Source organism: Microbacterium esteraromaticum (genome assembly GCF_900163815.1).
Classification (GTDB): Bacteria; Actinomycetota; Actinomycetes; order Actinomycetales; family Microbacteriaceae; genus Microbacterium; species Microbacterium esteraromaticum_B.
In genome coordinates this window covers 115,343-172,478 of record NZ_FUKO01000012.1, presented here as the reverse complement: position 1 = coordinate 172,478, position 57,136 = coordinate 115,343, and the positions used below count along the sequence as shown (strand labels likewise).

Below are 57,136 nucleotides of genomic sequence, written 5' to 3'. Positions count from 1 at the left end.
CGCGCGAACCTTGGTGGGGTCGATGCCCTTCGGGATCGGCAGCGAGGAGAGCGACTGCGAGACCGACTCGACCCGGCGGATGACCGCCGCCATCGTGGCCTTGTCGATCGCCTTGGGAAGCTTCTTGATCGTTTTGGAAAGATCTGAGATCGCGACATCGTCATCGCCGTGACCGACGTAGATCACTGTCACCGGTACACCGTGTGCGACGCGCTGCGCCTTCTGGCGCTCCTCGTTGACCAGCCGGGTCAGTCGGCCCCGGCTGCCCTCGCCGACGACCGCGATGCCGCCACGACCGATGGTGCGGTACACGGCTTCCTGCGTCTTGGGGTTGATGCCGACGGGGGTGTCAGACGCCTGCCAGCTGCGCCCGAGGCTGGTGGAGAGCACATGCCCGACCGCGCCCGGAGTGCCGTCGATCTTCGCGTACATGGCCTTCGTCGACAGCCTGGTCATCAGGAACATCGCCCCGAGGATGCCGAACATGAGGCCGGTGAAACCCCAGAGGACGAGCGAGAGAGCATTGATTCCGCCGCCGATGACGAAACCCAGGATGAGTCCGATGAGCACACCGGCGATGAGGATCGCGATCTGCGCCCAGGGAAGCCAGCCGTAGACGTCCCGGGTGAAGCGGAACAGGGAACGGATCTGGGAGAAGAAGCCGGGACGCTTCTCAGTATCGGGAGCACGCTTTGCCATGCCTACCAGCCTACCGAGTGATCGGGCCTCGTTCGTTCTGCACATCTGCGCGATTGCTCTGACTTCTCCCCGATTCTCGGCCACAGCACGCTTCGCGCCCGCCCGGTGCGCTGTCATGGAGCCATGGACGACACCACAGCGCTGATTCCGGGAGCACATCGGGGGATCCGTCATCTGGATGGACGCGAGTCCGCGTTCGCAGGCGAGCTCGTCACCGACGGCGAGCAGATGCGCGTGCGCGTGGACGCTGCGGGCACGTCTGACACGCTGTGGACGCACGCCTCGGCCGAGCATGTGGCCGGCGTGCGTGACGTCGTGCGCCGCAGGGACGGGTTGGATGCGCTGCTGCCGTGGTGCGTGGAACCCGTCGAAGCCTTCCTCGGACGTCGAGCAACCGCACAGCGCCCGCTCAGTGCGGGAGAGACGGTCACTCTGGTCGGCAGCATGCTGCGTGGCGTCTTCGAAGTCGAGGACAGTGATGTGCGTGGGCGCTGGTGGCTCACTGACGAGTCCCGCCCTGTTTTCGTACCCGGTGAGGGCAGTTCGTGCGCTGCATCAACTGGTGAGATCGTCGGTCGTATTCGGGGCGCATGCACCGATCGTGCGCTGGAGCGACTGCTGGGAGAGATCGGCAGTGCGACCGCCGACCGGCGGGTGGTCCTTCGCTCGACGGATACCTGGGAGCGCGAGCTCACGGAGCTGGCTTCACCGCGTGCATTGGAGCGGGAGGTCTATCCGCCTGAGCGCGTCGCCGCGATTCCGCTGCACCGGGCGAGAATGCCTGAAGACACGCAGCTGCTCGCAGAGCGTCGCGGTCTTCGCCAGCTTGCGGTGGAACTCGGGGGCGAGCTTCTCGAGCGGGTGCGCGAGCGCATGCCGCGCCACAGGCCACCGCGCAACCACAGTGAGACAGCACGAAAGTCGAAGACCGATGCTGGGGCGGGCCGTACGGCACCGGAGAAGGCCGGACGTGGGCGGATGCTGCTGGTCGGCGCTGCGGCGGCCGCCGTGGTGCTCCTGGGCGGTCTGCTGTGGCCCGGGGGCGGTGAGGACTCTTCGGCGATGGAGGACACACGCAGCACCGATTCGGCGGCGCAGAGCGCTCAGACCGGCGCGGGGCTTGAACCGACGACGGAGCCGAAGAACGCGCCGCAGCAGACGCCGAAGAGCGAGGTTCCGGCGTCTGCACCGGAGACTCCCGCCGAGCGCGAGCCGGATCCGGCTCCACACGACGACGACGACCTCGTCGACGGCTCGGTGCAGCAGATAGTCACCGTGCTCCTGGCAGGGATAGCGGACTGCGCTGCGCACGAGGACATGCGGTGTGCGCAGGCAGTCGTCGATGGGGCGGGGGAGATCGTTCTGGAGCGCCTGGCGCGCAGCCCCGAGGGCCGCAAGATCATTCCGATCGAAGACTACGGTGACATCGCTGTCGTGCGGCTCGTCTCGACGGCGGAGCAGGGCGAGCAGATGCTCGTGCTCAGCCGCCAGAACGAGAAATGGCTGGTACGCGACGTGTATGACGTCGTGGACCAGCCACCGGCACAGGGCTGAACGGGGTCAGATGCCCAGCTGAGCCGCGAAGTTCGCGTTCTCGAGTCGATCCTTGATGGCACCGAGGAAGCGCGCAGCATCCGCACCGTCGATGATCCGGTGATCGTACGAGATCGCCAGGTAGACGTACGAACGCACCGCGATGGCGTCGACACCGTCGACTGTGACAACACCCGGGCGCTTGAAGACGACACCCGTCCCGAGGATCGCCGACTGCGGCAGGAACACCAGCGGCGTGTCGAACAGCGCACCACGTGAGCCGGTGTTGGTCACGGTGAACGTGCCCCCGGCCAGCTCGTCGGGCTTGAGCTTGTTATCGCGGGTACGAGCAGCCAGATCAGCGATCTCGTGAGCCAGCTCAGCGAGGTTCTTCGTCGCCGCGTCGCGCACGACCGGCGTGAGCAGACCTCGCTCGGTGTCCACCGCGATCGAGATGTTCTCGCTTGCCGGGTAGACGATCTTGTTGCCATCGACGGTCGCGTTGACGACCGGGAAGGCCTGCAGCGCCTCGGCAGCGGCGAGCGTGAAGAACGGCAGGAACGAGAGCTTGTCGCCGGTCTTCTGCTGGAACGCATCCTTGTTCGCGGTGCGGTACGCCGCAAGCTTGGTGACGTCGACCTCGACGAACGTGGTCAGCTGCGCCGTCTGCTGCATCGATGCGACGGCACGCTCGGAGACGACCTTGCGCAGGCGCGACATCGGCTGGGTGGTTCCGCGCAGCGGCGAGACCTCCAGCGGTGCCGGTGCCGGTGCGGATGTGGCGGCATCGGCCGGAGCCTGCGCCTTCGTCTCCGCAGCCTTCAGCACGTCTTCCTTGCGGATGCGGCCACCCACGCCAGTGCCCTTCACCGAAGCGAGGTCGATCCCCTGCTGGTTGGCCAGGCGGCGCACCAGGGGTGTCACGTACAGCGAGTCGGACTCGGGCTCTGCAGGCTTGTCGGTTGAAGCTGGTGCGCCCACGGCACGCGGTGCCGGGGCTTCGACAGCCGCAGCCTTCTCCGCAGGTGCGTCCTGGGCCGGAGCCTTCTCCGCAGGTGCTTCCTTGGCCGGAGCCTCGGCAGCGGGCTCTTCTTTCGCCGGTGCTTCCTCGGTGGCAGTCTCCTTCGCGGGAGCGTCCTTTGCGGGAGCAGCTCCGGAGCCGATCCGAGCGAGGACAGCGCCGACGGCGACGGTCTCGTCTTCGGCCGCGAGGATCTCCTGCAGTGTTCCCGCCACGGGCGAGGGGATCTCCGTGTCGACCTTGTCGGTCGAGATCTCCAGCAGAGCCTCGTCGACAGCGACATCGTCGCCGATCTCCTTCAGCCAGCGGGTGACGGTGCCCTCGGTGACGCTCTCGCCGAGTTCGGGGAGAACGACGTCGGTCGCGTCGCCGGAAGCGGCCGCGGGTGCTGCCTCTTCCTCAGCCGGTGCGGCCTCCGCTGCCGGAGCGGCTTCTGCCGCCGGTGATTCCTCGGCCGGGGCTTCCTCAGCGGCGGGCTCTTCTGCAGCGGGCGCGTCGTCTTCGGCCGGTGCGGCACTGCCATCGCCGATCCGGGCCAGCAGAGCGCCCACCTCGACGGTGTCGTCTTCGGCCACGAGGATCTCCTCGATGACGCCGCTGACCGGAGAGGGAATCTCGGTGTCGACCTTGTCGGTCGAGATCTCGAGCAGGCCCTCATCCGCCTGCACCGTGTCGCCGACCTGCTTCAGCCAGCGAGTGACCGTACCCTCGGTAACGCTCTCCCCGAGTGCGGGGAGGACCACGGGTGTGCTCATGACGGAGTCTCCTTCAGAAATCTGTGACGCCATCAAGCTTAGTGACCTGGGCGCCCGGTTGGTGCGGTTCAGAGTGCGTGGAGCGGTTTTCCGGCCAGTGCGAGGAAAACCTCGCCCAGTGCCTCGCTCTGTGTGGGGTGCGCGTGAATGAGCGGCGCGATGTCCTCGGGATGTGCTTCCCAGGCCACCGCGAGCTGTCCCTCGGTGATCAGCTCGCCCACCCGGTCGCCGAGCAGGTGCACGCCGACGACAGGGCCATCCTTCTGACGGACGACCTTCACCGTTCCGCCGGTGCCGATGATCTCGCTCTTGCCGTTGCCGGCGAGGTTGTAGTCGTACGCGACGACGGCGTCCGCACCGTATTCGGCGATGGCGGCTTCCTCCGTGATGCCGACGGATGCCACCTCCGGACTGCAGTAGGTCACGCGTGGAATCTGCGACTCCGGCAGTGCCGGAACCTGCATCCCGGCGATCCGCTCTGCAACCGCGATGCCCTGCAGGAAACCACGGTGCGCGAGCTGCAGGCCGGCAACGATGTCGCCGACGGCCCACAGTCCCGGCACGCCGGTGCGCAGCTGATCATCGACTGTCACGAACCCGCGGTCGAGCGAGACGCCGGCCTCTTCGAAGCCGAGATCGGCCGTTGCGGGGCCTCGCCCGACAGCGACCAGAAGATAGTCCGCCGAGAAGCTCTTGCCGTCTTCGAGCGTGACCGTCACCTGGCTGTCGTCCTGCTCGGCCTTCTGGAAGCGCGTGCCGAGGGAGTACTTGATGCCGCGGCGGCGGAAGGCGCGCTCCAGGCCCTTGCTCAGCGCGATGTCCTCGTTGGGCACCAGGTGCGGCAGTGCTTCGACGATGGTGACTTCGGCGCCGAACGAGCGCCAGACGCTGGCGAACTCGACACCGATAACGCCGCCGCCGAGGATCACGACGCTGGAGGGGATCTCATCCAGCGCGAGCGCCTGCTCGCTGGCGATGATCCGACCGCCGATCTCGAGCCCGGGCAGTGAGCGGCTGTATGAGCCGGTGGCGAGCACCACATCGGCGCCGACGTAGCGATCGTCGCCGACCGTCACGGAGCGATTCGCGGCGAGGCGCCCCTCGCCCGCGACGACCGTGATGCCACGAGCTTTGAGCAGCCCTTCCAGACCCTTGAACTTCTTGGCGACGATGCCCTCGCGGTAGGAGCGCACGCCCGCTGCGTCGATGGCTTCCAGCGTTGCGGTCACGCCGACGGATGCCGCCGAGCGCACGTGATCGGCGACTTCGGCTGCGTGCAGCAGCGCCTTCGTCGGAATGCACCCGCGATGCAGACAGGTGCCGCCGACCTTGTCCTTCTCGATCAGCACCACCTTCTTGCCCAGCTCGCTGGCTCGGATCGCGGCCGCATAACCGCCGCTGCCACCGCCGAGAATGACGAGGTCGAACTCGTGAACGGCCATCAGGCCTCCTTGACTGATGCCTGCGCGAAGGCGATGAGAGAACGGACGGTCGCGCCGGTCGCGCCCTTCTCGGTGAATCCGTACGACGATCCCTTGTGCTCGGCCGACCCGGCGATGTCGAGGTGCACCCACGGGATGCGCGGTGCATCGGCGGCATCCGAGACGCGCCCGATGAAGCGCTGCAGGAACAGACCGGCGAACATCGAGCCCCCGGAGCGATCGCTCATGTTCGCGTTGATCATGTCGGCGATCTGCGAGTCCAGCGTCTCCTCCATGAACTCCGGCAGCGGAAGCGACCACGCGAGCTCATCGACGGACTTCGCTGCAGCCAGGTACTCGGCGACGGCGGAATCGTCGCCCATGACGCCGGTGTGGCGCATGCCGAGCGCGACGATGATCGCGCCGGTGAGGGTGGCGACATCGATGATCACATCGGGGTTCTCCCGGCTGGCGGCGACGAGGCCGTCCGCGAGGACCAGGCGTCCCTCGGCGTCGGTGTTGAGCACCTCGACGGTCTGGCCATCCAGCATCCGCAGGACATCTCCCGGGCGCGTCGCCCGACCGGACGGCATGTTGTCGGCGATGCACATCCAGGCCGTCACGCGCACCGGCAGCTCGAGGGCGGCGATGGCACGGATCGCGGCGAGGATGGTCGCCGAGCCTGCCATATCGAACTTCATCCCGACCATGCCGGCAGCCGGCTTGAGCGAGAGGCCACCGGTGTCGAACGTGATGCCCTTGCCGACCAGCGCGATGTGTCGCGCGGCATCCGCGGGGGAGTAGCTGAGCCGCACGAGGCGCGGCGGACGGTCGGAACCGCGGCCGACGCCGATGATTCCGCCGAAGCCCTGCTCTTCCAGCTGCTCCTCGTCGAACACCTCGACCTCGATCGGCAGCTCGGCGACAGCATCGATGGCGCTCTGCGCCAGCTGCTCGGGGCTCTGCCATTCGGCCGGTGTGGAGACGAGATCCTTCACCAGGGCGATGCCCTCAGCGACCGCGCGGGCGTGAACGAGCGCTCCGTCTGCGAGCTCGGCGGCGTGCAGAACCAGCGACTCGGCGCGCGCGGGCTTCTTCTCGGAGCGGTAGTCGTCGAAGCGGTAACCGCCGAGCAGTGCGCCTTCTGCGGCCGCGGCTGCGAACTGCTCCAGATCAGCGGCGAAGCCGATCGAGACGGTGGCGAAGCCGGTGAGGCTGCGCACCGCCGTGGCGACGGCATCGCGCACCGTCTCCGCCGTCGGAGATGGGCCTGCGCTCACCACCGCGAGAGGCAGGGAAGTGACTGCAGGCAGGTGCACACGGGTGTATGCGGATGCGGTGCCCTTGTACCCGATGGCTGTCAGAGTCTGGGTGAGACCCTCGAAGCCGGAGAGCGCCTCGGTGGAGGCGTCTGGATCGGGAATGACGAGCACTGCGGCGTCTGCAGCACTTCCTGGGAACGGATCGGTCGTGTGAGAGATCACGGGAAGCGTCATGGTTCCATCCTAGGGAGATCGTCCGCACTTGCGCTGACACGCCCCGCTTCGTGTTCGCTGTCAGCTTGAGTCGTCGAGGCCGCGCGCACCCCGCGCCTCGTAGCATTGATGCATGCCCTCTTCTGCAGAGCTGTACGAGTCGATCGCCGGCGCACCCGACGTGCCGACCGGATTGCCGTTGGTCATCCTGCTCACTGGCTTCACCGATGCTGGCAACGCCGTGTCGAACCTCATCGAGCACCTGTACGCGACCACCGAGCCGCAGCCGCTGATCGCGTTCGATAACGATGTGCTGCTCGACTACCGTGCGCGACGGCCGGTCATCGTCTTCGACCAGGACCACCTGAGCGAATATCGTCCAGCCCGTCTCGACCTGTCGCTCGCGCATGACGCGCTCGGGCAGCCGTTCCTGCTGCTGTCCGGCTATGAGCCCGATTTTGCGTGGAACGCCTTCACCGAGTCCGTCGTGGGGTTCATCGATGCCTTCCAGGTGTCGACGGTCTCGTGGGTGCATTCGATCGCGATGCCAGTACCGCACACGCGGCCACTGGGCACCACTGTGAGCGGCAACCGTCGCGAACTCGCCGCTGCGCATTCGGTATGGCGCCCGCGCACGCAAGTGCCGGCAACGGTCGGACATCTGCTGGAGTACCGACTTGTCGAGCACGAGGTGCAGGTGGCCGGTTTCGTGCTGCTGGTGCCGCACTACCTCGCCGACACCGACTACCCCGATACCGTGATCGCTGCAGCCGACAAGCTCATGCTGGCCACAGGGCTGGTGCTGCGCATGGATGACGTGCAGGCGCGACGAGACGAGTACTTCGAGCGCGTCGATGAGCAGCTGCATGGAAGTGATGAGCTGATGCAGATGGTGCACACCCTTGAGCGCCGCTATGACGCCTATATGGCGGGTCGGGATGAAGACGGCGAGGACGCCGCGTTCGACGAGCGCGATCTGCCCAGCGCCGACGAGCTCGCCGCCGAGTTGGAGCGCTATCTCGCCACCCGCCGCCCCGGCGACGACGAGAAGCACAGCTGAAACGGCACGCGGAATCGATCAGAAGTAAGCCGGACGCTGTCGGGTGTGTGATAATGGACGTCTGACCCGTTGTCAACAGGCGATTTCATCGTTTCTGCTTGACAAGGGTCTTACTAGTGTCCGAAATGGCCCGGAGCGCGTGCACCGCTCCGTGAAAGGCGAAACGTGACTCCTGCCACGACCAAGAAGACCCGGACGACCACCAAGAAGACTGCGGCTGCAGAGGTCGAGACCCCCGAGACCGACGACGTGGTCGTCGAGAAGGCTGCAACCGCCGCCAAGAAGGCTCCGGCCAAGAAGGCGCCTGCGAAGAAGGCTCCCGCGAAGAAGGCATCCGCTGCGGAAGCCGAAGTCGACGAGAAGACTCCCGCGAAGAAGGCTCCGGCGAAGAAGGCTCCCGTGAAGCGCGCGAGCCGCAAGAAGGCCGAAGCGCCCGAAGTCGACGAAGAGGCCGTAGACGCGGCGGCCGAAGCCGACGAAGAAGAGGGCGACAAGAAGCCCGCCTTCACCGAGCCGCTGCCCACCGGCGCGATCGTGATCTCCTCCGCCGATGAGGACGATGCCCCGGTCTATTCGACGCAGATCACCGGCGCCACCGCCGATCCGGTCAAGGACTACCTGAAGCAGATCGGCAAGGTCGCACTTCTGAACGCGGCTGAGGAAGTCGAACTGGCGATGCGGATCGAGGCGGGTCTGTTCGCCGAAGAGAAGCTCTCGTCGATGACCGCGGCCGAGAAGTCGAAGCAGCTCGGCCTCGACCTGCAGTGGGTCGCCCGTGATGGCCACCGCGCGAAGAGTCACCTTCTCGGTGCCAACCTGCGTCTGGTCGTCTCGCTCGCCAAGCGCTACACGGGCCGCGGCATGCAGTTCCTGGATCTGATCCAGGAGGGAAACCTCGGTCTCATCCGCGCGGTCGAGAAGTTCGACTACACCAAGGGATTCAAGTTCTCGACCTACGCGACCTGGTGGATCCGTCAGGCGATCACCCGCGCAATGGCTGACCAGGCGCGCACCATCCGCATCCCGGTGCACATGGTCGAGGTCATCAACAAGCTCGCCCGCGTGCAGCGCCAGATGCTGCAGGACCTCGGTCGCGAACCTACGCCTGAGGAGCTCTCCCGCGAGCTCGACATGACGCCGGAGAAGGTCGTCGAGGTGCAGAAGTACGGCCGCGAGCCGATCTCGCTGCACACGCCGCTCGGCGAGGACGGCGACAGCGAATTCGGTGACCTCATCGAGGACACCGAGGCTGTCGTGCCGGCAGACGCTGTCGGATTCACGATGCTGCAGCGGCAGCTCGAGCAGCTGCTCGACTCGCTGTCGGAGCGCGAAGCGGGCGTTATCCGTATGCGCTTCGGCCTGGGCGACGGTCAGCCCAAGACCCTCGACCAGATCGGCGACACCTTCGGTGTGACGCGTGAGCGCATCCGTCAGATCGAGTCGAAGACGATGGCGAAGCTGCGTCACCCGAGCCGCTCGCAGTCGCTCCGGGACTACCTCGAATGATGTCGAAGACACCGCAGGCCCGCTCAGCCGGCCTGCGGTACGTCTTCCCGGTGCTGGCGGGCAAACTCGCACGTTTTGCGACCCGTCTGCGCGGGGGAGGCTCCGCATTCCCCGGTTACCTCACCAACCGTCTCGCGCCGACGCTCCTGCCCACGCTGGCTGACCAGTTCGGCTACGGGGTCGTCTTCGTTCTCGGCTCGAACGGCAAGACGACGACCACGCACATGATCAGCGAGGTGCTGCGCGCGCACGGGCTCAGAGTGTTCACGAACCCGACGGGGGCGAACCTGCCGCAGGGCGTGACCAGTGCACTGCTGGCGGATGCCACGCTCACCGGTCGCATCCGCGCCGATGTCGCCGTGCTGGAGGTCGACGAGGGCTACGCGGCTGATCTCGCGGATCAGCTCTCGCCCGCGGTCATCCTCTCGCTCAACGTGCAGGTCGACCAGCTCTACCGGTTCTACGAGACCGAGCGCGTCGCCGACATGATGCTCGAGGCCTCGAAGCGGGCGAACGCGCATGTCGTCGTCAACCGCGACGACCCCTATCTGAGCAAGATCGATGTCGACGCCATGCCGGCTCCGGTGACCTTCTTCGGCGTCGCCCCCGAGATCGTCGCCGCGGCTGCGCACGGCCTGGCCAATGCCGCCGACACCCGCAGCGGCAATGCCGGTATTCAGGCCCGCGACGCCTACGCCGAGGTGCGCAGCGTGCAGGGACGCGACATCGATGTGCACGTCGGAGGCGTGGACACGCAGGTGCGACTGCCCGCGCGAGGCCTGCACTATGCAGCGGATGCCGCAGCAGCCCTGGCAGTGGCCTCGCATGTTCTCGGCGGCGCCTTCTCCGCGGACTCTGCGGCTGATGGCTTCGCGCGCATGGCTCCTGCCTACGGTCGCGGCGAGGTGATTCCCCTGCGCGGGGATCCCGCTGGCGAGCAGGTCGAGTTCGTGATGTTCAAGAATGCGCCGAGCCTGCAGATGAACCTGGACGCGCTGGATGGCACGCCGGAGCACTCGCTCATCGCCATCGATGAGGGAACCCCCGACGTCTCGTGGCTCTATGACGTGGACTTCGACGCACTGCAATCCGTCGACGTGGTCACCGGCGAGAAGGCCTACCAGCTGGCACTCGCACTGGAGCACGCGGGCGTCCGCATCGGCACTGTCGAGCCTGACATGGAGAAGGCCGTCGCACTGATGCGAGAGTTCCCGAAGACGACTGCGGGGCGACAGACCTGGTTCGTCAACTACGAGCTTATGATGATCGGCCGGCGGATTCTCGGCCACGGCGACCAGGAGGTGGCCCGCCGATGACTGCCACAGTGCGCATCGCGCAGCTTTACCCGGCGACGCTGGGCTTCACCGGCGACCGAGGCAACGTCCGCGCTCTGCGAGTGCGTCTCGAGCACGCGGGCGCGACGGTCGAGTTCTTCCCGGTGGCCATCGGGGATGAGCTGCCGGACGGCCTCGATATCATCATCATCGGCAATGGGCCGCTTTCCGCCATCCGCAGCGTGCACACCGATCTGCTCGCCCGGGGCGACAGCATCCGGGCGTTCGCGGCGAGCGGTGGCGCGCTGCTCGCCATCGGTGCCGGTGCCGAACTGCTCAGTCGCGGGATCACGACGCTCGACGGGGAACTCATCGAGGGCCTCGGTGTCTTCGATCTCGACGTCGTGCGCACTCGTGACCGCAAGGTCGGCTACATCGTGGTCGACACCTCTGTCGGCACCGTGCTGGGCTTCGAGGACCACGCGAGCGAATGGACCTTCTCCGACCCGACGCTCGGCTTCGGCCGAGTGGTCTCCGGTCGCGGCAGTTTCGCCGTCTCCGCCACCGCTGGCGAGACCGCACGCGGCGAACTGGTACGGGCGGGCAACGCCTTCGCCTCGAACGTGCAGGGCCCGCTGCTCCCGTTGAACCCGAATCTTGTTCGCGAGATTCTCACTGCGGTTCTGGCCCGCCGTGAGCTCGTGCTCGACCTCGACCGCAATGTCGAGTCGCTGGACAGCCACGCTGCCGGTGCGCGTGCCACGATCGAAGCGCTCGTGCACGGCAAGGGCTTCAACACGATTCAGCTCTGAAGTCAGGAGGCGACATGGTGGGAAGCAGCGCAGCACCGCGAGTGCTCCTCTCCCGCGGTGCTCTCGCGCAGAATGCCGCCACCGTACTCGCGGCCGGAGGCGTCGTAGATCTGCGACACGAGGCATTCGGCCACGGCATGGTTGAAGTCGCGCGCATCGTCACGGATGCGGGTGCCGAAGCGGTCATCGTCGACTCACCCGACGATGTTGCGCGCCTTGGCGCCGACAACATCGCGGCGAGAACGGACGGTCGGGGAAGCATCGACCCGCACCAGCTGTTCGGCATCCCGAACAGCACGGCGCTGCTGGACTCGGTCCCGGTGATGCGGCTGGAAGGGCGCGTGCTCTCCACCAAGCCACTGCACGCCGGCGAGGCTGTCTCCTACGGCTACACGCACCGTGCCGCATTGGATTGCCGAGTGGCGCTGGTCACCGGCGGGTACGCGCAGGGAATCCTGCGGGCGCTGGGAAACCATGCGGATGTCCAGATCGGCGAGCGCGTCTTCCCGGTCGTAGGGCGCATCGCGATGGACGTCTGCGTCGTCGATCTCGGCGACAGCGATGTGGATGCCGGGACTCCCGTCGTCTTCTTCGGCGGAGCAGGGCCGCTGCGCGGCGCATTGGCGCAGTGGTCAGAGGTGACCGGCCTCACGGCGCTCGAGATGGCCGTCGTCATCGGAAGTCAGGGAGACCGAGAGTGGAGCGCATGAGCGTGCCTGTGCTGGAGATCTCGCGCGGCGCGTTCCGGGCGAATATCGCTGCTGTCCGCGCACGCATCGCGCCGTCGGAATTGATGCTCGTCATGAAGGACGATGCGTACGGACACGGGATCGAGTGGGCAGCGGCGGAAGCTGCCGCAACCGGGGTCACCTGGTTCGGCGCGTATGACGTGCCGACCGCACAGCGCATCCGCTCGCTGACTGACGCCCGGATCTTCGCGTGGGCGCCATCGAATGACGAGGAAGCGGATGCCGCTATCACTGCTGGCATCGATCTCGGCATCGGTTCGCTCGAGTACCTTCACGCGGTGATCGCGGGGGCAGCTCGTCAGAACTCGTGCGTGCGGCTGCATCTGAAGATCGATACCGGACTGCACCGCAACGGCTTCCGCCCCGAGGCGTGGGACGAGGCGGTAGCGGTTGCGAGAGCCGCCGAAGAGCGCGGCATCGCCCGCATCGTCGGCGTCTGGAGTCACTTGGCCGAGGCGAGCGACGCGGAGGACGACGCTGCGCGCGCTGTGTTCCGGTGGGCGGTGCAACGGGCTGAAGACGCCGGTGCGCGCCCCGAAGTGCGGCACCTCACCGCTTCCGCGGCCTCATGGTGGCGACCCGAACTTCGGGAATCGCTGAGTCGGATCGGGGCGTTCTGCTACGGCATCCGGTCGGCTGACGGGCCCGCGCTGGCGGGAACCGCACCGATCTCGCGGCTGACGGCTGCGGTCGACGCCGTCGATGACGGCCGCGTGACGCTGGGCATCGGCTCCTTCCACGGTGTGCCATCGACTCTGCGCGGGGCACGCGTGGCGACGCCAGCAGGTTTGCGGGAGATCCTCGAGGTCGATGGGGCGAGCACTGCCGTAGAGGCGTGGCCGGGTGCACACATCGGCCAGCGCATCATTGTGTTCGGAACGGGTGCCGACGGTGAGGCGGATGCCACAGCACTCGCCGAGCGCATCGACACCGTCGGCGAGGAGATCCTCACCCGGCTGACTCCGGCTGTGCGCCGAGTCGTCGTCGACTGAGGCGAACTCAGCCCTGCAAACGGCTGGGCGCCGCCAGGTGCACCCGACAACGGGCCACGGCGGTGATCTGGCTCAGGGAGCTTCGACGAGACGCGCGGTCTCGTCGTGCCAGCTGGTTGCGACGCTGCGCAGCTTCTCTTCGTATTTGCGGCCGTGGTGCGCGCAGAACAGCAGTTCCGAACCGTTGACCTCGGCAGCGATATAAGCCTGTGCCCCGCAGGAATCACAGCGGTCTATCGCGGTGAGGCGGAACTGGACGGTGTCTCGCTCAGTCGTAGCGTTCATCTCGGTACCTCCTCGGGTTGTTGAGTCTTGCTCAATACAACCACGCCCGCTCTCAGGTCATGCCCGGTTTGCGGCGTGTTTCGCTGTACGCGTACGGCGGAGCCACGGGCTCGATCACGGGGGAGTGTCGCGGCCCCGCGAACCGAGCGGTCGAAATAGACTCGAACATTGTGACCTCCGAGTATTCCGCCCATCATCTCCAGGTGCTTGAAGGCCTCGAAGCCGTCCGCAAACGGCCCGGCATGTACATCGGGTCGAACGGCTCGCCGGGGCTGATGCACTGCCTGTGGGAGATAATCGACAACTCCGTCGACGAAGCCGTGGCAGGCAACGGCTCCCGGATCGACGTCGTGCTCTTCGAGGACGGCAGCGTGCAGGTCGCCGACCGCGGGCGCGGCGTGCCGGTCGACGTCGAGCCGCGAACCGGACTCACCGGGGTCGAGGTCGTCTATACGAAGCTGCACGCCGGCGGAAAGTTCGGCGGCGGCTCGTACGCGGCATCCGGCGGTCTGCATGGTGTCGGCGCTTCTGTGGTGAACGCGCTCTCCGAGCGGCTCGACGTGGAGGTCGATCGCGGCGGCAAGACCTACGCGATGTCATTCCGGCGCGGTGAACCGGGCATCTTCACTGACGACGGCGATCCGCGGCCGGATGCTCCTTTCAGCCCGTTCTCACAGCGCAGCGAACTGCGTGTGATCGGCAAGGTCGCCAAGGGCGTTTCGGGCACCCGCGTGCGTTACTGGGCTGACCGTCAGATCTTCACCAAGGATGCCGCCTTCCAGCTCGGCGAGCTCGAGAACCGGGCGCGCCAGACGGCGTTTCTCGTTCCCGGGCTGGAGATGTTCGTCCGCGATGAGCGACCTTCGACACGCGCAGGTGCCCAGAGCGGGGCAGAAGACGCTGAGAACGGCCCGGTCGAGACCTCGTACCGGTACGACGGCGGCATCGCGGAGTTCGTGGAGTATCTGGCATCCGACGCTCCCATCACCGACACGTGGCGCCTGCAGGGATCCGGCTCGTTCTCCGAGAACGTCCCCGTGCTGCAGCCCGACGGGCACATGAAGACCACCGAAGTCCAGCGCGACTGCCAGGTCGACATCGCGCTGCGCTGGGGCACCGGGTACGAGACCACGATGCGCTCCTTCGTCAACATCATCGCGACGCCGAAGGGCGGCACTCATCAGCAGGGATTCGAACAGGAGCTGCTGAAGACGCTCCGCACCCACGTCGAGCAGAACTCGCGACGGCTCAAGGTCGGCAACGACAAGCTCGAGAAGGACGACGTGCTGGCCGGGCTCACCGTCGTGCTGAACGTGACCGTTCCCGAGCCGCAGTTCGAAGGGCAGACGAAGGAAGTCCTCGGCACCCCCGCGGTCCGCACGGTCGTGTCGAAGGTCGTTCGCCAAGAGCTCGCACAGCGCTTCACCTCCACGAAGCGCGATGACAAGAACCAGGCGTCGATGCTGCTCGACAAGATCGTCTCCGAGATGAAGGCGCGCGTCTCGGCACGCGCGCACAAGGAGACGCAGCGGCGCAAGAACGCGCTGGAGTCGTCTTCGCTGCCGGTGAAGCTCGTCGACTGCCGTTCCAACGACGTCGCGCAGAGCGAGCTCTTCATCGTCGAGGGCGACTCGGCCCTGGGCACGGCGAAGAACGCGCGCACCAGCGAATACCAGGCACTGCTGCCCATTCGAGGAAAGATCCTCAATGTGCAGAAGGCCTCGATCAGCGACATGCTGTCGAACGTCGAGTGCGCGTCGATCATCCAGGTGATCGGCGCGGGGTCCGGCCGGTCCTTCGATCTGTCTTCGGCGCGCTACGGCAAGGTGATCCTGATGAGCGATGCCGATGTCGACGGCGCGCACATCCGCACCCTCCTGCTCACGCTCTTCTTCCGCTACATGCGGCCGCTGATCGAAGACGGCCGCGTCTTCGCGGCCGTGCCGCCGCTGCACCGTGTGATCGTGATCAATCCGGGTTCGAAGCCGAACGAGACGATCTACACGTACAGCGAGCAGGAGCTGCACACACTTCTGGCCAAGCTGCGCAAGCAGAACAAGCGCTGGCATGAGCCGATCCAGCGCTACAAGGGCCTGGGTGAGATGGATGCCGACCAGCTCGCGACCACGACGATGGATCGCGGCGGTCGTCTGCTGCGGCGGGTGCGGATGGAAGACGCCGAGGCGGCCGGCCGGGTGTTCGAGCTGCTGATGGGCAATGAGGTCGCACCGCGTCGCGAGTTCATCATCGAATCGTCCGACCAGCTGTCCCGTGAGGCTATCGACGCCTGAGATCAGGCCGTGCGGCGAGCGCGCGCTGATAGACGGCTATCAGCGCGTCGAGGTGGGTGTTCTGCGCGATGCGCGGGCGATGTGCGGTTACCGCTGCACTCATCGTGCGAACGAGCGCCGGGTAATCGCGGAGTCGGATGAGAGCGGCAGCGAGGCCTTCGGCGTCCGGCGCGCTGGTGACGAGGTGGCCGCCGGGCGGCAGCGCCTCGGCCAGATCAGGGTCGGCGACGATGACGGGGAGGCCGGAGGCGATCGCCTCCAGCAGCACCATCGGCTGGTTGTCGAAGTCCCAGGAGGTCGATACCAGCACGTGCGCATCGCGCATGCCCGCCAGCACTTCGGCCTGCGGAACCGAGCCGTGCACGCGCAGGCGTCCATCGGGGAGCGCCCGGGCCCGTCGCTGCACGATTCGGCGGGAGACGCCATCGCCGTACATATCCACGGCGATGCCGGGAACCCGCGTGACGGCATCCAGGAACACTTCCGGCCGCTTCTCGGGCGACACCCGCCCGCACCAGGCGACCCGCAGCAGCTCTCCGGGGATGCGACTGCGCACCTCGGGCTCGCCGATCGTGTCGAGCACGGATTCTTCCAGACCGTTCGACAACACGGTGATCGGCGTCGTGACGCCGTGATCGGCGAGCTTGCGCGCGAAGTGCGCCGAGGGAACGATCACCTGATCGGCGCGGTTCGCGTGCGAACGCATGAGCCGCCACATCTGGCGGGCGCTCCGCGTGCGCGTATAGGGTCTGCGCGGCCCACTGAACGGCTCGTGGCCGCCGAGCCCGCGACGGTGCATCCAAGCCAGCAGCGGCGCCGTCAGCGCCGGCAGGGGCAGCACCGAGTGCGTGTAGACATCGATGCGGCCGTGCATCGTCTGCACCACGGGGATGCCGAGTTCCGCCGCCGTGCGCAGGCCCGCAAGCGCTGCGAACATCTCGGTGTGCACATGCATCACGTCGATATCGAGGCGAAGCAGCTCGGCGCGCAGCACATCCGCCGCTGCCTTCATGGGCCAGGTGAACGGGTAGCCGTCCGGGGCGAATCCGCGCGCGCTCGGCAGGCGGATGATCCCGGCATCCTTGCTGGGCTCAGCCAATGGGGCGAAGACCCAGACCTCGTGACCGGCGGCGGTCAGCGCTTCGCGATGCGCCTTGATGACGGTCTGCACGCCGCCCAGCGTCGGCAGGTAGTAGTCGGTCACGAGGGCGATGCGCACCGCTCCAGCCTATTGCGGCTCACCGCGCGTGCATGGCCTAACATCGGGGTTGTGCCCGCCGCTGACTCCCGTGTTCTCGTCACGGGCGCAACTGGCTTTCTCGGCGGCGCCGTGCTCGAGAATCTCGCCGCTCACGGTCATGAGGCCTTCGCCTCCGGGCGGAACGCGGAGCTGCTGACGCGGCGCTCGGACAGCGCCCACAGCGTGCGCGGTGACCTGCGGAGCCTCGCGGCAGCGCGCCTGGAGGTCGATGCCGTCATCCACTGCGCGGCGCTCTCCACGCCGTGGGGGCGCTGGCGCGAATTCCAGGCAGCCAATATCGACGGCACGCGCGCGGTGATCGACTTCGTCCGCCGCAACGGCGTGCGCCGGCTCGTGCACGTCTCCTCGCCGAGCATCTACGCGGCACCCCGGCACCGGCTCGACATCAGCGAAGACGATGTGGACGAACAGAACCGGTTGAACGGCTACATCCGCTCGAAGATCGCCGCCGAGCGGATGCTGCAGCGAGCGCACGCCGCGGGCGACATCCCGGAACTGGTGATCATCCGCCCGCGAGGGCTCATCGGCGTGGGCGACCCGAGCCTGATGCCGCGGATGCTGGAAGTGCACGACCGCATCGGCGTTCCGCTGCTCGGGGGCGGACAGCATCCGATCGACGTCACCGCCGTCGAGAACGTCGCACACGCACTGCGCCTCGCCCTCACCGAGGGCGACCCGGACGGCGGCGTGTACAACATCACCAACGGCGAACCCCGCGCGTTCCGCGAACTCCTCACCGGCCTGCTCACCCGCATGGGCATCACGCCGCGACTGCGCCCGCTGAACCGGCGAATGGGATGGATGCTGGCATCCGCCCTCGAAGGCGCGTGCACGGCGCTGCCATGGCATCCGGAGCCTCCGCTCACGCGATACACCTTCACGACCATCGCCTACGCGCAGACGCTCGACATCAGCCGGGCGCGCACCGAGCTCGGGTATGCGCCCGAGGTCTCGCTCGACGAGGCGCTCGACCGCGTCGCGGCGCATCTGAGCGAGGAACGGCGCGCACGTGTTGACCAGGGGCGTGCCGCATGAGCACCAGCCTTCGGCACTACGCGTGCGGCCGCACCTCGCACAACCTTGCGCAGATGTTCCGCGGTTCCGCCAGCGAGCGCCGCCAGTTTCCCTCCGGCGTGTTCCTGTTCGACGCGGGACCCGACCGCCGAGTGCTCTTCGACACCGGCTACGCGACCGGTGCCTGGAATACCGGGCTGCGCGGCGCCGCGTACCGGCGTCTGCTGCCCCCGGTCGTCACGGATGCAGACGACATCGCCGTGCAGCTGGAAGCGGATGGGGTCGACCCTGCGACGATCACCCACGTCGTGCTGTCTCACCTGCACCCGGACCATATCGGGGGAGTGCGCCGCTTTCGCGATGCCCGGTTCATTCTCACCGCAGGCCAGCAGCAGACGCTGGCCGCACCGCGGCTGCGCGAAGGGTTGCTGCCAGGGCTGCTGCCGGAGTGGTTCCCCGGGGCGGATACGATGATTCTCGCTCCCGATGATTTCACGACGCTGTCGGTCGGGTCCGCAGTACTGCGCGTGTTCGACCTCTTCGGAGACGGCAGCTACCGGATCGTCGACCTGCCTGGCCACGCAGCCGGGCACGTGGGAGCGCTCGTCGAAGGATGTGTGCTGATCGCTGCTGATGCCGCGTGGGGAGCGGACCTCATCGCCGACATCCCTCAGATGCGCACCGTACCGCGCGCGGTGCAGCACGACTACACCGCGTACGTGCGCACCGGCGAAGTGCTTGCCGCGGTCGCCGATGCCGGCATCCGTGTCGTGTGCAGCCATGACCCGGTGACATCGATCGAGCTGCTCGCCTGATGTCTCGAGTGCGGGTGGTTCGGGAGTTCATCGCTGTGCGATGGCTGCGCCGTTTGCGCACACGGGCCGCCGTGCAGCGCAGACAGCAGCGGATGCTGCGTGCGCATCTGCGCTTTCTGGTCGTTCACTCGCCGTACTTTCGTCAGCTCACCGGAGGCGCCGTGCCGAAGCTCGGCGAACTGCCGCTGATGGACAAGGCGGTGATGATGTCGAATTTCGACGCACTGAACACCGTCGGGATCACCCGGGATCATGCCGAGGAGCTCGCCATGGCCGGGGAGCGCAGCCGTGACTTCGCCGACGAGCTTGACGGGTGCTCGGTAGGGCTCTCCAGCGGCACCAGTGGGCATCGGGGACTGTTCGTGGTGAGCCGGGCGGAGCGCGAGGCGTGGGCGGGCACGGTGCTTGCCCGCACGCTGCCCCGCGGGAAGATCCTCGGTCACCGGATCGCCCTGTTCCTGCGTGCGGACAACACGCTGTACGAGAGCGTCGCCTCGCGTGCAGTGACCTTCGAGTACTTCGATATCTTCGATGAGTTCGCCGGCAACCTGGCCCGCCTCGAGGCGTTTCAGCCGACGATCCTCGTCGCGCCCCCGTCGGTCCTGCTGCAGATCGCCGCGAGTGCGCCGGTGGGCACGCAGTCGCTGCAGAAGGCGTATGCGGTGGCCGAAGTGCTCGAGGAGATGGATTCGGCTCGCATCCGCTCCGCTCTGAAGCTGGACGTGCTGCACCAGATCTACCAGTGCACCGAGGGCTTTCTCGCGCACACCTGTGAACTCGGCACCATACATCTGAACGAAGACGCGGTCCTGTTCGAACGCGAAGAGCTCGGCGACCACCGCTTCGTGCCGATCGTGACGGACCTGCGCCGTCGTGCGCAGCCCATCGTCCGCTACCGCCTGGGCGACATCCTCCGTGAGCGGTCGACCCCGTGCCCCTGCGGCAGCGCCCTTACGGCGATCGAGCGCATCGAGGGACGGGAGGGCGACACTCTGCTCCTGGCTGGCGCTGACGGCGCATCGAAGCCCGTCTTCGCCGACGTCCTCAGCCGCGCGCTCCTGTACGCAGACGGGTTTCTTGACTATCGCATCGTGCAGACCGGAGCCGCGCGACTCGAGATCGCGCTGGACAGCGATGATCCTGAGGTGCGTGCGCGCGTCGCCGCAGAACTCGCCGCCGCGTTGACAGGGCTGGGCTGCCGGGTACCCGATATGGCTTTCACGATGTACCGTCCGGATGGGCAGAACAAGATGCGCCGCGTGCGACGCGACTGGAGGGGGAACCTCGATGAGGGGTTGTGAGATCGCAGGGTGGGGCCGCGTGCTGCCAGAATGCGTCACGCGTTTCGGTGACCAGGTGCGCTACCGCATCGCAGACGACACGAGCCATCTGGACATGCTCGCTGGTGCGTGCCGACGGGCACTGGATCACGCCGGAATGACCATCGACGACATCGATCTCGTGCTGGGGGCAGCGGCTGCGGGAATCCAGCCCATTCCGTGCACGGCAGCGCTGGTCTGGGAGCGACTCACGCGCCGCGGCCACGCGGCGGCCTTCGACGTGAACTCCACCTGCACGAGTTTCATCACCGCGCTGGATGTCGCATCGCGGTACCTCGAGGCGGGCGACCACGAAACGGTCCTGGTGTTCTCCGGCGACGTCGGATCTCGCTTTCTCAACCCCGCGCAGAAGGAAAGCTACGAACTGTTCAGCGACGCCGGTGTCGCCGTCGTGCTGCGCCGTTCGAAAGACGGCGCCACCGGGGTCATCGCGAGCCTCCAGCAGACCTGGCCCGCCCACGCCCATGACACCGAGATTCGCGGCGGGCTCTCGCATTCGCCGGCTCAGGCGTTCGCCGGCTCAGATCCGGCCGACTACCTGTTCGACATGGACGGGCGACGGGCGCTGCTCGGGATGATGCGCGTGCTGCCGGAGTTCTTCGCCCGCTTTCACGAGCGCTCCGGTCTGGAATACGACGACATCGACCTCTGGGTGCCGCATCAGGCGTCCGCGGCGCTCGGGCCGATGCTTGACAGGATCGGCATTCCCGCTGATCGGCGCATCGACGAGGTCGCCGCGTACGGGAATATGGTCTCAGCATCCGTGCCGTTCATGCTGACGCGAGCGCTCGATGAGGGGCGTGTGGGGTCAGGTGACACCGTCGTGCTCTGCGGCACAGCTGCGGGGCTGACCGCGAACGCGCTGGCACTGCGACTCTGACGGGGGACGGGCTCTTCGACAGGCTCAGGGACCCGGTTTGCAGCCGGGACCCGTTGGGTCAGGACCCGAGTGCTGCGCCGATCGAGCCGATCACGGCATCCAGAGGCTGCCCCGAGGCGTCGCGCCGGGCACCGGCCGCCGGAAGCGTGCGGGCCGCGCCGTCAGGTGCGACGGCACGCAACTCCGCCGATCCCACCCAGGCCAGAGTCAGTCGGTCCTCGCCCTTCAAGAACGAGTGCGCCCGGACGCCGGCTGTCGCCCGACCCTTGGCTGGGAAGTCGGCGAGTTCAGAGACCTTGGCTCGTCCGGCATCCGTCCCGACGAGCACGCCGTCGGCTCCGGAGACCGTCACGACGACAGCATCGTCCGTGCCGGTGACAGCGGTGAACGCGATCACCTCCGCGCCTGCCGAGACCTTCATCCCGGTCATGCCACCCGCGGCCGCTCCCTGTGGACGCACCGCGGAGGCGCCGAAGCGCAGCAGCCGCGCGTCAGAGGTCAAGAAGGCGAGTTCGGCGGAATCGGGGGCGGATGCTGCGCCGACGACCGCGTCACCGGGTTTCATCGAGATGATCTCCAGCTCCGGCTTGTTCGTCGGCAGCGTCGATGGCACGAGACGCTTGACGATGCCGCTCTTCGTGCCGAGAGCCACCGGAGTACCGTCATCGAACCGGATCAGAGCGAGGATGCGCTCACTCTTGTCGAGCAGGCCGATGTAGTCGCGCAGCGGCACACCCGCGGAGAGATGCACGGATGCCGGAGGCATCGAGGGCAGATCCACCGGAGAGAAGCGCAGGACGCGGCCGGCGGAGGTCACCGCGCCGATATCGGTGCGGGTGGTGGTGACCAGCGTCGAGAGGATCGCATCGTGCTTGCTGCGGCGCGCGGATACGGCGAGATCCTGACCCTCGGCGAGATCAACGCGCACCGCGCGTCCGGTCGTCGATAGGACGACGAGCGTGGGGGAGTCGGCCACCTGCAGGTCGACCTCGCCCTTGACCGCCCGCGGCGTGGGCGGGGCGGCGTTGAGGAGCATTGTCCTGCGTGGCGTGCCGAACATCTCTGAGGCGGCTTCCAGTTCGCGGATCACCTGCCCGCGAAGCAGAGCATCACTGGCCAGCAGCGCTTTCAGCTCTGCGATCTCGGCAAGAAGCTTGTCGCGCTCGGCTTCGAGCTCGATCCGCGAGAAACGGGTGAGACGGCGCAGTCGCAGCTCGAGGATGTACTCGGCCTGCAGCTCGGACAGATCGAACACCGAGCGCAGACGCGTGCGCGCCTGTTCGGAGTCGTCCGAGGAGCGGATGACCTGGATGACCTCGTCGATGTCGAGAATCGCGATGAGCAGACCGTCGACGAGGTGCAGACGCTCTTCGCGGCGTGCCAGTCGATACCGGCTGCGGCGCGTGATCACCTCCAGGCGGTGCTGCACGTATACCGACAGCAGCTCCTTCAGCCCGAGCGTCCGCGGCTGGCCGTTGACCAGGGCGACGTTGTTGATGCTGAACGAGTCTTCGAGGGGGGTGAGGCGATACAGCTGGGCCAGCACCGCATTCGGATCGAAACCGGTCTTGATGCCGATCTGGATCTTCAGCCCGTGGTTGCGGTCGGTCAGATCGTTGACGTCGCTGATGCCCTGCAGCTTCTTGGACTGCACGGCGTCTCGCAGCTTCGCGATCAGCCGCTCGGGTCCGATCATGTAGGGCAGTTCGGTGACGATGATTCCGGTGCGTCTGGGACCGAGCGGTTCGATCGAGACCTTGCCGCGCACTTTGAGCGCACCGCGGCCCGTCGTATAGGCGTCCTTTACACCGTCGAGCCCCATCAGGATGCCGCCGGAGGGAAAATCGGGTCCGGGCACGAACTTCATCAACTCTTCGGTGGTTGCATCCGGGTGCTCGAGCAGATGACAAGCGGCCGCGATCACCTCGATGAGGTTGTGCGGCGCCATGTTCGTTGCCATGCCGACCGCGATGCCACTCGCGCCGTTCACCAGCAGATTGGGGAAAGCCGCCGGCAGCACCGATGGCTGCTGGAACTGGCCGTCGTAGTTCGGGATGAAGTCGACGACTTCCTCGTCGAGTCCTTCGGTCATCGCGATCGAGGGAGCGGCCAGTCGCGCCTCGGTGTAGCGGGCGGCAGCGGGGCCGTCATCGAGCGATCCGAAGTTGCCGTGCCCGTCGACCAGCGCGACTCGCAGCGAGAACGGCTGCGCCAGACGCACGAGCGCGTCGTAGATGGGGGCGTCGCCGTGCGGATGCAGTTTTCCCATCACCTCGCCGACCACGCGCGCGCTCTTGACATGCCCGCGCTCGGGCCGCAGTCCCATTTCGGCCATCTGGTACAGGATGCGGCGCTGCACGGGCTTGAGCCCATCACGGGCATCGGGCAGTGCGCGCGAGTAGATCACCGAGTAGGCGTACTCAAGGAACGACCCCTGCATTTCGTGGGAGAGGTCGATGTCCTGGATGCGCTCCTGGATGGGCTCGGACGGCGAGGACTTTGGCATGGACTTCCTGCATGACGCTCGGTGCGGACTCGCAACAGCGCTCGGGCGCGGTGCGTCGGGCCGCCTGTGAAAGACTGACCCGGATGTCTCTCATGCTACCGTCCAGCCTCGAGTCGACGCGGAACATCACCGGGGTGGCGCACCAGATGCTTGCGTCGCTGCGTGGTGCTTCCAGTGACTTGCCGGCGGCTCGATCGGTCGTCCTCGTCGTCGTCGATGGGCTCGGAGCGATCCCGCTGCGCGCGCACTCGGGCCATGCCCGCACGATGGCATCGGCGATGGCGAAGAAGGACGTCGCGATGTCGGTCTTCCCGACCACGACGGCGGCAGCCCTGACGAGCCTGCTCACCGGCGTCGCCCCCGGCGAGCATGGTCTGGTCGGGTACCGTGTGCTTGATCGCGCGCGGGATGCGCTGGTCAATCAGCTCACCGAATGGAAGAGCGTCGGCATCGACCCGCTGACCTGGCAGTCGGCGCCCACCATCTTCGAGCAGGCGACCGCAGCCGGCCACCCGGCGTTCGTCGTCGGCATCGCCGCCTACGCCGGGAGCGGATTCACGAGCGCGACCCTGCGCGGCGCGGAGTTCCACCCGGCCGCCTCCGTGGCTGATCGCGTCGCACTCGCATGGCAACTCGCAGACGCGCACGATGGGGCACTCGTCTACTGCTATCTGCCCGAGGTCGACAAGGCCGGGCACAAACACGGCATCGATTCGGGGGAGTGGGTCGCAGCCCTGGAGGATATCGACGCTGCTCTGGCACTGCGTGTGCCCGATGGGGTCGGTGTGCTCGTCACGGCCGATCACGGGATGGTCGACGTGCCTGTTCACAAGCAGCTGGTGCTGGATTCCGCCGGGGGCTGGCACGACGGCATCCGCCATATCGGTGGTGAGCCGCGCATGCTGCACGTGTACGCCGAGCCCGACGCCGATCAGAGCGAGTTGCTCGCCCGCTGGCGGCAGGACCTGGATGGCGTCGCTGATGTCGTGAGCCGTGCCGAGGCGATCGACGCCGGACTGTACGGTTCCCCCGTCACGGATGCTGCTCGCAGCCGGATCGGCGACATGCTCGTCATTTCACGCTCGAACGTCGCGATCTACGACGGCGAGGCCGCCGACCAGCGCGGCCGCGCGATGGTCGGGCAGCACGGCGGGCTGACACCGGAGGAATGGCGCGTGCCTTTCATCCGTCTGGGAAAGTACCGGCGCTGAGACCGGCGTCCATCGCGACAGCGAAGGACCGCCTCTTCTTCTGCGAGTCGGAGCTCACTCGTCGGTGCGGGCTCCGAAGACGATCTCGTCCCACGAGGGCATCGCATTGCGCCGCTTGCGCCGTCCGCTCGACGAATCGACGGGCTCGTTGCGGGGAGCCGGTGCCGGGTCGTCTTCCGGCTCCGATTCGTCTTCGAGAGCATCGAAGAGCGCGATCGGGGCCCCTTCGTCATTCTCGGCATCATCGAACAGCGGTGCAGACTCGCGCTGACCGCGACGGCGCCGCAGTGCCTCGAGCAGATCGGCGGTCTCAGCGCTGGTGTGGTCCTCGTCCGGGGCCCGGCGGGCAGCGGCATCCTGCACTGCAGAGCTCGATTGCGCGGGAACGCCCGCATCTTCGGTCTCATCCTCGAGCGTCGGCAGGAGCCGAGGTCCGAAAGCCCCGGAGTCGAATCGACTGTCGTCCTTGTACGGAGAGACCCGCTCGGCATCGATGGCGCGCAGCCGGGGGATCAGCCCGTCCGGCAGCGAACCCTGGCGTGAGAGCTGGGTCGCGTCCGCGTTCAAAGGAGCGAGTGTGCTGCGGCGGGGGTCGAACGTCCACCGCGCATCGTGTGCGACGTCATTCGCCGTGAACTCGAGTTTGACGGTCCAGCCGGTCTCGTCCTTCCAGCTCGCCCATCGCTCATCCGTCGCCTCGAGGTCGGCGAGCTTCGCCCGAACGGCGACGCCGAAGGTGGGCTGGGCGTCCGGCTCGACTTCGCTGCCGATCAGCACGGGGACGGCAAGGGCCTGACCGACGATGTGCTCGCGCTCGGCGAGTACAGGACCTTCGAAGCGAGCCACATCGGATTCGCTCACACCGAGCAGCGCGGCCACCTCGGTGGCCGACAATCCGGCGCGGATCTGCGCTTGGATGTCGCGCGGGCTGGCAGCGAGACGAGCGGAGGTCGGCTCTGCCTCCCGGGTCGCTCGACGCACCTCACGATGCAGCACATCGTTGATGGGCAGCGCGAAGCGCTGACCGGACTCGGTGGCGAGGACGAGGACGCCCGCTTCTGTTCCGACGATGGTGACGTTTTCCATGCGAATGCCCCTCTGATGGGTGTGCATTCATGCTGTCATGACCACCTGCGCACACGTGGGAATACCGTGGGCGCGCCGTGAGTTTCCCCGTACGAGCAGGAAGCATTTGCGAAATGGCTCGCGGTCGTGCAAACTATGGCCGCTGATCACCCGAATTGGCACATCCCAAAAACCCACTCGTACCACGGAAGTGGAGACTTACCGCATGGCAACCGACTACGACGCGCCCCGCAAGAGCGAAGACGACTCTGAGTCGATCGAAGCGCTCAAGGAGCGTGTGCCGGACAACCGATCCGGCTCCGGCGACGTCGAGGACTCGGACAACCCGCAAGGGTTCGAGCTCCCCGGTGCGGACCTCTCAGATGTGGAGCTCGACGTTGTCGTGCTCCCCGCCCAGCAAGACGAGTTCACCTGCATGAGCTGCTTCCTCGTGAAGCACCGCTCGCAGCTGGACCACGAGGGCGCTGCGGGTCCCATCTGCAAGGAGTGCGCCGCCTGACGCACTCCTCCCGACCACGTACGCGCCCCCGGCCTCTCGGCTCGGGGCGCGTTCTGTGTCTCTGAGCGACTATTCGGCGGCGCTGATGCGGCGCGCCGAGCGGATCGCGGCGCTCAGCCGATCCGGGGTGCGAGTGGTGACCGTCCAGCTGTTCATCGGATCGGCGGGGTCGGTCACCGGCACGACGACGACGCCATCGATTCCGCCGCGGAAGAGGTGCCAGCCATCTCGTGCGATGTCGCGGGTGCGCTTGTCGCGGGCATCCTGCCCGGTGAACTGCTCTGGTTCGCCCAGCCATTGCGCGTCGATGTGCGCGCGTCCCGCACGGAGCACTGATCCGGTCACCGACACAACCGGGGACAGCACGATGCTCATCACGACGAGCACCAGCGACACGGCGCCGCCCAGAACCAGTGCGACGCTCGTGTTCAGCGGGACGAACACCAGCGAGACCATGGGGCCCACCAGCGCGATCGTCACCAGCATCCACAGGCTCGGGGTCAATCGTTCGCGGTAGATCACTCGCGCGACCTGATCGTTCATCTGCATTAGCCTCATGGGGTGACTCATTCCGTTGCCGTTCCCATTATCGCCGCGAACGTCCCGTTCTATGCCCACCCCGGAGACGCAGGTGCGGATCTCGTCTCGACGGAGGCGGTGCGACTGCAGCCGGGAGAGCGTGCACTCATCGGCACCGGCGTGCGAATCGCGCTGCCCGAGGGGTTCGCGGCGTTCGTCGTTCCGCGCAGCGGGCTCGCAGCCAAGCACGGCATCACCGTCGTCAACTCGCCCGGCACCGTGGATGCGGGGTACCGCGGCGAGATCAGGGTGAGCCTGCTGAACACTGACAGCAACGACGCGTACGATGTGTCGGTCGGTGATCGAATCGCCCAGCTGATCGTGATGCCCGTGGTGCAGGCTCGATTCGAACCCGTTGCCGAGCTCCCGGAGAGCGTTCGCGGCGACGGCGGCTTCGGCTCCACCGGCTATACCCAGGGAAAGAGCGAATGACTGAAGAGATCGAACCCACGTTGAAGTCCGCGCCGAGCGATCGCGGCACGGCGGGACCGTTCGACGATGCCGAGGCGAATCCTGTCCGGCCGTACATCGACCTCGGCGGCATCAAAGTGCTGCCGCGAGAAGGTCTGAACCTGCGCCTCGAGGTCGAGGAGCAGACCAAGCGCATCGTGGCCGTGGGCCTGGACTACGTCGGATCCTCGCTGCAGGTGCAGCCGTTCGCGGCACCGCGCTCGCGCGGTCTGTGGGAAGAGACCCGCGTGCAGCTGCGCGATCAGATCCGCACGCAGGGCGGTCGCGTCGAAGAGCGCGAGGGTCCGCTGGGGAAGGAACTGCTGGCGGAGGTGCCCGCTACCGCGGCCGAGGGGTCGGGCATGCGCCTGGCCCGTTTCGTCGGTGTGGATGGGCCTCGCTGGTTCCTTCGAGGTGTGATCGGCGGCGAGGCGGCATCCGACCCGGAAGCCGCCGCACAGGTCGAAGAGCTGTTCCGTTCGCTCGTCGTGGTGCGAGGCGGGTCTCCCATGCCTCCGCGCGACCTGATTCCCCTGAAGATGCCGTCCACGCCGGGTTCGGCGTGACCGAGCATTCTTCGGCAGCATCCGAGGACGGCGCCGAAGAAGACCCGTCGGCCGCAGAGATCTTCGGCACGGCGCTCGGCTCGGCTGCGCGTCGCGCCGGGATCGATCCGGAAGCCGAGCAGACCACCGGGCAGATGGTCTGGCAGGTCATCGGCGGATGGCGCGGCATCATGGAGTCCGTTCTCCCGCTGCTGACCTTCATCGTGACCTACACCGTCACTCGCAACCTGCTGCTCGGCCTCGGCCTGTCGGTGGGTATCGCTGCCGTCTTCTCGGTCGTGCGCCTGGTCATGAAGTCGCCGCCGGTGGCGGCGCTGTCCGGGCTGATCGCAGCGGTCATCGCCGCGGGCCTGCCGCTGTTCACCGGTCGCGCCGAAGACCAGTTCGTGATCGGCTTCATCACCAACATCGCCTACGGAGCCGCCTTCCTCGTCTCCGCACTCGTGCGGTGGCCGTTGATCGGCGTCGTCGTCGGGTTCCTCACCGGAGAGGGTCTGAGCTGGCGGAAGGATGCCACGAAGCGGCGCGTCTTCGCATGGCTGTCGGTCGCCTGGGCGCTGCTGTTCCTGCTGCGTCTGGGCATTCAGCTGCCGTTCTACTTCCAGGGCGACGTTGCGACACTCGGAACAGTGAAGATCGTGATGGGCATCCCCTTCTTCGCAGCGCTGCTCGCGATCACCTGGCTGGTGACACGCCGGCTGTATCCACGCGAGAGTTAGCCTGATCGGCCGAGCCTTCTGGTAGATTTATCTTGACATCAAGATAAATTTCGGGCTTTCGCTGAAGCACGGAGCGGCGCACACTGGTAAGGCACGCCTTGCTAGCACTCGCGCTCCATCGGCGAGCAAGATGGAGTCGCCTGTCGCATCCATCAGATTCAGAAGGAGACGGATTCGTGTCCACGGTGAACAGCTTCGGTGCCAAGAGCACCCTGACGGTCGGCGGCACCGACTATGAGATCTTCCGGCTCGACACCGTTCCCGGTTTCGAGAAGCTTCCCTTCAGCCTCAAGGTGCTCCTGGAGAACCTGCTTCGCACCGAGGACGGCGCGAACGTCACCAAGGCGCAGATCGAAGCGCTGGGTTCCTGGGATGCCGCCGCAGAGCCGACGACAGAGATCCAGTTCACGCCCGCGCGGGTGGTCATGCAGGACTTCACGGGAGTTCCCTGCATCGTCGACCTCGCCACGATGCGCGAGGCCGTCACCGACCTGGGTGGCGACCCGAACAAGATCAACCCGCTCTCGCCCGCAGAGATGGTGATCGACCACTCCGTCATCGCCGATCTGTTCGGCACCGAGGACGCGCTCGAGCGCAACGTCGAGATCGAGTACGAGCGCAACGGCGAGCGCTACCAGTTCCTGCGCTGGGGTCAGACCGCGTTCAACGACTTCAAGGTCGTGCCCCCAGGCACCGGAATCGTGCACCAGGTCAACATCGAGCACCTCGCCAAGGTCATCTACGACCGCGAGGCAGACGGTGTGCTACGTGCCTACCCCGACACCTGCGTCGGCACCGACTCGCACACGACCATGGTCAACGGCCTCGGCGTGCTCGGCTGGGGCGTCGGCGGCATCGAGGCAGAGGCGGCCATGCTCGGCCAGCCAGTGTCGATGCTCATCCCGCGTGTGGTCGGGTTCAAGCTCACCGGCGAGATCCCCGCCGGCGTCACTGCGACCGACGTCGTGCTGACGATCACCGACATCCTGCGCAAGCACGGAGTGGTCGGCAAGTTCGTGGAGTTCTACGGCGCAGGCGTCGCCTCGGTGCCGCTGGCCAACCGCGCCACCATCGGAAACATGAGCCCGGAGTTCGGCTCCACGGCTGCGATGTTCCCGATCGACGACGTGACCCTCGACTACCTGCGCCTGACCGGTCGCAGTGACGAGGCCGTCGCTCTTGTCGAGGCCTACGCCAAGGAGCAGAAGCTCTGGCACGACCCCGAGACCGAGCCCGTCTTCAGCGAATACCTCGAGCTCGACCTCGGCACCGTGGTGCCGTCGATCGCCGGCCCGAAGCGTCCGCAGGACCGCATCCTCCTCTCCGAGGCGAAGGCGCAGTTCGAAAAGGACATCATCGGGTACGCCACCGCGTCGACGAACAACGACATCGTCGACCTCGAGTCGAAGCACTCCTTCCCGGCATCCGACCCCGGGGCCGTTCCCGGTGAGGAGAGCGAGCACACTCGCGAGGTGCACATCAACTGCGGTGCTCCCGTGCACGCGTCGAAGCCCGTTCCCGTCACCACCCCCGACGGCGAGAAGTACATCCTCGACAACGGCGCGGTCACCCTCGCGGCGATCACCTCGTGCACGAACACGTCGAACCCGTCGGTCATGATCGCGGCTGGCCTGCTTGCGCGGAAGGCGCGTGAGAAGGGTCTGAAGCAGAAGCCGTGGGTGAAGACCACGCTCGGCCCCGGTTCGAAGGTCGTCACCGACTACTACGAGAAGTCGGGTCTGGACAAGGACCTCGAGGGTCTCGGGTTCTACACCGTCGGCTACGGCTGCACGATCTGCATCGGAAACTCCGGCCCGCTGATCGACGAGGTCTCGGCGGCAGTCAACGACCACGATCTCGCAGTGACCGCAGTGCTCTCCGGAAACCGCAACTTCGAGGGACGCATCAGCCCCGACGTGAAGATGAACTACCTGGCCTCACCGCCGCTGGTGGTCGCTTACGCACTGGCGGGATCGATGCACTTCGACTTCGACACCGATGCGCTCGGCCAGGACACCGACGGCAACGATGTCTTCCTGAAGGACATCTGGCCGGCAACGGACGAGGTCCAGACGATCATCGACTCGTCGATCTCGCGCGAGCAGTTCATCAAGCAGTACGCCACCGTCTTCGACGGCGACGAGCGCTGGACGAGCCTGCCCACGCCGACCGGTCCGATCTTCGAATGGGACGAGAACTCGACGTACGTCCGCAAGGCACCGTACTTCGATGGCATGACGACCGAGCTCACTCCGGTCGCCGACATCTCCGGTGCCCGCGTGCTGGCAGCGCTCGGCGATTCGGTCACGACCGACCACATCAGCCCGGCCGGCAACATCAAGATCGGCACACCGGCAGCGAAGTATCTCGAGGAGCACGGCGTCCGGCAGAAGGACTTCAACTCCTTCGGCTCGCGTCGCGGCAACCACGAGGTGATGATCCGCGGCACGTTCGCGAACATCCGCCTGCGCAACCAGCTCGTGCGCGCTGTCAACAACGGCGCCGAGGTCGAGGGCGGCTACACCCGCGACTTCACCCAGGCAGAGGGACCGCAGTCGTTCATCTTCGATGCGAGCGAGAACTACCAGGCAGCCGGTGTACCGCTGGTGATCTTCGGCGGCAAGGAGTACGGCTCCGGCTCATCCCGTGACTGGGCGGCCAAGGGCACCAGCCTCCTGGGCGTCACGGCGGTCATCTGCGAGAGCTTCGAGCGCATCCACCGGTCGAACCTGATCGGCATGGGCGTCGTTCCGCTGCAGTTCCCTGCCGGCGAGAGCTGGGAATCGCTCGGTCTGGACGGCACCGAGGTCGTGTCGATCACGGGCCTGGAAGAGCTGAACAACGGCACGACGCCGAAGACGGTCAAGGTCACAGCTACCCCGAGCGAGCACTCGCCCGAGGGCAAACAGCCCGTCGAGTTCGACGCTGTCGTACGGATCGACACACCGGGTGAAGCCGACTACTACCGCAACGGCGGCATCCTGCAGTACGTGCTGCGGTCGCTGGTCTGAACGCAGAACTGATGCAATGAGGGGCTCGGATGCTACGGCATCCGAGCCCCTCGTCTTCGGCTTGCTTTCGGGTCCGGGCAGTAGACTGAAAACTCGGATCGCGCGGCCGCGTGATGCGTCAGCCGAGTCGAAGAGGAGCGTCGATGCCGATTCTTCCGAGCATCACCGGACCACGAGACCTCGATCGGCTCTCACCAGCGGAACTGACAGAACTGGCAGTGGAGATCCGCGCCTTTCTGGTCGAGAACGTCGCGCGCACCGGCGGCCATCTCGGCCCCAACCTCGGCGTCGTCGAATTGACCATCGCTCTGCATCGCACCTTCTCGTCGCCCGATGACCCCTTCATCTTCGACACCGGTCACCAGTCGTACGTGCACAAGCTGCTCACCGGCCGGCAGGATTTCTCACAGCTGCGCTCACGGGGCGGCCTGGCCGGCTACCCGCAGCGTTCCGAGAGTGCGCACGATGTCGTGGAATCCTCGCACGCATCGAGCTCGCTGAGCTGGGCCGACGGCATCTCCCGCGCCCTGACCGCCACCGGACGCGCCGATCGGCACGTCGTCGCCGTTGTCGGCGATGGCGCGCTCACGGGAGGGATGACCTGGGAGGCGCTGAACAACATCAGCGATGACAACCAGCGCAACCTCGTCATCGTGGTGAACGACAACGGCCGCTCCTACGCACCCACCATCGGTGGCATGTCGCGCTATCTGAACCGCATGCGCACCGCGGCGACGTATCGCGACCTGCATCGCAAGTCAGATCGCCTTTTTCGCGCGTTCGGCCCGTTCGGCCGGGCGGTGTTCCGCGGCGTACGCGGCGGCACACACGGCTTCCTCTCCCGTTTCGTCAACAATGCGGCGCTGTATTCCAACCTCGACATCAAGTACCTCGGACCAGTGGACGGGCACGACCTGCCGACGCTGATGGAGACGATGGAACTGGCCAAGTCCTATGGAGCTCCCGTGATCGTGCATGTGATCACCGAGAAGGGGCGCGGCTATCAGCCTGCTCTCGACGATGAGGCCGATCAGTTCCATGCCGTTGGACGCATAGACCCGAAGACCGGTGGCGCGCTCGCTTCCAGCGGACGCGGGTGGACCGACGTCTTCGCCGACGCTCTGGTCGAGGTGGGCTCGCGCGATCCGAAGGTCATCGCGATCACCGCGGCCATGCTGCGCCCGACCGGCCTTGCGCCATTCGCCGAGCGGTTCCCCGACCGCGTCTACGACGTCGGCATCGCCGAGCAGCACGCTGTCGCCGCCTCCGCAGGGTTCGCCTTCGGCGGCCTGCACCCCGTCGTCGCCATGTATGCCACGTTCATGGGGCGCTCTTTCGATCAGGTGCTGATGGACGTCGGTCTGCACGGCGCGGGCGTGACCTTCGTCCTCGACCGCGCTGGCGTCACCGGGCCTGATGGCCCGAGCCACCACGGCATCTGGGATCTCGCGCTGATGCAGATCGTTCCGCACGTTCGCATCGCTGCGCCGCGAGACGGCGCCCGCCTGCAGGAGGTGCTCGACGAGGCCGTCGCGGTCGATGACGCACCCACCGTGATCCGCTTTCCGAAGGGTTCCGTCGCCGCCGACATCCCTGCGGTGGAGCGCCTGCATGACGGCGTCGACGTGCTCTCCCGCGGTGAGAGCGAAGACGTCCTCCTCATCGGCATCGGGCCCTTCGCAGCCCTTGCGATGGACGTCTCCGAGCGTCTGCGTGCACAGGGGATCGGCGCGACGGTCATCGATCCGCGCTGGGTCGTGCCCGTGCAGCAGTCGGTCATCGCCATGGCCGCACGGCACCGACTCGTCATCACCCTGGAAGACGGCATCCGCGTCGGCGGAATCGGCACGCGCGTTCGCCAGGTGCTTCGTGAAGCCGGTGTCGATACCGCTGTCGATGAGTTGGGCCTGCCGGACGAGTACATCGCGCACGCCTCGCGCGATGAGATCCTCGCCGACGCCGGTCTGACGGCCTCGAAGATCGCTCAGGATGTCGTGTCCCAGGTTCTCGGCACCCGCATCCCGGTCGCGCGCAACGCACCAGAGGCCGCCGACATGGAGACGCCGGTGCACCACCGTCACTGACGGACGCCGGTTCAGAGGTCGGCGAGCGATTCGCCGACGATCTCTTCGACCAGCGCACGGCTGCGGCTGCGGTCAGCTTCGACGAGCCCGATGCGCGTGCGTCGGTCGAGAACGTCCTCCGCGGTGAGCGCGCCTTCCGCGCGCACCCCGTACTCGATCGCGGCTCGGGTGACAGCAATACCGTCGGCGACGTGTTCGGCAGCATCCGCTCTGCGGGATCGCGCCAGAGCTTCGACGGGCGCCAGCCGGAGTGCTGCGGTGCGACACGGTCTGGCAGCCAGCCCTCGGGTGCGCACCGCGAGCGTGACAGCATCCTCAGCCATTTGCCGGTACGTGGTCAGCTTGCCGCCGAGGACGTTCACGAATCCCGCTTCGGACAGGGCGACGACGTGCCGTCGCGAGATGTCCGCCGTGGAGGTCGATCCGGCATCGATGAGCGGCCGGAGGCCGGCGTAGGCACCCCGCACCTGGTCGCGTCGCAGGGGCTCCTCGATGACACGGTTGAGGCTGTCCAGCAGAAACGAGATCTCCCGCTCAGTCGGGGTCGGCACCGCGGGGATCGGTCCGGGGGCGTCTTCATCCGTCAGCCCGACGATCACGCGCCCGAGCTGCTGCGGCAGCGCGAACACATATCGGCTGATCGATCCTTCCTGCGGGATAGTCAGCGCGGCAGACGGATGCTGCAGATCGGCGGCATCCAGCACGATGTGCGTTCCGCGGCTGGGGCGCATGGCGATCGATTCATCCAGAGTGCCCGCCCACACGCCGGTGGCGTTGATGACGCTGCGTGCGCGGAGATCGAAGCGCGTGCCGGTCAGCGAGTCTTCGGCGCTTGCGCCATCCGCACGCAATTCGAGCGCGCGCACACGCGTCAGGATCCTTGCACCGCAGGCAGCGGCGGTGCGGGCGATGGTGACGACCAGCTGGGCATCGTCGAGGAGCTGGCCGTCATACGACAGCATCCCGCCGCGCAGCCCACGCGCAGCCAGGGCCGGCGCCAGCGCTCTCGCCGTGCGCGGGGAGACGAAACGCGGACCGGGCAGCACAGCACGGGGCGTGTGCGCCCGCGCGCGCAGTGCATCGCCCAGACCCACGCCCACCGCGCCCGCAACGCGCTGTCGCGCCGTCACTCCGGAGCCGAAGGGCAGCAGCTGAGGGAGCGCGTGCGTGAGATGCGGCGCGATCACCGTCATCAGCAGGTGTCGCTCTCTGGCACTTTCTCGAGCCGTGGCGACGTCGCCGGTCGCCAGGTAGCGCAGCCCGCCGTGCACCAGCTTCGAGCTCCAGCGGCTGGTGCCGAATGCGAGGTCGTGCGCTTCGATCAGCGTGGTGCGCAAGCCCCGGGATGCGGCATCGAGCGCAACTCCGACACCGGTGATCCCGCCGCCGATGACGAGCACGTCAGCGGTCTCGCCCGCCGACGCGTCGAGGTCGCCCAGCCTCCGCTTCGCATCGAGGTCGGACGAGTGGCTGTTCATGGTCGCAGATGCCCGTCGAGTGCTGCGCGCAGCTCTCGCTCCCAGCCGGCCTCGTCGATCAGCTCGGACACAGTGCCGTGGGAGAGCACCGCGGACTGCGCGATGAGCAGAAGCATCACCGAGATCTCCTGCGGGTCGCCCCGGCGCACGGAATGATCGTCTTGAGCCGACGCGATCGCTCGGGCGAGCCAGTCAAGGATCACGCGCTGGCTCGAGCCCACCCGCTGCAGCGTATACCGAGTGAAGCTCTCCGGCTCGTCGGCGAGCAGGCGGGCGTAGACGGCATCCGTGCGAAATCGGGAGATGAAGCGGAGTACGTCGTCGACGAGTTCTCGCCGTGAGGATGCCGGACGCGGGAAGTGACCCAGGATGACCACCACCCGTCGCAGCAGTGCCGCCCGGATGACGTCATCGGCGTCATTCCAATAGCGATAGATCGTGGGCCGACTGAGACCCGACCTTCTGGCCAGCTCGGCGACCGTCATCCCGCGAACTCCGCGCCGCTGCAGCAGCGCGTCGGCGGCGTCCAGGATGCGCGACCGTGTGGCATCCGAGGCCGCCTCGTTGCTCTCCGTGACCGCACCCACCCGTTGACGTTCTTCCATGATCTGTCACACTGTAACGCATGGAGCATGTGCACGACAGTGCGGCATCGGAGCCGCAGATGCGCTGGAACGGCTGGGGAGACGCTGCCAAGGCGAAAGATCTGCCGTTCGCGGTGCGCAGCCTGCTTCCGCTGCTTCTCGGGCGCGTGCGGCGTCCGGAATCGCCCGCCGCACTCACCGACGTGCGCGTTTCGGTGAGCATGCTCACACCCGACGACCTGGATCGGTTCGCGGGGGCGGTCGGCGCGGCGTACGTCGATACGACGGCCGACGGTCGCCTGCGGCACGCTGGCGGGAAGTCAACGCCGGACCTGCTTCGTCGCCGCGGTGCCGAGCAGAGCGTGCCGGATGCGGTCGTCCGGCCGGCATCGCACGATGAGGTGCGGGCCTGCCTCGAGGTCGCGGTCCGGCAGGGAATCGCCGTCATCCCCTTCGGCGGAGGCACGAGTGTCGTCGGCGCACTCGACCCCGAGCGTGGCGAGCATCGTGGTGTCATCAGCCTCGACCTTCGTCGGCTGAGCGGACTCATCCGCATCGATCAGATCAGCCAGGAGGCCGTCCTCGCTGCGGGCACGACCGGACCCGACGCGGAGCGGCTGCTGGCGGCGCACGGCTTCGAGCTCGGGCACTATCCGCAGAGTTTCCAGTACGCCACCATCGGCGGATTCGCCGCCGCGCGGTCGTCGGGGCAGAACTCCGCAGGCTACGGCCGATTCGAGACCATGGTCACCGGTCTGCGGGTCGCCACCCCGTCGGGCGATCTCGACCTGGGAAGGGCTCCAGGAACGGCGGCGGGGCCCGATCTCGTGCGCGTCTTCCTCGGCTCGGAGGGTATTTTCGGTGTGATCACCGAAGTGCGCGTGCGGGTGCATCCCCAGCCGCAGGAGCGCGTCTTCGAAGCGTGGACGTTCCCCGACTTCGAGTCGGGTGTCGAGGGTCTCCGCCAGGTCGCGCAGCACAGCTCGGGGCCGACCGTGATCAGGCTCTCTGATGAGTCGGAGACGGCGGTGAGCCTTGCGCAAGTGGGGAAGATCGGCAGACTTCTCACCCGCGGCGCCAGTGCGATCACCGTCTATGAGGGTGAAGACATCGCCGCTCGGCGTGCACGCACGTCGGCGCTGCTGGCGGCAGCAGGCGGCATCTCTTCCGGGGAGGGCCCGGCTGAGGACTGGCGCACCGGACGCTTCGACGGACCCTATCTGCGCGATTCGCTTCTCGATGCCGGTGTGTTCTGCGAGACGCTGGAGACCGCCACGACGTGGTCGAACCTGCTGACCCTGCGCGCGGCTGTGGAAGATGCACTGCGCGCGGGTTTCGCCGAGGCTGATGCGAAGAGCTATCTGATGTGTCATGTGTCGCACGTGTACCCGACCGGCGCATCGCTGTACTTCACGGTGCTCGCCGGGGTGCGCACGGATGCCCTGTCCGTGTGGGAGAAGGTCAAGGGGCAGGCCACTGACGCGATCGTCGCCACCGGCGGCACGATCAGCCACCACCACGCGGTGGGGCGGGATCACGCACCATGGCTCGAATCCGAGATCGGCGCGACCGGCATCCGAATCCTCGCCGCGATCAAACGCGAACTCGACCCGCGCGGGATCCTCAACCCGGGCGCCGTCATCCCCGCTTCCGCACCGTCTGCGCAGGACGCGTGATCGTGGGCGGGCATATCGCGCTGATCGCGAATCCTCGTGCGGGAAGGGGCCGCGGGCGCCGGGATGCGGAAACGGCGATCGCCGCGCTGCGCAGGTGCGGCAGCGATGTGCGGGCCTATGCCGGTGAATCAGCTGCGGAGACGCGGGAACTCGTTGTGCAGGCACTGGCGGCGAACCCGGATGTGCTTGTCATTGTCGGTGGCGATGGCACGGTATCCGGGATCGCCGACGTGCTGGCCGCCAGCGGAGTGCCGCTCACTCTTGTGCCTGCGGGCACTGGCAACGATCTGGCGCGAGCGCTGGGCCTGCCACGCCGTGATGCGGCGGCTGCGGCCGAGTTGGCAGTGCACGGCAGCATCCGAGTCATCGACGTGGGGGAGGTGCGCAGCGGCGCGAGCACGACCCCCTTCCTTTCGGTGGCGGCCCTCGGATTCGACGCCAAGGTGAGTGATCGCACCAACCAGCTGCGCTGGCCGCGCGGTGCATTGCGCTACTACCTGGCACTGGTCATCGAGCTGCTGCGTCTGCGACCGATGGAGTTCCGGCTCTCCGTCGACGGTGGCACCGAGGTCGACACTCCCGGAACTCTCATCGCGGTCGGCAATACGGCCAGCTATGGCGGAGGGATGCCGGTGTGCGTCGGCGCAGCGCCCGACGACGGTCTGCTCGATGTCGTGCAGGTCGTTCCACTGACGCGTCGCCGCCTGCTGCGGCTGTTTCCGCTGCTGCTGCGGGGACGGCACCTGCAGCACCCGGAGGTGCGTCATCAGCGGGCTGCGACAGTGCGTGTCTCGGCCCCAGGCCTGGTGGTCTACGCCGATGGCGAGCGCGTCGGGGCGGATGAATGCGAGATCACCGTGCGACCGGCTGCGCTTCGAATCATGGCGCCGGCGGAGAGGAAGAGCAGGGATGCGTGAGTTCGATGAAGACGTCGTGATCGTCGGTTCGGGTTTCGGGGGCTCGGTCGCTGCGCTCCGACTCAGCGAGAAGGGCTATCGAGTCCGCGTGTTCGAGGCCGGTCGCAGATTCGAAGACGCGGACTTCGCCACGACCTCGTGGCAGGTGCGGCGGTACCTGTGGGCGCCGAGACTCGGATGCTACGGGGTGCAGCGTATCCACCGGCTCCCGCATGTGATGATCCTCGCGGGAGCCGGCGTCGGCGGCGGTTCACTCAACTACGCGAACACCCTCTACGAACCCGGAGAATCGTTCTTCGCGGATGCGCAGTGGCCGCGTGGCATTGATTGGCGGAGCGAGCTCGCGACGCATTATGCGACGGCGAAGCGGATGCTGGGTGTCGTCGAGCACTACCCGCATACCGGCCCAGTCGAGCGGATCATGGCGGGCGCCGCAGCGGATCTGGGCGTCGCCGAATCGTTCCGCCATGCGCCCATCGGCGTCTTCCTGGGGATGCCGGGGGTGACGGTTCCGGACCCGTTCTTCGCCGGTGATGGCCCTGACCGCACGGGATGCACGCTCTGCGGGAACTGCATGGTCGGATGCCGGGTCGGCGCGAAGAACACCCTGATGAAGAACTACCTCGCGCTCGCTGAACGACAGGGCGCGGAGATCGAGCCGCTGCGGACGATCACCGAGGTGCGGGGGGACCCCCGCGGTGGTTTTCTGGTCACGAGCGAGAGCTCTGGTGGGTGGCTGCGCCGACGGCAGCGCACCATTCGTGCAGAGCAGGTCGTGCTCGCTGCCGGTACGTGGGGAACTCAGCAGCTGCTGCACCGGATGAAGGCATCCGGCGCTCTGCCGCACATCTCCGACACGGTCGGGCGGCTGACGCGCACGAACTCAGAGGCCCTGGACGGAGCGGTCGCGACGCGGGTGCCCGACACAGCGCGACTCGCAGAGGGCGTCGCCATCACGACGTCGTTCCACGTCGATGAGCGCACGCACGTCGAGAACGTCCGCTACGGTCCCGGTTCCAATCTGATGGGGATGCTGGCGACGGTTCTCGTGCCAGGGGATCGGGGCCCGCTGGGCAGAGTGGCGAGCCTCCTGGGGCGCCTGGTGCGGCATCCGCTTCGCCAACTGCGCCTGGGCTCGCTGCGGCGCTGGAGCGAGCGCGGAATCATCGCTCTGGTCATGCAGTCGGCGGACAACTCGCTGACGCTGTCGCTGCGCAGACGACTCGGACGCGACATTCTCACCAGCCGCCAGGGGCATGGCGAGCCGAACCCGTCGTACCTGCCTGAAGCGCACCGCGCCAGCAAGGCCATCGCGGCGAGGATGGCGATGGAGACAGGTGTCCCGGCGGAGGCGCGGGGCTCTTGGCCGGAGGTCTTCGGCATTCCGCTGACGGCCCATTTTCTCGGCGGGTCCGTGATCGGTGAAAGCGCGGAGCATGGCGTAATCGATGCTCATCATCGTGTGTGGGGGCACCCTGGGCTGCACGTCGTCGACGGCTCGGCGGTACCCGCGAATCCGGGAGTGAACCCCGCTCTGACGATCACGGCTCTGGCTGAGCGCGCGATATCGCACTGGCCCCGCCGTGGCGAGGCTGACCAGCGTCCGCCGCAGCCGTCTGGATGAGCATCCGCCCCCTCCACCGCCCGACCGACTGCTGTTCCCGCAACCGATCACCGCTCCGGTATGAGCGTGTGTCGCTCCCAGAGGCTGGGAGCGACACGAACTCGTACCGGAGCGGGTGGGTCAGCTGTGCGCGATACCGCGGATCGGCGGATTGTGGAACGTCTTGCCGAAGATGCGCTCGGAGGCGCCCTCACGATCGAGGTACGGCGAAGCTCCGCCATCGATGAACGGCCAGCCCGCACCGAGGATGAGGCAGAGGTCGATGTCTTCGACCTCGGGCACCACGCCCTCATCGAGCATCATCTGGATCTCCTGTGCAAGGCCGTCCTGCACCCGACGCAGGATCGTCTCGGCCGATGCCGGGGCAGACCCGATATTGCCCTTGAGCGCCTTCTCGGCCGACTTCGTCCAGCCGGTGATGCGACCGCCCTTGTCCTTCTCCACGACCTGGTCGAGCTGCGCCAACTCATGGAAGTTCTCGTTGGCGTAGAAGCGCGCGGGGAATGCCTGGGCCATCGTGTCCTGCACGTGCGCGGCGACCTTCCAGCCGACGAGGTCGATCAGCTGGAACGGACCCATCGGCAGGCCGAGCGGGCCGAAGGCCTTCTCGACATCGACGATCGGTGTTCCCTCGTAGACCGCCCGCGCGGCTTCGCCCATGACCTTGGCCAGCAGACGGTTCACCACGAAGCCGGGGGCGTCAGCGGTGAGCACCGCGTTCTTGCCCAGGCCCTTGGCGACGACGAACGCGGTCGACAGCGCCGCTTCGCTGGTGTGCGGGGTCTTCACGATCTCGATCAGCGGCATGACGGCCACCGGGTTGAAGAAATGGAAGCCGACGAGCCGCTCGGGGTGAGCGAGCTTCGCGCCGATCTCCTCGACTGAGAGCGATGACGTGTTCGTGGCCAGGATGGCATCCTCAGCGATGATCTTCTCGATCTCGCCGAACACCTGCTGCTTGACGCCGACCTCTTCGAACACCGCCTCGATCACGAAATCACAGTCCGCATACAGCGACTTGTCTGTCGTTCCGGTCACGAGCGAGCGCAGCTTGTTGGCGGTGTCGCCGTCGAGACGGCCCTTCGCCTCGAGCTTGCCGATCTCCTCGTGGATGTAGGCGACGCCCTTGTCGACGCGTGCCTGGTCGAGGTCGGTGATCAGCACGGGCACCTGCAGCCGGCGCACGAACAGCAACGCGAACTGGCTCGCCATGAGCCCGGCCCCGATGATGCCCACCTTGGTGACCTTCTTCGCCAGCGCCTTGTCGGGGGCACCGACAGGACGCTTCGCACGCTTCTGCACGAGATCGAAGGCGTACATGGATGCGGCGAACTGGTCGCCGGTGACGAGTTCGGCGAGCGCTTCGTCTTCACGCGCGAAGCCCTCGGCCTTGGTGCCGCTCTTCGCCTTGTCCAGCAGCTCGAGCGCTGCGTATGGCGAGAGCGGAACGGTGCCGATCTTGGACTCCAGCATGGTCCGTGCCATCTTGATGGCGATCGGCCACTTCACGGTCCGCTCGATCTTCCCCGGCTCGTTCTTGCGCTCGACCTTCTTGCCGCCGAGCACGGCGTCTGCCCAGCTGAGCGAGTTCTCGAGGAAGTTCGACGCCGAGAAGATCGCGTCCATCAGACCGAGCTCGAAGGCCTGCTGCGGCTTGAGCATCCGATTCTGCTTGAGCGGATTGGAGATGACGACTTCGAGGGCGTTCTCGATGCCGATGAGGTTCGGCACCAGGTAGGCGCCGCCCCAGCCGGGGATGATGCCGAGGAACACCTCGGGGAGAGCCAGCGCGGCCGCCGATGCGTCCACGGTGCGGTACGTGGAGTTCAGTGCGATCTCCATGCCCCCACCGAGCGCGAGGCCGTTGACGAAGGCGAACGACGGCACGCCGAGCTCGGACAGCGAGCCGATGACCTTGTGGCCGAGCTGCGCGATCAGGCGCGCATTGTCTTTCGACCCGACGCGACTGATGTCGGACAGATCGGCTCCGGCAGCCAGGATGTACTGCTTGCCGGTGATGCCGACGGCCTGGATCTCGCCGGCGGCGGCGCGCGCCTTCAACGAATCGAGCGTCTCACCGAGCTCGACCAGCGTGGCGGGGCCGAGCGTATTCGGACGGGTGTGGTCGCGCCCGTTGTCGAGCGTGATGAGGGCCAGGACCTTGCCTGACGCAAGACGGATGTCACGCACGGGGGAGTGCGTGATCACCTCGTCATCGGCGAGCGCCATGATGGGGGAGAAGTCGACGTTCGCGTACTGCTCGGAAATGTTCGTCATGCCCGCTTACTTCCTCTTCTTGCCGTCGTAGAACGGGTTCTCCCAGATGACCGAGCCACCCTGGCCGAGCCCCACGCACATCGCGGTGAGGCCGTAGCGCACGTCAGGTCGCTCGGCGAACTGGGCCGCGAGCTGGATCATCAGCCGGACGCCGGTGGCCGCGAGAGGGTGGCCGACCGCGATCGCGCCGCCCCACTGGTTGACACGCGGATCGTCATCGGCGATGCCGAAGTGGTCGAGCAGCGAGATCACCTGGATGGCGAATGCTTCGTTCAGCTCGAACAAGCCGATGTCGGCGATCGTGAGGCCCGCCTTCTTGAGCGCCTTCTCGGTGGACGGAATCGGTCCGATTCCCATGATCTCCGGCTGCACGCCCGCGAACGCGAACGAGACCATCTTCATCTTGGGGGAGAGACCGAACTCCTTCACCGCGCCGCTGCCCGCGAGCAGCGACATCGTCGCGCCATCGGTGAGCGGCGAGGAGGTGCCGGCCGTGACACGTCCATGCGGACGGAACGGCGTCTTCAGACCGGCGAGATCTTCCATGGTGGTCTGCGGACGGCGTCCCTCGTCTTCGGTCGCGAGGCCCCAGGCGCCGTCAGCGCCCTTGATGGCCACCGGAACGAGATCTGGCTGGAGCTTGCCTGCGTCGTAGGCGGCCTGCACCTTGTGCTGGCTCAGCATGCCGAAGCGGTCGGAGCGCACTTTGGTGAGGTGCGGGAAGCGATCGAAGATGCGCTCGGCCGTGACTCCCATATCGAGGGCCGCGGGGTCGACCATCTTCTCGGCGACGAAGCGGGGGTTCGGATCGGCGTTGCTGCCGATGGGGTGGTGTCCCATGTGCTCGACGCCGCCGGCGATGGCGAAGTCGTACATGCCGAAGCCGATAGAGGCGCCCATCGTGGTCACGCTCGTCATCGCGCCTGCGCACATGCGGTCGACGGCGAGGCCGGGAACCGTGTTGGGCAGGCCCGCGAGGATCGCCACCGATCGACCGAGCGTGAGGCCCTGGTCTCCGGTCTGCGAGGTTGCGGCGATGGCGACATCGTCGATGCGGTCCGCGGGGACGGCATCGTTGCGCTCCATCAGGCCGATGGTCGCCTTTACAGCGAGGTCATCAGCGCGGGTGTTCCAGTACATGCCCTTTTCGCCGGCGCGCCCGAAGGGGGTGCGCACTCCATCGACGAAGTAGACGTCCGAGATCTCGGCCACTCTGCCTCCATTGGTTGGGATTGACCCCAGCCTAGGAGTGCGCCATCTCGCGGCGGAATCGGTTGGGTTGAACCTACGAAGCAGTCTCGTCCGGATCCGACGCGGATTGCGGTGCATCTACAAAAGCTTCCGCGATCTTCTGTGCAGTATGCGCAATCTGCCAGGGTCGAGCACCCAGCATTTCGAGCGCAGCACCCACGCCGTCGGCCGTCAGCTCCGGCGGGTTCCACGCCACGCGGCGCAGGTGATCCGGGGTGAGCAGATTCTCGGTCGGCATGTGCAGCTGCTCGGCCACTTCCTCCACGACAGGGCGAGCGGCTTTCAGGCGCAGATCGGCTTCCGGGTTGCGGTCCGACCAGGAGCGCGGAGGCGGCAGTGCGTCGCTGGGCACCCGCTCTCGTGGCAGCTGCTCCGATGCCCGGCCGCGTTCGATGGCATCCCACCACCGGTCGAGCTGCGTACGGCTGGCTCGCCCGTGGAACTCGCTCAGCCCAGCCAACGCCTGCTTCGACTGCGGTGCGGCGATCACTGCCGCGAGAAGCGAGCGGTCTGGAACCAGTCGGCCGGGCGCGACATCGATCTGCTCGGCGTATGCTTCGCGGGCGTTCCACAGCTCTCGAGCCACGGCCAGTTGGCGTGCGCCGCGCACCTTGTGCAGGCCGCTCAAGCGCCGCCAGGGCTCTTCGCGGGGCGGCTTCGGTGCTCGAGTCAGCGTGGCCATGAATTCCTGGTGCGCGATCTCGGACTTCTCTGAGTCCTCCAGCTTCTGCGTGAGCACGTCGCGCACGTCGATCAGGTGCAGCACGTCGAGGGCTGCATACTCCAACCAGGGATCCGGCAGAGGTCTGGTCGACCAGTCCGCGGCCGAATGCGCTTTCGCCAGGGTGATGCCCAGGGCATGCTCGACGACCGCGGCCAATCCGAACCCGTCGCTGCCGAGCAGGCGCGAGGCAAGCTCCGTGTCGAAGATGCTTGCCGGCTCCAGACCGAGTTCGCGCAGCGAAGGCAGATCCTGGCTCGCGGCGTGAAAGACCCACTCGAGACCGCCGATCGCGTCTTCCAGCGCGGTGAAGTCGCCGATGGCGGGTGGGTCGAAGAGGAAGACTCCGGCATCCCGGCGGAAAACCTGCACCAGGTACGCGCGCTGCGAGTACTTGTAGCCAGAGGCGCGCTCGACGTCTACGGCGACCGGACCGGTCCCTGCTGCCAGGACGCGCGCGGCGTTCTCGAACTCCGTGTGGTCGCCGATCACGGAGTATTCAGCCACGTCCGCTCCTCCTCGCGCCGAAAACGGCGACATCTTCTGATCCAGGTGGCAGCCCTGCCAGCATCCCCACCAATTCTGCCCATGCTTCCACATGCGGGCGCAGGGGAGCGGCCGGAGTCCACGAGGCCCGCAATTCGATCTGCGCGCCGTCACCCTCTTCAGCGAGTCCGCCGAAGCCCTTGGAGAGCATTGTCGTGGACGTGCCGGAGGCCGTGTGGTATCCAGCATCACGGGAGTCGAGTGCGTCGACGAGCCAGGACCAGGCTACGTCGGCGAGCAGCGGATCGGTGCCGATCTCGGGTTCGAGCGGGGCCTGCGCGAAGGCGACGATCCGCCAGGTGCCTGCCCACGCTGCCGGCTCCTCAGGGTCATGCAGGAGGACGAAGCGTCCCGTGCCGTATGCCGAGTCCCCGTGGTCGTCGGGCCGCACATCGGCGGCGAAGGCGAGAGCGAAGGGGGCGAGCCCCGCGGGAGCGGGGATCTCGCGCACGACGATGTCCTTCCGGAACGACGTCTCACGCAGCTCTGCCGCTGCGACGTCGAAGAGGCCTGCGGCATCCGAGTGTGCGCTCACCTGGACAGGCTAGAGTCAGGAGGCGATGAAGAGTCTCAGGCACGCCGTAGCCATCGCCGTCCCCGCTGTGATCGCCGCAGGCGCGGCGGTCGCCTTCGCAGTGTTCGCGACCGCGCGGCGAGTGGTCACCCCGGCCGAAAGACGCAACGATACGCACATTCTCGCGGTGGACACCGGTGCTCAGACGATCGAGCTCGATCGCACCCCCGACACCGAGCTGCCGGGCCGCTACGGTCTGTTCACGACGGGCACCTACGGATACGTCAAGCTCGGTGCGGTGCTCAGCGTCGATGCGAAGAAGGTTCGTCGCAAACTGCTCACACAGGTCGAGACCGGCGCGCGCGTCGACCGCGATGCCGCGTTCAGCGGGTGGTACTACGTCACTCCGAGCGAACTGCACCTGCCATGGGAGAGTGTGCTCATCGGGTCACCCGCAGGCCCGTGCCCGGCATGGCTGTTCCCGGTTGCGCCAGCGGATGCGGCCTCGGCGACCTGGGTCATTCAGGTGCACGGAAGAGGCACGACTCGTTCTGAGTGCCTGCGCGCGGTGCCGGTGTTCCATGCGCTCGGGCTGACGACGCTCGTGGTCTCTTACCGCAACGACGGTGAGGCTCCGCGCTCGCGCGGGGGAAGCTACGCGCTCGGCGCGGAGGAATGGCGCGACGTGGATGCGGCGATCGGGTACGCACTGCGACATGGCGCCGAGCGCGTCGTGCTGATGGGCTGGTCGATGGGTGGTGCGATCGCACTGCAGGTTGCGGTCTCATCCGACAACCGCGAGGCGATCGCCGCGCTGGTGCTCGACTCTCCGGTCGTGGATTGGCGCACGGTGCTGCGTTTCCAGGCCAGAGAAGCGGGCCTGCGCGAGCCGTTGCCGGCAATGGCGATGGGTGCGCTCGGGAATCTGGTCACCGCCCGACTCAGCGGCTCAGAGCATGCCATCGCCTTCGACCGCCTCGATATGGTCGCGCGGGCATCCGAACTCGATGCGCCGATTCTCATCCTGCACAGCGACGACGACGGTTTCGTGCCGTCGGATGCGTCCCATGCCCTCGCCGCCGCTCGACCGGATCTGGTCACCATGCCGACGTTCACGGTCGCGCGGCACACCAAGCTCTGGAACTATGACCAGACCGGGTGGACTGCGGCTATCACGGACTGGACGAAAGCCCAGGGGCTCAGCGCTTCTGAATGACCTGGTTCTTCGCTCGCATGAGCATGCCGGTCATCCCGCCGATGCGCAGCGGCGAAACGGCCCGGGTGAGGCCGATGCTCTGCGGATAGTCGTTCGGGATCGCCAGCACCTCGTCGGGGCTCAGCCCGGTGATGCCCTGCGCGAGGATGCTGGCGAACCCGCGTGTCGTGGGCGCCTCCGGCGGCGCCGTCGCGTGCATGGCGACGACGCCGTCGGTGACTTCGATGTTGATGAACACGGGGGACTGGCATTCAGCGACGCGCTCGTACATCTCGGGGTGGTCGGCGAGATGGTCGGGCACCGGGGGCAGCTCGTTCGCGAACTCGAGCAGAAGCTCCAGGCGGTCGCCTTCGGGGAGCTCGAGGAACTCGTCGCGGAACTCGGCGAGGGTTTCGGGAACGTGCGTGTCAGTCATCCCTGCAATTCTTCCATGTTCAGAACGAACCGGGTTCGGTGCCGGTGGTGATCGGCACACGCACGGCACTGCCCCATTCCGTCCAGGATCCGTCGTAGTTGCGCACGTTCTCGAAACCGAGCAGGTGCTGCAGCACGAACCAGGTGTGGCTGGAACGCTCGCCGATACGGCAGTATGCGATGACGTCATCGCCCGCCTTCAGGCCTGCGTCGCCCAGGTAGATCTGCTCGAGCTCGGCACGGGGCTTGAAGCCCCCGTCTTCGGCGACGGCACGCGACCACGGCACGCTCTGCGCTGTGGGGATGTGCCCGCCGCGCAGAGCGCCCTCCTCTGGATACGCGGGCATGTGGGTGCGCTCGCCCGAGTACTCCTCCGGCGAGCGGACGTCGATAAGCGGACCGTTGCCGATGAACCCCAGCACGTCTTCCTTGTACGCGCGCAGCACCGAGTCGTCACGCTCGACGACCGGGTACTGCGTGGTGGGACGCGCGGTTTTCTCGGTAGTCAGCTCGCGGCCCTCGGCGATCCACTTGTCTCGGCCGCCATCGAGAAGACGCACGTCTTCGTGGCCGAACAGCGAGAACACCCAGAGTGCGTAGGCGGCCCACCAGTTGTTCTTGTCGCCGTAGATGATGACCGTGTCATCGCGGCTGATGCCCTTGCCGCTGAGCAGTTCGGCGAAGCCCGCGCCGTCGACGTAGTCGCGCACGACGGGGTCGTTCAGCTCGGTGTGCCAGTCGACTTTCACCGCACCAGGGATGTGCCCGGTCTCGTACAGAAGAACGTCTTCATCGGACTCCACGACCACCAGGCCCGGTTTTCCCAGGTTGGTGGCGAGCCACTCAGTGGTGACGAGGCGCCCAGGCTCGGTGTACTCGGCGAACTTTGCGGATGATGTGTCGTGCTCGACGGTCACAGTTGCTCCTCTGGATGCGGCGCGCGCTGCACTCATGAGCGGCGCGCGGGGATGGTGCGGCGACGGCGTAAAGTTGAGCCGTCCCTATTGACGATAGATCCCTTCTGGCAGACCGGCATCCGGATCGCAACACTATGACCTCAGGAACCTGATGACACAGCAGACTCGCACCGGTGTCGTGCACCTCACCGAACGCACGCCCTCCGTGACCGGAGCCGAGATGCTGGCGAGCCTCGTGCCGCCGCCGCAGTTCGATTCGGCGACGTTCGAGAGCTATCGCTCCGATCCGGCGTACCCGTCTCAGGAGGCGGCGAAAGAGCTGCTGCAGCGGTTCGCCGGGCGCAGCGAACCGGCGAAGAAGGGCGGGTTCTTCCGGCGTGCGCCGAAGGAGACGCCGATGAAGCCCGGGTTCTACCTCGACGGCGGGTTCGGCGTCGGCAAGACTCACCTGCTGGCCGCCATCTACCACGCGCTTCCGGCACGCCGGAAGTACTTCGGCTCGTTCATCGAGTACACAGCGCTCGTGGGCGCGCTCGGGTACAAGAACACCGTCGACCTGCTCCGCGGCGCCGACCTGCTCTGCATCGACGAGTTCGAGCTCGACGATCCGGGTGACACCATGGTGATGACGCGACTGCTGGGCGAGCTCGTCGCATCCGGCACGAAACTCGCCGCCACCTCGAACACGCCGCCGAACGCGCTCGGCGAGGGCCGGTTCGCCGCGCAGGACTTCCTGCGCGAGATCCACGCGATGTCGGAGAGCTTCGAGACGCTCCGCATAGATGGCGTCGACTTCCGTCAGCGGGCGATCGACGGCAATGCCGTCGTGCTCGACGACACCGCGTATGTGCACGCGATCGATGCGGCGAGCGAGAGCGGCACCGCATCCGATGACGAGTTCTCCGACGTGATCCGTCACCTCGCCCAGGTGCATCCCTCCCGCTACATCCGCATCATCGATGGGCTCGACCTCGTGGGCCTGCGCGATGTGCGGGTACTGGTCGATCAGTCCGAGGCGCTGCGATTCGTCGCCTTCGTCGACCGGGTGTACGACGCGCAGCTGCCGGTCGCGGCGACCGGGGTGTCGCTGGATGCCGTCTTCGGCGATGAGATGCTCGCCGGTGGCTATCGCAAGAAGTATCTGCGAGCCGTCTCGCGTCTGAACGCCCTGACGCACTCTGTGACGGATGCCGCGTAACCAGACGTTCACACCCGGGCGGATGCTGTAACACCCCGGCAACACTCGGCGCCGAAGCCGGAAACATCCCGACAGCAGACTGAACCTCGTTCACAGACGAGGAAAGAGGTTCGATATGGATGCTGCCGGCAATATCTCCTGGGTCATCACGGCAACGGCACTCGTGCTGCTGATGACGCCCGGCGTTGCTTTCTTCTACGGCGGTCTGGTGAAGGCGAAGAGCGTCATCAGCATGATGATGATGAGCTTCGGCGCGATCGGTCTGATCGCGGTGCTGTGGGTGCTGTACGGGTTCTCGATGAGCACGGTCTCGCACCCGGTGCAATTCGCCGGAAATCCCTTCGCCGACTTCGGGCTGGTCCAGACGGCGTCCGGCGATGGTGCGAACATCACTCTGCTCACGGTCGCGTACGGCGCCACGTTCGCGATTATCACGGTCGCCCTGATCTCTGGCGCCATCGCCGACCGGGCGCGGTTCGGACCGTGGCTGATCTTCGTGGGCGTGTTCGCCACGATCGGGTATTTCCCGATCGCGGCCTGGGTGTGGGGCGGCGGCTGGATCATGCACCTGGGCAGCACACTGTTCGGGGCTGACAGCGGTATCGCCGTGATCGACTACGCCGGCGGCACCGCGGTGCACATCAATGCGGGTGCTGCCGCGCTGGCGCTCGCTCTGGTGCTGGGCAAGCGCATCGGGTTTCAAAAGGGCATCCAGAAGCCGCACAACGTCCCCCTGACGCTGCTGGGGGCGGCGCTGCTGTGGTTCGGCTGGTTCGGGTTCAACGCAGGCGCGGAGTGGCTGTCCGAGGACATGGGCAAGGTCGGCCTGATCGCGATCAACACGCTGGGGGCCGCTGCGGCCGGCATCCTCGGCTGGATTCTGATCGAGAAGATCAAGGACGGCCGGCCCACCTCGGTCGGCGCGGTCTCCGGGCTCGTCGCGGGCTTGGTCGCGATCACCCCGGCATGTGCGAACCTCGCGCCCGGCTGGGCGCTGCTGCTGGGGGCGCTTGCGGGGGTGGCGTGTGCGATGGCCGTTGACCTGAAGTACCGCTGGGGCTTCGACGATTCCCTCGACGTCGTCGGGCTGCACCTGGTCGGAGGCATGCTCGGCACGCTCTATCTGGGCTTCTTCGCCAGCGGGCAGGGCCTGTTCACCGGGGGAGACCTCCGGCTGCTGGCGGTGCAGGTGATCGCCTCCGGTGGCGTGCTCGTCTACTCGTTCGCGGTGGCGTTCCTCACCGGGATGATCATCGAGAAGACCATCGGGTTCCGGGTGAACAGCGAGGAGGAGGTCGCCGGTGTCGACCTCGCGGTGCACGGCGAAGCCGGATACGCGCTGATCGAGTAGTCGCGTCCGTCGCGGTTAGGGTGGGCAGGTGAGTTCGACGAAGCGCATCCTGTCCACCCTCGCTGACATTCTCACGGGGATGCTGTCGAAGGGCGCGTCGAAGTGGCCGGATCACCCGAAGCGCCCGAATGCGGTGCTGCGGCCGGACGGGCGCAGCGGCACGCCGCCGCGTGCAGATCACGGAGAGTCCCGCGAGACCGACCCGGGCCGGATGGCCGGCTTCGAGACGGTGCAGGTCGACCCGGAGCGCATCCACGACGTGGCGGTGCGCTATGCACCGTCTCGCAACAGCCGCCCGGATTCCGGAGAGGTCATCTGGACCTGGGTGCCGTACGAGGAGAACGACGGCCGGGGCAAGGACCGCCCGGTACTGGTGATCGGACGACACGCCGCGGATCGCGTGTATGCCGTGCGGATGACCAGCAAACCGCACGACGGCGATCGTGACTATCTGTCGATCGGATCAGGGGCCTGGGACTCGCAGGGGCGCGAGTCCTGGGTCGATATCGAGCAGCTCTACAGCGTGCACGATGAGGGCATGCGGCGCGAGGCGGCGGTTCTCGACCAGCAGCGGTACGGAAGCATCGCGCAGGCGCTCATCACCCGCTACGGGTGGGCGCGCGGCTGACCGGGTGTGATCAGTCGATGGCTGCGGCGATCGCTTCGCTGGCAGTCGGATGCTGGAACTCGAACCCATCCGCCAGCAGAGCGCGTGGCTCGACATGAGCATCCGAGAGCAGCAGCGAATCTGCCGCGTCACGGCTGAGGCCGAGGCGCAGAGCCCAGCTGGGGGCGGGCACCAGGAACGGGCGGCGGAGTCTCGCAGCCAGCGCGCGGCCGATCTGGGTGGCCGTTGCGGGGGTTGGCGCGCTGAGGTTGACAGGGCCGGAGAGGTCGGAGTCGATGATGTGCCGGATGGCGCGGACTTCATCGTCGAGTGAGATCCACGGCCACACCTGGGTCCCCGGCCCGAGCCGTCCGCCGAGACCCAGACGAGTGAGCGCGATCATCGGCTTGAGCACGCCCTGCGGATGCAGTACGGGTGCTGTGCGCAGGAGTGCCACGCGAGCGTTCTCACCGGCGGCGTGCGCGCCTTCCTCCCACTCGACGCAGAGTTCGGCCAGGAAGGTGTCTCCGGCGGAACTCGTCTCCGTGAGGTCTTCGCCGGGTCGGTCGCCGTAGTAGCCGACAGCGGAACCGGAGATGAAAGAGGGCGCGTCGGTGCCGAGCGTCCGGATCGCCGTGGCGAGAGTGCGGGTCGCGTGCAGACGCGATTCGCGAAGCGTTCTCCGGTAGCGAGGCGTCCAAGGCAGTCGGCCGATGCTCGCACCGTTGAGGTTCACGACGGCATCCGCCCCGGCGAGGACGTCGGGGGAGAGCACGGCGCCGGGGTCCCAGGCGACTTCGTGCGGATGCTGCGGCGTGCGCCGCACCAGCTGGATGAGGTGATGCCCGTCGGAATCGAGCGAATCATGCAGCGCCGTGCCGATGAGCCCGCTGCCGCCCGTGAGTACGATCCGCTTCATTGCTCCACCGTACTTCCCGATTGGTTCCAATCCGATCAAGAAAGGGTGACGAACACCATGCAGACCGCACTTCGCGGTTTTCATCCAAGGAGGAATCATGCGTTTCATTCCCACCAAGGTCCACGGTGTGCTCGACTACTTGGTCGGTATCGCCCTCATCGCAGCGCCGTGGCTGTTCGGATTCTCGTCCGTCGGCGGAGCAGCCGTCATCATTCCGATCATCCTGGGTATCGGGCTGATCATCTACAGTCTCTTCACCCGGTACGAGTGGGGTCCTTTCGGCCTCATCCCCATGCCTGTGCACCTGGTGTTCGACATCGTCGCCAGTGTCTTCCTCGCCCTGTCGCCCTGGATCTTCGGCTTCGCCGGAGAGGCGCTGAACGTGTGGCTGCCCCACATCGTGGTGGGCATCACGGTCGTGATCGTCGTGCTGTTCTCGAAGCCCACTCCTGAGAAGGTGCACGGCCCCGCCGCACGAACCGCGTGATCGCTTCAATGCGAGAGTGCAGAAAGCCCCGACAGCTGACGCTGCCGGGGCTTTCTCTCGGTGGGCGATACCGGACTCGAACCGATGACCTCTTCCGTGTGAAGGACTCGGAACCTGCTGTGCAGCGGGTTCCACGTGGTGATTCCGTTGCATCTCCTGCGATGGTCGGTGGTCGTATGCACGGTGGGGGTGCGCCGGGGGTGCGCACGATATGACCTCCACGGGCACATCTGGCCTACCGTCCGATGATGTCCTCGCCGCGATCCGCTCGCACATCTGCGCCCGTCCGTACGAAGTTGAGCCTGGCCGGTTCATTCGGTGCCAGTCTCGCCGTACAGCGGTGTGTCCGTCGTGCGCTGGTCTATATCGCGGCGATTGGCAGCGCATCGCGCGGTCGGGCATCTACGACGCCGACGGGCACCCGCTCCCGTCGTACAAGTACTTCTTCATCACGCTGTCGGCTCCATCGTTCGGCCCGGTGCATCTGGTGCCGAAATGGGAGCGTGACGCGGGCAGGCGTTGTAAGTGCGGGCAGACCCATGGGCACGATGACGTGCACCTACGCGGGCTGCCCATTGACCAGGATTCATACCGGTATGAGGATCAGGTGCGGTGGCACGGGGCGCTCGGGAAACTCTGGCGGTCGTCGGTGGCGGCAATGCGGCGGCTCTGCCCGGACGCCGAGTACTACGCCGTCCGAGAGCTGCAATCGCGTATGGCGCTGCACCTCCATATCGTCGTGAGAGTTCCTGTGGGGGCAGTCGTCGATGCGGAGACGATGGGACATGCGGCGCGTATGGCGACGGCGACGCATCCGGAAACGGGCGAGGTCGTTGAGTGGGGCAAGCGGGGTGTGCAGGATCGGGAGATTCGGGCGCGGGTCATGGAGTCGGACGACGTCACGCCGGACATGTCGCGGGCTGCTGCGCGCGTGATCTCGTATACATCCAAGGCGTTGATGTATAGCACGAAGGATATTCTGCCGGGAGAGCGTGATGAGACGGCGACACCTGAGCGTGTTGAGTTTGTGAAGCGGCTACGGCAGGCGGCACGGCTCGGTGTGCGCTGTGTCGATTGCCCTCCTGGCGGCCCATCGGATTGCCCTCGGCGGGCGCACGACAACCTCGGCTTTGGGGGCCATGTCGTAACGGTTTCGCGTCCAACTGAGCGGCGCGAGGGGTGGAGTCTGTCGCACGTGACCCGGAAATTGTTGCGCGAGCAAAGAGCTGCCTGGATGGAGGCGAATCGGCCTGCTGACGTGGGCGGAGGATTGAGCGACGGTGATGTGAGGTTGGCGGAGTGGCTGGCTGAGCAAGCGGCGCGTCGTGCTCGGGAGGCGTGGAGCACACGGCAGCACGCGCGCGCACCGTAACGCTGCGCATCGGGCGTGAGGGTTGGCGGCTACGGCTGTCGGCCCTATTTGGCGTGCTCGGGTGGCCATGTTTTCGAGGGCAAGTGCCGTTTGCGGCGCGCGGCAGCGCTGATGCGGTCGGAATGGACGGGGAAAGCGGCCCAGACAGGACGGCGTGACCCTGCGGGCGGGGTGCGTGTGCGCCGCGAACGGCCGCCAGGCCGCACGCGCAAGGCGCACACGCTCACCCGCACGGGCGCGTCAGCGCCCGTCTTGTCCCTGTAGGGCGTTTTGGCACGGCAAGACCGAGAGCCGTCCCTGAGGTCGACGCTCCGCGGCAGCGAAAAGCCCCTGACCTGCGAACAGGCCAGGGGCTGGGGAGGAAGTCGGCTACTCGGTGAGTTGGTCAGCGGACAACGGTTCGTATCGGAGGTTGTAGATCAGGCCGGGGCTGACTGTGTTCGGATCGACGTCGTACGGGCTGTCTGCCGTGCTCAGGAGCGAGGCAACCTCCCGCTGCGTTCGGAACTGGTGGCGAGTAACGAACTCGACCCAGAGCCTCCGGGCCTCATGTGTTTGGGCAATGGCTCGACGGATGTTCTCGCCCGTGGCGTCGGTGAACTCGTCAGCGGGTTCGGTCGGCTTCTCGAGTTGCGTCGCGAGTAGTCGGAGTGTGCGCGAGGCCTTGCGGAAGTACTGGGCAAGGTCGCTGAAACTCTCGGCGTCGCGGCCTGGATAGGTGCGGTCTGGAAGGTAAGGCGGTTCGGCCTGGATACGTGGTGTCATGCAGCGAGGATATCAGGTGGCCCAATGAGTTGCCCAACTGAGTGGGCGAAGGTGCTACAGTGAAGCGGTGTCGCCCACTGAGTTGGCGATACTCGATATCGGTGCGATGCACCACGACGAAGGGAATCCCATGTTCAAGATTGATGAGTCCGAGGACATCCGCGCGCTGTCGTTTCAGCCGAAGATCGCGGATCGCAAGACGGGTGAGCAGAAGATCGACCGGGTTAGCAACCTGCCCGTGTGGTCTGTTACTGCGCTGAAGATGAGCGATGACCCGCTGGAGAAGCCGGAGTTGATCACGGTCTCCATCACGTCCCGTACGGAGCCGGAGGTGGTGCCGCTGGCTACGGGCTTCGAGGGCTTGGAGGTCGGCAACTATGCGATCCCTGGCGACGGTGGAGGCATTCAGGCTGCCGGTCTGTTCTTCCGGGCGTCCGCTCTCGTGGCGTTGGAGGCGTGATCGTGTCCAAGCTCGTTCAGGTTGCGCGTCGCGTGATGCTCGGTGCGTTCGCTGCTGCGGTGGTTGTTGGGCTGTCAGCGTGTTCGGCGGCCGCGCCCGTGGAGGTGGCTACTCCGGCGCGTGAGGGCAGCGAGGTGCAGATTAGCTCCCTTCCTGGGGATGAGTACGGGATTCGTCTCGGGGAAGTCGTGGAGGGTAGCGAACCGGGAACGGCAGATGCTGATCTGTGGTTGCCCTCGTACGGAGGCGGCGGGGTTTGGTTCCGTGTCTCGACGATTGAAGGAAACTCGCCGTTCTTGTCGACTTTGTGCGAGGGGGCGGTCTTGTTCTGGGGCGAGATTCGTCTTGATGGTAGTGACTCCTGCTTGTACTCCGTGGCGATGAAAGGCGATCTTCGCGAGGGTGTGACGCTCTCGCTAGACGATGTCCCCGCGAATTCGTCGGTGCACTACGAGGTAGAAGTTCGGTCTCTGGCAGACGGCACCGGCTACCAGCCGGAGCTTCGGTCCGTCTTTATGATCGGCAGACTCATCCCGTCGGGAGCGGCAAAATGAGCGCCCTGCTGAGGTCGTGGGCCTGGTGGCTCACGAAGGGGGTCGGGCGCTCGCTTCGCGCGTTCGGGTTCACCGTCGCGTATGTCGTGATCGTTGTGGCGTCGGTCATGCAGGCGCGTTCGAGCGTGGCGGCGCTGCTGCTGGCGGTTGTGTTGGTGGTGGCTGGTGTGGCCGCGGTGATCTGGTTCCCAAGGTTCGCGCCGGGGCTTGGTGACTGGCGGCGCTGGCGTAAGGCTCGCGCTACTCGACGCGCGGCGGTGCAGGGCTATCGGCACGCGGTTGGGATGCGACTGATCCCGGCTCTGTCCGATGACGATTACGAGTGGGCGATGCGGAGGCCGGTGAAGCGGCTGCCTTCGGCGCGTTTCCGTGTGATGCCGGATTGGGTCGTGCTCACCGTCGCCCAGACCCAGGCGGCGACGACGGATGAGCTTGTCAAGCGCGCTGAGGCGTACGCCCCGGTTGTGGGTGCTCCTGCCGATTGGGTGACCGTTCAGCGGCAGACGGATGCGGTTGTGCGGATCGTGTGGCGTCGCGCTGCCCCGGTCGATCAGCTTTCGGAGAGCATCCCGTTCCAGCCGGGGCCGGCGTCGGATGATCCGATTGCGCCGGTGCTGGTGGGTCGCACGGAGGCCGGCGCTGACTACCGACTCAATGTGTTCGACCGTCAGACCTTGGTGCTCGGGGCGTCAGGTGCTGGCAAGGGGTCGTGGCTGTGGAGCACTGTCCTTGGGTTGACGCCGCATATCAAGGCAGGGACTGTCGAAGTCTGGGGAGCCGATTTGAAGGGCGGCGTGGAGCTGTCGGCTGCGTTGCCGATGTTCGCGCGGACGGCGACCACGTTCGAGCAGGCCGCCGAGATGATCGCCGAGCTGCGTGCCGAGGTGGATCGTCGGCTTGAGCACATGGTGTCAGTCAATTCACGCAAGCATGCGCCTACGCCGGAGCAACCTGCTCGACTCATGATCTTTGACGAGTTCGCGTCGCTGGTCTATAGCGCTCCGAGTAGCAAAGAGAAGGCTGCTGTTGAAGCTGATGTCAAGTCCATTGCCTCGCGCGGACGAGCCGCCCGGGTCGTTATTCAGGCCTTTGCTCAAGACCCTAGAGCCGACTCATTACTGGCACGTCCGCTGTTCACGAACGTTGTTGGTCTCCGCTTCCGAACTGCCGATGATACGAAGCTGGCAATCGGTCCGGCTGCGTACGACGCGGGGGCCAAGTGCGAGTTGATCCCGCAGTCCACGCCGGGTGTCGGGTACGCGATGGATGAGGAGTCGGGGACGGTGCAGCGCGTGCGGGCATTCTGGGTGTCAGATGAGGTGCTTGCTGAGACCTCGGCAGACATGGAGCGGTTCTTGGCGCTGCGGGAAGGGGCGGCATCATGAGCGGTGCAC

51 protein-coding genes (2 of these 51 cut by a window edge) are annotated in these 57,136 nt (G+C 66.7%); 32 read left to right on the top strand and 19 right to left on the bottom strand.

All coding sequences use genetic code 11. The features are described 5' to 3' along the window. Nucleotides 1-699, bottom strand: partial view of a DUF4191 domain-containing protein gene (locus FM104_RS04145; RefSeq protein ID WP_087130191.1) — the 5' portion only. The gene continues 15 nt to the left of window position 1, outside the view; only the first 699 of its 714 coding nucleotides appear in the window; its start codon is at nucleotides 697-699; the stop codon falls past the left edge of the window. Between the two features lie 123 nt (nucleotides 700-822). On the opposite strand from FM104_RS04145, the gene FM104_RS04140 reads away from it, so the two are divergent. Further along, nucleotides 823-2,253 (top strand): hypothetical protein, encoded by a 1,431-nt coding sequence (locus FM104_RS04140; RefSeq protein ID WP_087130190.1) that lies wholly within the window; start codon nucleotides 823-825, stop codon nucleotides 2,251-2,253. Nucleotides 2,254-2,259: 6 nt separating this feature from the next. On the opposite strand, the gene sucB is transcribed toward FM104_RS04140, so the two are convergent. From sucB to FM104_RS04125, 3 genes are all read right to left on the bottom strand, one after another. After that, nucleotides 2,260-4,008, bottom strand: coding sequence for a 2-oxoglutarate dehydrogenase, E2 component, dihydrolipoamide succinyltransferase (gene sucB, locus FM104_RS04135; protein ID WP_087130189.1), 1,749 nt, complete (start codon nucleotides 4,006-4,008; stop codon nucleotides 2,260-2,262). A gap of 68 nt (nucleotides 4,009-4,076) precedes the next feature. Beyond that, a complete protein-coding gene (gene lpdA / locus FM104_RS04130) occupies nucleotides 4,077-5,450 on the bottom strand; it encodes a dihydrolipoyl dehydrogenase (RefSeq protein WP_087130188.1) in 1,374 nt (457 codons plus the stop codon). Continuing rightward, nucleotides 5,450-6,925, bottom strand: a complete 1,476-nt coding sequence (locus FM104_RS04125; RefSeq protein WP_087130187.1) for a leucyl aminopeptidase — start codon at nucleotides 6,923-6,925, stop codon at nucleotides 5,450-5,452. The genes lpdA and FM104_RS04125 overlap by 1 nt, the downstream gene beginning before the upstream one ends. A 112-nt stretch (nucleotides 6,926-7,037) precedes the next feature. Here FM104_RS04125 and FM104_RS04120 point away from each other — a divergent pair, with 112 nt between their 5' ends. From FM104_RS04120 to FM104_RS04095, 6 genes are all read left to right on the top strand, one after another. After that, a complete protein-coding gene (locus FM104_RS04120; protein WP_087130186.1) occupies nucleotides 7,038-7,964 on the top strand; it encodes a proteasome assembly chaperone family protein in 927 nt (308 codons plus the stop codon). A gap of 165 nt (nucleotides 7,965-8,129) precedes the next feature. Further along, on the top strand, nucleotides 8,130-9,470 hold the full coding sequence (locus FM104_RS04115; RefSeq protein WP_087130185.1) for an RNA polymerase sigma factor: 1,341 nt from the start codon (nucleotides 8,130-8,132) through the stop codon (nucleotides 9,468-9,470). Then, nucleotides 9,467-10,786 carry a MurT ligase domain-containing protein gene (locus FM104_RS04110; RefSeq protein ID WP_087130184.1) on the top strand — a complete coding sequence of 440 codons (1,320 nt, stop codon included), beginning with the start codon at nucleotides 9,467-9,469 and terminating at the stop codon, nucleotides 10,784-10,786. Before FM104_RS04115 ends, FM104_RS04110 begins: the two co-directional genes overlap by 4 nt. Further along, the gene (locus FM104_RS04105; RefSeq protein WP_087130183.1) at nucleotides 10,783-11,556 is read left to right on the top strand and encodes a hypothetical protein; all 774 of its coding nucleotides are present in this window, start codon (nucleotides 10,783-10,785) and stop codon (nucleotides 11,554-11,556) included. Before FM104_RS04110 ends, FM104_RS04105 begins: the two co-directional genes overlap by 4 nt. A gap of 14 nt (nucleotides 11,557-11,570) precedes the next feature. Further along, a complete protein-coding gene (locus FM104_RS04100) occupies nucleotides 11,571-12,266 on the top strand; it encodes an alanine racemase C-terminal domain-containing protein (protein ID WP_087130182.1) in 696 nt (231 codons plus the stop codon). Further along, nucleotides 12,263-13,297: an alanine racemase gene (locus FM104_RS04095; RefSeq protein WP_087130269.1), complete on the top strand. Its 1,035-nt coding sequence runs from the start codon at nucleotides 12,263-12,265 to the stop codon at nucleotides 13,295-13,297. The genes FM104_RS04100 and FM104_RS04095 overlap by 4 nt, the downstream gene beginning before the upstream one ends. A 72-nt stretch (nucleotides 13,298-13,369) precedes the next feature. On the opposite strand, the gene FM104_RS04090 is transcribed toward FM104_RS04095, so the two are convergent. Next, nucleotides 13,370-13,582, bottom strand: a complete 213-nt coding sequence (locus tag FM104_RS04090; RefSeq protein ID WP_087130181.1) for a DUF7455 domain-containing protein — start codon at nucleotides 13,580-13,582, stop codon at nucleotides 13,370-13,372. A 170-nt stretch (nucleotides 13,583-13,752) separates the two neighbouring features. On the opposite strand from FM104_RS04090, the gene FM104_RS04085 reads away from it, so the two are divergent. Further along, nucleotides 13,753-15,873, top strand: a complete 2,121-nt coding sequence (locus FM104_RS04085) for a DNA gyrase/topoisomerase IV subunit B (RefSeq protein WP_087130180.1) — start codon at nucleotides 13,753-13,755, stop codon at nucleotides 15,871-15,873. Here the strand turns inward: FM104_RS04085 and FM104_RS04080 are convergent. Continuing rightward, complete coding sequence (locus FM104_RS04080; protein ID WP_087130179.1) at nucleotides 15,860-17,092, bottom strand: glycosyltransferase; 1,233 nt, start codon at nucleotides 17,090-17,092, stop codon at nucleotides 15,860-15,862. The genes FM104_RS04085 and FM104_RS04080 overlap by 14 nt on opposite strands. A gap of 51 nt (nucleotides 17,093-17,143) precedes the next feature. Here FM104_RS04080 and FM104_RS04075 point away from each other — a divergent pair, with 51 nt between their 5' ends. From FM104_RS04075 to FM104_RS04060, 4 genes are read left to right on the top strand one after another with little or no spacing between them, the layout of a single operon-like run. Then, a complete protein-coding gene (locus FM104_RS04075; RefSeq protein WP_179206663.1) occupies nucleotides 17,144-18,169 on the top strand; it encodes an NAD-dependent epimerase/dehydratase family protein in 1,026 nt (341 codons plus the stop codon). Then, nucleotides 18,166-18,963 (top strand): MBL fold metallo-hydrolase, encoded by a 798-nt coding sequence (locus FM104_RS04070; RefSeq protein WP_087130178.1) that lies wholly within the window; start codon nucleotides 18,166-18,168, stop codon nucleotides 18,961-18,963. Before FM104_RS04075 ends, FM104_RS04070 begins: the two co-directional genes overlap by 4 nt. Further along, nucleotides 18,963-20,264: a F390 synthetase-related protein gene (locus FM104_RS04065; protein ID WP_087130177.1), complete on the top strand. Its 1,302-nt coding sequence runs from the start codon at nucleotides 18,963-18,965 to the stop codon at nucleotides 20,262-20,264. The genes FM104_RS04070 and FM104_RS04065 overlap by 1 nt, the downstream gene beginning before the upstream one ends. Further along, nucleotides 20,251-21,183, top strand: a complete 933-nt coding sequence (locus tag FM104_RS04060) for a 3-oxoacyl-ACP synthase III family protein (RefSeq protein WP_179206662.1) — start codon at nucleotides 20,251-20,253, stop codon at nucleotides 21,181-21,183. The genes FM104_RS04065 and FM104_RS04060 overlap by 14 nt, the downstream gene beginning before the upstream one ends. A 58-nt stretch (nucleotides 21,184-21,241) precedes the next feature. Here FM104_RS04060 and FM104_RS04055 read toward each other — a convergent pair whose 3' ends face one another. Then, complete coding sequence (locus FM104_RS04055) at nucleotides 21,242-23,689, bottom strand: DNA gyrase/topoisomerase IV subunit A (protein WP_087130175.1); 2,448 nt, start codon at nucleotides 23,687-23,689, stop codon at nucleotides 21,242-21,244. A gap of 83 nt (nucleotides 23,690-23,772) precedes the next feature. Here FM104_RS04055 and FM104_RS04050 point away from each other — a divergent pair, with 83 nt between their 5' ends. Further along, the gene (locus FM104_RS04050; RefSeq protein WP_256971514.1) at nucleotides 23,773-24,900 is read left to right on the top strand and encodes an alkaline phosphatase family protein; all 1,128 of its coding nucleotides are present in this window, start codon (nucleotides 23,773-23,775) and stop codon (nucleotides 24,898-24,900) included. A gap of 54 nt (nucleotides 24,901-24,954) precedes the next feature. On the opposite strand, the gene sepH is transcribed toward FM104_RS04050, so the two are convergent. Further along, nucleotides 24,955-25,986, bottom strand: a complete 1,032-nt coding sequence (gene sepH, locus FM104_RS04045; protein ID WP_087130174.1) for a septation protein SepH — start codon at nucleotides 25,984-25,986, stop codon at nucleotides 24,955-24,957. A gap of 205 nt (nucleotides 25,987-26,191) precedes the next feature. Between sepH and FM104_RS04040 the strand changes: the two genes are divergently transcribed. Next, on the top strand, nucleotides 26,192-26,485 hold the full coding sequence (locus FM104_RS04040) for a DUF4193 domain-containing protein (protein ID WP_087130173.1): 294 nt from the start codon (nucleotides 26,192-26,194) through the stop codon (nucleotides 26,483-26,485). A gap of 69 nt (nucleotides 26,486-26,554) precedes the next feature. On the opposite strand, the gene FM104_RS04035 is transcribed toward FM104_RS04040, so the two are convergent. Further along, nucleotides 26,555-27,028, bottom strand: coding sequence for a DUF3093 domain-containing protein (locus tag FM104_RS04035; protein WP_256971513.1), 474 nt, complete (start codon nucleotides 27,026-27,028; stop codon nucleotides 26,555-26,557). A gap of 18 nt (nucleotides 27,029-27,046) precedes the next feature. Between FM104_RS04035 and dut the strand changes: the two genes are divergently transcribed. The 5 genes from dut (at nucleotide 27,047) to dxs (ending at nucleotide 33,894) form a co-directional block, all read left to right on the top strand. After that, complete coding sequence (gene dut / locus FM104_RS04030) at nucleotides 27,047-27,496, top strand: dUTP diphosphatase (protein WP_087130171.1); 450 nt, start codon at nucleotides 27,047-27,049, stop codon at nucleotides 27,494-27,496. Next, the gene (locus tag FM104_RS04025) at nucleotides 27,493-28,080 is read left to right on the top strand and encodes a DUF3710 domain-containing protein (RefSeq protein WP_087130170.1); all 588 of its coding nucleotides are present in this window, start codon (nucleotides 27,493-27,495) and stop codon (nucleotides 28,078-28,080) included. The genes dut and FM104_RS04025 overlap by 4 nt, the downstream gene beginning before the upstream one ends. Beyond that, a complete protein-coding gene (locus FM104_RS04020; RefSeq protein ID WP_256971512.1) occupies nucleotides 28,077-28,799 on the top strand; it encodes a DUF3159 domain-containing protein in 723 nt (240 codons plus the stop codon). Before FM104_RS04025 ends, FM104_RS04020 begins: the two co-directional genes overlap by 4 nt. Nucleotides 28,800-28,975: 176 nt before the next feature. After that, entirely contained in the window at nucleotides 28,976-31,810 is a 2,835-nt protein-coding gene (acnA, locus tag FM104_RS04015) for an aconitate hydratase AcnA (RefSeq protein WP_087130169.1), read from the top strand. A 143-nt stretch (nucleotides 31,811-31,953) separates the two neighbouring features. After that, entirely contained in the window at nucleotides 31,954-33,894 is a 1,941-nt protein-coding gene (gene dxs, locus FM104_RS04010; protein WP_087130168.1) for a 1-deoxy-D-xylulose-5-phosphate synthase, read from the top strand. Between the two features lie 11 nt (nucleotides 33,895-33,905). Here dxs and FM104_RS04005 read toward each other — a convergent pair whose 3' ends face one another. Both FM104_RS04005 and FM104_RS04000 read right to left on the bottom strand, forming a co-directional pair. Beyond that, nucleotides 33,906-35,372, bottom strand: coding sequence for a glycerol-3-phosphate dehydrogenase/oxidase (locus FM104_RS04005; protein ID WP_087130167.1), 1,467 nt, complete (start codon nucleotides 35,370-35,372; stop codon nucleotides 33,906-33,908). After that, on the bottom strand, nucleotides 35,369-35,977 hold the full coding sequence (locus FM104_RS04000; RefSeq protein WP_087130166.1) for a TetR/AcrR family transcriptional regulator: 609 nt from the start codon (nucleotides 35,975-35,977) through the stop codon (nucleotides 35,369-35,371). Before FM104_RS04000 ends, FM104_RS04005 begins: the two co-directional genes overlap by 4 nt. 20 nt (nucleotides 35,978-35,997) lie before the next feature. Between FM104_RS04000 and FM104_RS03995 the strand changes: the two genes are divergently transcribed. Genes FM104_RS03995 through FM104_RS03985 form a run of 3 tightly spaced genes read left to right on the top strand, consistent with a single transcriptional unit; the run spans nucleotide 35,998 to nucleotide 40,173 of the window. Then, nucleotides 35,998-37,632 carry an FAD-binding oxidoreductase gene (locus tag FM104_RS03995; protein WP_256971511.1) on the top strand — a complete coding sequence of 545 codons (1,635 nt, stop codon included), beginning with the start codon at nucleotides 35,998-36,000 and terminating at the stop codon, nucleotides 37,630-37,632. Nucleotides 37,633-37,634: 2 nt separating this feature from the next. After that, nucleotides 37,635-38,549: a YegS/Rv2252/BmrU family lipid kinase gene (locus FM104_RS03990; RefSeq protein WP_179206661.1), complete on the top strand. Its 915-nt coding sequence runs from the start codon at nucleotides 37,635-37,637 to the stop codon at nucleotides 38,547-38,549. Then, nucleotides 38,542-40,173 (top strand): GMC oxidoreductase, encoded by a 1,632-nt coding sequence (locus FM104_RS03985; protein WP_087130164.1) that lies wholly within the window; start codon nucleotides 38,542-38,544, stop codon nucleotides 40,171-40,173. Before FM104_RS03990 ends, FM104_RS03985 begins: the two co-directional genes overlap by 8 nt. Before the next feature lie 120 nt (nucleotides 40,174-40,293). On the opposite strand, the gene FM104_RS03980 is transcribed toward FM104_RS03985, so the two are convergent. From FM104_RS03980 to FM104_RS03965, 4 genes are all read right to left on the bottom strand, one after another. Continuing rightward, the gene (locus FM104_RS03980; protein ID WP_087130163.1) at nucleotides 40,294-42,450 is read right to left on the bottom strand and encodes a 3-hydroxyacyl-CoA dehydrogenase NAD-binding domain-containing protein; all 2,157 of its coding nucleotides are present in this window, start codon (nucleotides 42,448-42,450) and stop codon (nucleotides 40,294-40,296) included. Nucleotides 42,451-42,456: 6 nt separating this feature from the next. Further along, nucleotides 42,457-43,662 (bottom strand): thiolase family protein, encoded by a 1,206-nt coding sequence (locus tag FM104_RS03975; protein WP_087130162.1) that lies wholly within the window; start codon nucleotides 43,660-43,662, stop codon nucleotides 42,457-42,459. A 73-nt stretch (nucleotides 43,663-43,735) separates the two neighbouring features. Continuing rightward, nucleotides 43,736-44,929: a ribonuclease D gene (locus FM104_RS03970; RefSeq protein ID WP_256971510.1), complete on the bottom strand. Its 1,194-nt coding sequence runs from the start codon at nucleotides 44,927-44,929 to the stop codon at nucleotides 43,736-43,738. Beyond that, a complete protein-coding gene (locus FM104_RS03965; protein ID WP_087130160.1) occupies nucleotides 44,922-45,503 on the bottom strand; it encodes a DUF3000 family protein in 582 nt (193 codons plus the stop codon). Before FM104_RS03965 ends, FM104_RS03970 begins: the two co-directional genes overlap by 8 nt. A gap of 25 nt (nucleotides 45,504-45,528) precedes the next feature. On the opposite strand from FM104_RS03965, the gene FM104_RS03960 reads away from it, so the two are divergent. Beyond that, nucleotides 45,529-46,698 (top strand): alpha/beta hydrolase family protein, encoded by a 1,170-nt coding sequence (locus FM104_RS03960; protein WP_087130159.1) that lies wholly within the window; start codon nucleotides 45,529-45,531, stop codon nucleotides 46,696-46,698. Here the strand turns inward: FM104_RS03960 and FM104_RS03955 are convergent. After that, nucleotides 46,682-47,113 (bottom strand): SufE family protein, encoded by a 432-nt coding sequence (locus FM104_RS03955; protein WP_087130158.1) that lies wholly within the window; start codon nucleotides 47,111-47,113, stop codon nucleotides 46,682-46,684. The genes FM104_RS03960 and FM104_RS03955 overlap by 17 nt on opposite strands. 19 nt (nucleotides 47,114-47,132) lie before the next feature. Continuing rightward, a complete protein-coding gene (locus FM104_RS03950) occupies nucleotides 47,133-48,029 on the bottom strand; it encodes a sulfurtransferase (protein WP_087130157.1) in 897 nt (298 codons plus the stop codon). Between the two features lie 151 nt (nucleotides 48,030-48,180). Here FM104_RS03950 and zapE point away from each other — a divergent pair, with 151 nt between their 5' ends. From zapE to FM104_RS03935, 3 genes are all read left to right on the top strand, one after another. Continuing rightward, entirely contained in the window at nucleotides 48,181-49,227 is a 1,047-nt protein-coding gene (gene zapE, locus FM104_RS03945; RefSeq protein WP_087130156.1) for a cell division protein ZapE, read from the top strand. Between the two features lie 115 nt (nucleotides 49,228-49,342). Beyond that, entirely contained in the window at nucleotides 49,343-50,578 is a 1,236-nt protein-coding gene (locus tag FM104_RS03940; RefSeq protein WP_087130155.1) for an ammonium transporter, read from the top strand. 28 nt (nucleotides 50,579-50,606) lie between these two features. Beyond that, nucleotides 50,607-51,206 (top strand): type II toxin-antitoxin system PemK/MazF family toxin, encoded by a 600-nt coding sequence (locus FM104_RS03935; protein ID WP_256971509.1) that lies wholly within the window; start codon nucleotides 50,607-50,609, stop codon nucleotides 51,204-51,206. Nucleotides 51,207-51,216: 10 nt separating this feature from the next. Here the strand turns inward: FM104_RS03935 and FM104_RS03930 are convergent, their stop codons facing one another. Further along, complete coding sequence (locus tag FM104_RS03930; RefSeq protein ID WP_087130154.1) at nucleotides 51,217-52,104, bottom strand: TIGR01777 family oxidoreductase; 888 nt, start codon at nucleotides 52,102-52,104, stop codon at nucleotides 51,217-51,219. A 97-nt stretch (nucleotides 52,105-52,201) separates the two neighbouring features. Between FM104_RS03930 and FM104_RS03925 the strand changes: the two genes are divergently transcribed. Then, on the top strand, nucleotides 52,202-52,591 hold the full coding sequence (locus tag FM104_RS03925) for an SPW repeat domain-containing protein (protein ID WP_087130153.1): 390 nt from the start codon (nucleotides 52,202-52,204) through the stop codon (nucleotides 52,589-52,591). Between the two features lie 211 nt (nucleotides 52,592-52,802). After that, nucleotides 52,803-53,963, top strand: coding sequence for a replication initiator (locus FM104_RS03920; RefSeq protein ID WP_087130152.1), 1,161 nt, complete (start codon nucleotides 52,803-52,805; stop codon nucleotides 53,961-53,963). Nucleotides 53,964-54,332: 369 nt separating this feature from the next. Here FM104_RS03920 and FM104_RS03915 read toward each other — a convergent pair whose 3' ends face one another. After that, nucleotides 54,333-54,728, bottom strand: a complete 396-nt coding sequence (locus FM104_RS03915) for a hypothetical protein (protein WP_087130151.1) — start codon at nucleotides 54,726-54,728, stop codon at nucleotides 54,333-54,335. A 67-nt stretch (nucleotides 54,729-54,795) separates the two neighbouring features. Between FM104_RS03915 and FM104_RS03910 the strand changes: the two genes are divergently transcribed. From FM104_RS03910 to FM104_RS03895, 4 genes are all read left to right on the top strand, one after another. Beyond that, a complete protein-coding gene (locus tag FM104_RS03910; protein ID WP_087130150.1) occupies nucleotides 54,796-55,188 on the top strand; it encodes a hypothetical protein in 393 nt (130 codons plus the stop codon). Between the two features lie 2 nt (nucleotides 55,189-55,190). Next, the gene (locus FM104_RS03905; RefSeq protein ID WP_143738243.1) at nucleotides 55,191-55,742 is read left to right on the top strand and encodes a hypothetical protein; all 552 of its coding nucleotides are present in this window, start codon (nucleotides 55,191-55,193) and stop codon (nucleotides 55,740-55,742) included. 125 nt (nucleotides 55,743-55,867) lie between these two features. Continuing rightward, on the top strand, nucleotides 55,868-57,127 hold the full coding sequence (locus tag FM104_RS03900) for an FtsK/SpoIIIE domain-containing protein (RefSeq protein WP_179206660.1): 1,260 nt from the start codon (nucleotides 55,868-55,870) through the stop codon (nucleotides 57,125-57,127). After that, nucleotides 57,124-57,136 carry the beginning of a hypothetical protein gene (locus FM104_RS03895; protein ID WP_087130147.1) on the top strand. It continues 254 nt past the right edge of the window, so 13 of the gene's 267 nt are visible here — the first part of the coding sequence; the start codon lies at nucleotides 57,124-57,126; the stop codon falls past the right edge of the window. Before FM104_RS03900 ends, FM104_RS03895 begins: the two co-directional genes overlap by 4 nt.

What these genes read in the sequence shown, in the direction of transcription:
- dxs (WP_087130168.1), top strand. Translation starts at nt 31,954, where the DNA reads ATGCCGATTCTTCCGAGCATCACCGGACCACGAGACCTCGATCGGCTC.
- FM104_RS03985 (WP_087130164.1), top strand. Translation starts at nt 38,542, where the DNA reads ATGCGTGAGTTCGATGAAGACGTCGTGATCGTCGGTTCGGGTTTCGGG.
- FM104_RS03915 (WP_087130151.1), bottom strand. Translation starts at nt 54,728, where the DNA reads ATGACACCACGTATCCAGGCCGAACCGCCTTACCTTCCAGACCGCACC.
- FM104_RS04005 (WP_087130167.1), bottom strand. Translation starts at nt 35,372, where the DNA reads ATGAACAGCCACTCGTCCGACCTCGATGCGAAGCGGAGGCTGGGCGAC.
- FM104_RS03980 (WP_087130163.1), bottom strand. Translation starts at nt 42,450, where the DNA reads ATGACGAACATTTCCGAGCAGTACGCGAACGTCGACTTCTCCCCCATC.
- FM104_RS04105 (WP_087130183.1), top strand. Translation starts at nt 10,783, where the DNA reads ATGACTGCCACAGTGCGCATCGCGCAGCTTTACCCGGCGACGCTGGGC.
- sucB (WP_087130189.1), bottom strand. Translation starts at nt 4,008, where the DNA reads ATGAGCACACCCGTGGTCCTCCCCGCACTCGGGGAGAGCGTTACCGAG.
- FM104_RS03925 (WP_087130153.1), top strand. Translation starts at nt 52,202, where the DNA reads ATGCGTTTCATTCCCACCAAGGTCCACGGTGTGCTCGACTACTTGGTC.
- FM104_RS04120 (WP_087130186.1), top strand. Translation starts at nt 7,038, where the DNA reads ATGCCCTCTTCTGCAGAGCTGTACGAGTCGATCGCCGGCGCACCCGAC.
- FM104_RS04035 (WP_256971513.1), bottom strand. Translation starts at nt 27,028, where the DNA reads ATGAACGATCAGGTCGCGCGAGTGATCTACCGCGAACGATTGACCCCG.
- FM104_RS04065 (WP_087130177.1), top strand. Translation starts at nt 18,963, where the DNA reads ATGTCTCGAGTGCGGGTGGTTCGGGAGTTCATCGCTGTGCGATGGCTG.
- FM104_RS03955 (WP_087130158.1), bottom strand. Translation starts at nt 47,113, where the DNA reads ATGACTGACACGCACGTTCCCGAAACCCTCGCCGAGTTCCGCGACGAG.
- FM104_RS03960 (WP_087130159.1), top strand. Translation starts at nt 45,529, where the DNA reads ATGAAGAGTCTCAGGCACGCCGTAGCCATCGCCGTCCCCGCTGTGATC.
- FM104_RS03940 (WP_087130155.1), top strand. Translation starts at nt 49,343, where the DNA reads ATGGATGCTGCCGGCAATATCTCCTGGGTCATCACGGCAACGGCACTC.
- FM104_RS03995 (WP_256971511.1), top strand. Translation starts at nt 35,998, where the DNA reads ATGGAGCATGTGCACGACAGTGCGGCATCGGAGCCGCAGATGCGCTGG.
- sepH (WP_087130174.1), bottom strand. Translation starts at nt 25,986, where the DNA reads ATGGAAAACGTCACCATCGTCGGAACAGAAGCGGGCGTCCTCGTCCTC.
- FM104_RS04070 (WP_087130178.1), top strand. Translation starts at nt 18,166, where the DNA reads ATGAGCACCAGCCTTCGGCACTACGCGTGCGGCCGCACCTCGCACAAC.
- FM104_RS04040 (WP_087130173.1), top strand. Translation starts at nt 26,192, where the DNA reads ATGGCAACCGACTACGACGCGCCCCGCAAGAGCGAAGACGACTCTGAG.
- FM104_RS04050 (WP_256971514.1), top strand. Translation starts at nt 23,773, where the DNA reads ATGTCTCTCATGCTACCGTCCAGCCTCGAGTCGACGCGGAACATCACC.
- FM104_RS04100 (WP_087130182.1), top strand. Translation starts at nt 11,571, where the DNA reads ATGGTGGGAAGCAGCGCAGCACCGCGAGTGCTCCTCTCCCGCGGTGCT.
- FM104_RS04090 (WP_087130181.1), bottom strand. Translation starts at nt 13,582, where the DNA reads ATGAACGCTACGACTGAGCGAGACACCGTCCAGTTCCGCCTCACCGCG.
- FM104_RS03920 (WP_087130152.1), top strand. Translation starts at nt 52,803, where the DNA reads ATGACCTCCACGGGCACATCTGGCCTACCGTCCGATGATGTCCTCGCC.
- FM104_RS04095 (WP_087130269.1), top strand. Translation starts at nt 12,263, where the DNA reads ATGAGCGTGCCTGTGCTGGAGATCTCGCGCGGCGCGTTCCGGGCGAAT.
- zapE (WP_087130156.1), top strand. Translation starts at nt 48,181, where the DNA reads ATGACACAGCAGACTCGCACCGGTGTCGTGCACCTCACCGAACGCACG.
- FM104_RS04055 (WP_087130175.1), bottom strand. Translation starts at nt 23,689, where the DNA reads ATGCCAAAGTCCTCGCCGTCCGAGCCCATCCAGGAGCGCATCCAGGAC.
- FM104_RS04060 (WP_179206662.1), top strand. Translation starts at nt 20,251, where the DNA reads ATGAGGGGTTGTGAGATCGCAGGGTGGGGCCGCGTGCTGCCAGAATGC.
- FM104_RS03930 (WP_087130154.1), bottom strand. Translation starts at nt 52,104, where the DNA reads ATGAAGCGGATCGTACTCACGGGCGGCAGCGGGCTCATCGGCACGGCG.
- FM104_RS04000 (WP_087130166.1), bottom strand. Translation starts at nt 35,977, where the DNA reads ATGGAAGAACGTCAACGGGTGGGTGCGGTCACGGAGAGCAACGAGGCG.
- FM104_RS04025 (WP_087130170.1), top strand. Translation starts at nt 27,493, where the DNA reads ATGACTGAAGAGATCGAACCCACGTTGAAGTCCGCGCCGAGCGATCGC.
- FM104_RS04140 (WP_087130190.1), top strand. Translation starts at nt 823, where the DNA reads ATGGACGACACCACAGCGCTGATTCCGGGAGCACATCGGGGGATCCGT.
- FM104_RS04110 (WP_087130184.1), top strand. Translation starts at nt 9,467, where the DNA reads ATGATGTCGAAGACACCGCAGGCCCGCTCAGCCGGCCTGCGGTACGTC.
- lpdA (WP_087130188.1), bottom strand. Translation starts at nt 5,450, where the DNA reads ATGGCCGTTCACGAGTTCGACCTCGTCATTCTCGGCGGTGGCAGCGGC.
- FM104_RS04125 (WP_087130187.1), bottom strand. Translation starts at nt 6,925, where the DNA reads ATGACGCTTCCCGTGATCTCTCACACGACCGATCCGTTCCCAGGAAGT.